At 74.2% G+C, this 56,342-nt stretch carries 47 protein-coding genes and 6 pseudogenes (1 of these 53 running past the window's edge); 29 read left to right on the top strand and 24 right to left on the bottom strand.

All coding sequences use genetic code 11. The features are described 5' to 3' along the window. Positions 1-466 carry the 5' portion of a DUF1877 family protein gene (locus AB0P35_RS01955; protein WP_363505098.1) on the bottom strand. Its footprint begins 26 nt before the window's first position, so the window shows 466 of its 492 coding nt (coding positions 1-466); its start codon is at positions 464-466; its stop codon lies off the left edge, out of view. A 300-nt stretch (positions 467-766) separates the two neighbouring features. Here AB0P35_RS01955 and AB0P35_RS01950 point away from each other — a divergent pair, with 300 nt between their 5' ends. Next, the gene (locus tag AB0P35_RS01950) at positions 767-1,693 is read left to right on the top strand and encodes an ABC transporter substrate-binding protein (RefSeq protein WP_363505096.1); all 927 of its coding nucleotides are present in this window, start codon (positions 767-769) and stop codon (positions 1,691-1,693) included. Between the two features lie 78 nt (positions 1,694-1,771). Here AB0P35_RS01950 and AB0P35_RS01945 read toward each other — a convergent pair whose 3' ends face one another. The 4 genes from AB0P35_RS01945 to AB0P35_RS01930 form a co-directional block, all read right to left on the bottom strand. Beyond that, positions 1,772-2,626: an SAM-dependent methyltransferase gene (locus AB0P35_RS01945; protein WP_363505093.1), complete on the bottom strand. Its 855-nt coding sequence runs from the start codon at positions 2,624-2,626 to the stop codon at positions 1,772-1,774. A gap of 88 nt (positions 2,627-2,714) precedes the next feature. Next, positions 2,715-3,680, bottom strand: a complete 966-nt coding sequence (locus AB0P35_RS01940) for a hypothetical protein (protein WP_363505747.1) — start codon at positions 3,678-3,680, stop codon at positions 2,715-2,717. Positions 3,681-3,750: 70 nt separating this feature from the next. Further along, the gene (locus tag AB0P35_RS01935; RefSeq protein ID WP_363505090.1) at positions 3,751-4,707 is read right to left on the bottom strand and encodes a PfkB family carbohydrate kinase; all 957 of its coding nucleotides are present in this window, start codon (positions 4,705-4,707) and stop codon (positions 3,751-3,753) included. Next, positions 4,704-5,657, bottom strand: a complete 954-nt coding sequence (locus AB0P35_RS01930; RefSeq protein WP_363505087.1) for a pseudouridine-5'-phosphate glycosidase — start codon at positions 5,655-5,657, stop codon at positions 4,704-4,706. Before AB0P35_RS01930 ends, AB0P35_RS01935 begins: the two co-directional genes overlap by 4 nt. Positions 5,658-5,766: 109 nt before the next feature. Here AB0P35_RS01930 and AB0P35_RS01925 point away from each other — a divergent pair, with 109 nt between their 5' ends. The 6 genes from AB0P35_RS01925 (at position 5,767) to AB0P35_RS01900 (ending at position 11,707) form a co-directional block, all read left to right on the top strand. Further along, positions 5,767-6,408, top strand: coding sequence for an alpha-ketoglutarate-dependent dioxygenase AlkB (locus AB0P35_RS01925; protein ID WP_095871747.1), 642 nt, complete (start codon positions 5,767-5,769; stop codon positions 6,406-6,408). Between the two features lie 57 nt (positions 6,409-6,465). After that, positions 6,466-6,876 (top strand): gamma-glutamylcyclotransferase family protein, encoded by a 411-nt coding sequence (locus AB0P35_RS01920; RefSeq protein ID WP_363505084.1) that lies wholly within the window; start codon positions 6,466-6,468, stop codon positions 6,874-6,876. A 400-nt stretch (positions 6,877-7,276) separates the two neighbouring features. Continuing rightward, complete coding sequence (locus AB0P35_RS01915; protein ID WP_363505081.1) at positions 7,277-8,245, top strand: polysaccharide deacetylase family protein; 969 nt, start codon at positions 7,277-7,279, stop codon at positions 8,243-8,245. Positions 8,246-8,310: 65 nt separating this feature from the next. Next, positions 8,311-9,414 carry a GNAT family N-acetyltransferase gene (locus AB0P35_RS01910; RefSeq protein ID WP_363505078.1) on the top strand — a complete coding sequence of 368 codons (1,104 nt, stop codon included), beginning with the start codon at positions 8,311-8,313 and terminating at the stop codon, positions 9,412-9,414. A 343-nt stretch (positions 9,415-9,757) separates the two neighbouring features. Beyond that, on the top strand, positions 9,758-11,056 hold the full coding sequence (locus AB0P35_RS01905; RefSeq protein WP_363505075.1) for an ABC transporter substrate-binding protein: 1,299 nt from the start codon (positions 9,758-9,760) through the stop codon (positions 11,054-11,056). A 273-nt stretch (positions 11,057-11,329) separates the two neighbouring features. Next, positions 11,330-11,707: a hypothetical protein gene (locus tag AB0P35_RS01900; RefSeq protein WP_363505072.1), complete on the top strand. Its 378-nt coding sequence runs from the start codon at positions 11,330-11,332 to the stop codon at positions 11,705-11,707. A 74-nt stretch (positions 11,708-11,781) separates the two neighbouring features. Here the strand turns inward: AB0P35_RS01900 and AB0P35_RS01895 are convergent, their stop codons facing one another. Then, the gene (locus AB0P35_RS01895) at positions 11,782-12,291 is read right to left on the bottom strand and encodes a MarR family transcriptional regulator (protein WP_363505069.1); all 510 of its coding nucleotides are present in this window, start codon (positions 12,289-12,291) and stop codon (positions 11,782-11,784) included. 157 nt (positions 12,292-12,448) lie between these two features. Here AB0P35_RS01895 and AB0P35_RS01890 point away from each other — a divergent pair, with 157 nt between their 5' ends. Continuing rightward, entirely contained in the window at positions 12,449-13,711 is a 1,263-nt protein-coding gene (locus AB0P35_RS01890; RefSeq protein WP_363505066.1) for a multidrug effflux MFS transporter, read from the top strand. 46 nt (positions 13,712-13,757) lie between these two features. On the opposite strand, the gene AB0P35_RS01885 is transcribed toward AB0P35_RS01890, so the two are convergent. Continuing rightward, positions 13,758-13,961 (bottom strand): carboxymuconolactone decarboxylase family protein, encoded by a 204-nt coding sequence (locus AB0P35_RS01885; RefSeq protein WP_363505063.1) that lies wholly within the window; start codon positions 13,959-13,961, stop codon positions 13,758-13,760. Between the two features lie 186 nt (positions 13,962-14,147). On the opposite strand from AB0P35_RS01885, the gene AB0P35_RS01880 reads away from it, so the two are divergent. Beyond that, positions 14,148-14,585, top strand: a complete 438-nt coding sequence (locus tag AB0P35_RS01880; protein WP_095871755.1) for an SRPBCC family protein — start codon at positions 14,148-14,150, stop codon at positions 14,583-14,585. A gap of 48 nt (positions 14,586-14,633) precedes the next feature. Here AB0P35_RS01880 and AB0P35_RS01875 read toward each other — a convergent pair whose 3' ends face one another. Then, positions 14,634-17,243 (bottom strand): SpoIIE family protein phosphatase, encoded by a 2,610-nt coding sequence (locus AB0P35_RS01875; RefSeq protein WP_363505060.1) that lies wholly within the window; start codon positions 17,241-17,243, stop codon positions 14,634-14,636. Between the two features lie 219 nt (positions 17,244-17,462). After that, positions 17,463-17,726, bottom strand: a complete 264-nt coding sequence (locus tag AB0P35_RS01870; protein WP_179419286.1) for a dsRBD fold-containing protein — start codon at positions 17,724-17,726, stop codon at positions 17,463-17,465. Between the two features lie 179 nt (positions 17,727-17,905). Here AB0P35_RS01870 and AB0P35_RS01865 point away from each other — a divergent pair, with 179 nt between their 5' ends. Both AB0P35_RS01865 and AB0P35_RS01860 read left to right on the top strand, forming a co-directional pair. After that, positions 17,906-18,280 carry a tetratricopeptide repeat protein gene (locus AB0P35_RS01865; RefSeq protein ID WP_363505058.1) on the top strand — a complete coding sequence of 125 codons (375 nt, stop codon included), beginning with the start codon at positions 17,906-17,908 and terminating at the stop codon, positions 18,278-18,280. A gap of 178 nt (positions 18,281-18,458) precedes the next feature. Next, on the top strand, positions 18,459-19,934 hold the full coding sequence (locus tag AB0P35_RS01860) for a M1 family metallopeptidase (RefSeq protein ID WP_363505744.1): 1,476 nt from the start codon (positions 18,459-18,461) through the stop codon (positions 19,932-19,934). A gap of 61 nt (positions 19,935-19,995) precedes the next feature. Here the strand turns inward: AB0P35_RS01860 and AB0P35_RS01855 are convergent, their stop codons facing one another. Next, positions 19,996-21,585 carry a phospholipase D-like domain-containing protein gene (locus AB0P35_RS01855; protein WP_363505055.1) on the bottom strand — a complete coding sequence of 530 codons (1,590 nt, stop codon included), beginning with the start codon at positions 21,583-21,585 and terminating at the stop codon, positions 19,996-19,998. Between the two features lie 153 nt (positions 21,586-21,738). Further along, positions 21,739-24,798 (bottom strand): EAL domain-containing protein, encoded by a 3,060-nt coding sequence (locus AB0P35_RS01850; protein ID WP_363505052.1) that lies wholly within the window; start codon positions 24,796-24,798, stop codon positions 21,739-21,741. Between the two features lie 253 nt (positions 24,799-25,051). Between AB0P35_RS01850 and AB0P35_RS01845 the strand changes: the two are divergent. From AB0P35_RS01845 to AB0P35_RS01835, 3 genes and pseudogenes are all read left to right on the top strand, one after another. Beyond that, positions 25,052-25,195, top strand: a pseudogene (locus AB0P35_RS01845) (MbtH family NRPS accessory protein); the annotation flags it as partial. Positions 25,196-25,267: 72 nt separating this feature from the next. Further along, positions 25,268-28,252 (top strand): amino acid adenylation domain-containing protein, encoded by a 2,985-nt coding sequence (locus AB0P35_RS01840; RefSeq protein WP_363505741.1) that lies wholly within the window; start codon positions 25,268-25,270, stop codon positions 28,250-28,252. After that, positions 28,249-29,019 carry a GNAT family N-acetyltransferase gene (locus AB0P35_RS01835; protein WP_363505050.1) on the top strand — a complete coding sequence of 257 codons (771 nt, stop codon included), beginning with the start codon at positions 28,249-28,251 and terminating at the stop codon, positions 29,017-29,019. The genes AB0P35_RS01840 and AB0P35_RS01835 overlap by 4 nt, the downstream gene beginning before the upstream one ends. A 33-nt stretch (positions 29,020-29,052) precedes the next feature. Here AB0P35_RS01835 and AB0P35_RS01830 read toward each other — a convergent pair. The 3 genes and pseudogenes from AB0P35_RS01830 to AB0P35_RS01820 form a co-directional block, all read right to left on the bottom strand. After that, positions 29,053-29,771: pseudogene (locus AB0P35_RS01830) on the bottom strand (helix-turn-helix domain-containing protein). A gap of 174 nt (positions 29,772-29,945) precedes the next feature. Beyond that, positions 29,946-31,169: an MFS transporter gene (locus AB0P35_RS01825; protein ID WP_363505048.1), complete on the bottom strand. Its 1,224-nt coding sequence runs from the start codon at positions 31,167-31,169 to the stop codon at positions 29,946-29,948. 75 nt (positions 31,170-31,244) lie between these two features. Next, entirely contained in the window at positions 31,245-32,501 is a 1,257-nt protein-coding gene (locus AB0P35_RS01820; protein WP_363505045.1) for a metallophosphoesterase, read from the bottom strand. Positions 32,502-32,690: 189 nt separating this feature from the next. Here AB0P35_RS01820 and AB0P35_RS01815 point away from each other — a divergent pair, with 189 nt between their 5' ends. The 3 genes from AB0P35_RS01815 to AB0P35_RS01805 all read left to right on the top strand — a co-directional run bounded on the left by AB0P35_RS01815 (position 32,691) and on the right by AB0P35_RS01805 (position 35,513). Continuing rightward, positions 32,691-33,035 (top strand): hypothetical protein, encoded by a 345-nt coding sequence (locus AB0P35_RS01815; RefSeq protein WP_363505042.1) that lies wholly within the window; start codon positions 32,691-32,693, stop codon positions 33,033-33,035. A 529-nt stretch (positions 33,036-33,564) separates the two neighbouring features. Next, positions 33,565-34,284: a lytic transglycosylase domain-containing protein gene (locus AB0P35_RS01810; protein WP_363505039.1), complete on the top strand. Its 720-nt coding sequence runs from the start codon at positions 33,565-33,567 to the stop codon at positions 34,282-34,284. Between the two features lie 239 nt (positions 34,285-34,523). Beyond that, positions 34,524-35,513, top strand: coding sequence for a glycosyltransferase family A protein (locus tag AB0P35_RS01805; protein ID WP_363505036.1), 990 nt, complete (start codon positions 34,524-34,526; stop codon positions 35,511-35,513). A gap of 23 nt (positions 35,514-35,536) precedes the next feature. Here AB0P35_RS01805 and AB0P35_RS01800 read toward each other — a convergent pair whose 3' ends face one another. Then, entirely contained in the window at positions 35,537-36,142 is a 606-nt protein-coding gene (locus AB0P35_RS01800; protein ID WP_363505033.1) for a hypothetical protein, read from the bottom strand. An 84-nt stretch (positions 36,143-36,226) separates the two neighbouring features. Between AB0P35_RS01800 and AB0P35_RS01795 the strand changes: the two genes are divergently transcribed. The 3 genes from AB0P35_RS01795 (at position 36,227) to AB0P35_RS01785 (ending at position 40,555) form a co-directional block, all read left to right on the top strand. Then, entirely contained in the window at positions 36,227-39,070 is a 2,844-nt protein-coding gene (locus AB0P35_RS01795; RefSeq protein WP_363505030.1) for an FAD-binding and (Fe-S)-binding domain-containing protein, read from the top strand. 89 nt (positions 39,071-39,159) lie between these two features. After that, the gene (locus tag AB0P35_RS01790; RefSeq protein WP_363505027.1) at positions 39,160-39,573 is read left to right on the top strand and encodes a PaaI family thioesterase; all 414 of its coding nucleotides are present in this window, start codon (positions 39,160-39,162) and stop codon (positions 39,571-39,573) included. A gap of 88 nt (positions 39,574-39,661) precedes the next feature. After that, complete coding sequence (locus AB0P35_RS01785) at positions 39,662-40,555, top strand: SGNH/GDSL hydrolase family protein (protein ID WP_363505024.1); 894 nt, start codon at positions 39,662-39,664, stop codon at positions 40,553-40,555. 87 nt (positions 40,556-40,642) lie between these two features. On the opposite strand, the gene AB0P35_RS01780 is transcribed toward AB0P35_RS01785, so the two are convergent. Next, positions 40,643-41,074, bottom strand: a complete 432-nt coding sequence (locus AB0P35_RS01780; RefSeq protein ID WP_363505021.1) for a CBS domain-containing protein — start codon at positions 41,072-41,074, stop codon at positions 40,643-40,645. 21 nt (positions 41,075-41,095) lie between these two features. Continuing rightward, positions 41,096-42,049: an SPFH domain-containing protein gene (locus AB0P35_RS01775; RefSeq protein WP_363505018.1), complete on the bottom strand. Its 954-nt coding sequence runs from the start codon at positions 42,047-42,049 to the stop codon at positions 41,096-41,098. Between the two features lie 180 nt (positions 42,050-42,229). Here AB0P35_RS01775 and AB0P35_RS01770 point away from each other — a divergent pair, with 180 nt between their 5' ends. Continuing rightward, the gene (locus AB0P35_RS01770; protein ID WP_363505015.1) at positions 42,230-43,033 is read left to right on the top strand and encodes a uracil-DNA glycosylase; all 804 of its coding nucleotides are present in this window, start codon (positions 42,230-42,232) and stop codon (positions 43,031-43,033) included. A 98-nt stretch (positions 43,034-43,131) separates the two neighbouring features. On the opposite strand, the gene AB0P35_RS01765 is transcribed toward AB0P35_RS01770, so the two are convergent. Next, positions 43,132-43,995, bottom strand: coding sequence for a CHAD domain-containing protein (locus tag AB0P35_RS01765; RefSeq protein ID WP_363505012.1), 864 nt, complete (start codon positions 43,993-43,995; stop codon positions 43,132-43,134). Positions 43,996-44,124: 129 nt separating this feature from the next. Here AB0P35_RS01765 and AB0P35_RS01760 point away from each other — a divergent pair, with 129 nt between their 5' ends. The 3 genes from AB0P35_RS01760 to AB0P35_RS01750 all read left to right on the top strand — a co-directional run bounded on the left by AB0P35_RS01760 (position 44,125) and on the right by AB0P35_RS01750 (position 46,279). Further along, the gene (locus AB0P35_RS01760; protein WP_363505009.1) at positions 44,125-44,778 is read left to right on the top strand and encodes a hypothetical protein; all 654 of its coding nucleotides are present in this window, start codon (positions 44,125-44,127) and stop codon (positions 44,776-44,778) included. 114 nt (positions 44,779-44,892) lie between these two features. Beyond that, positions 44,893-45,684, top strand: a complete 792-nt coding sequence (locus AB0P35_RS01755; RefSeq protein ID WP_363505006.1) for a thioredoxin domain-containing protein — start codon at positions 44,893-44,895, stop codon at positions 45,682-45,684. 1 nt (position 45,685) lies between these two features. Beyond that, positions 45,686-46,279 (top strand): vitamin K epoxide reductase family protein, encoded by a 594-nt coding sequence (locus AB0P35_RS01750; protein ID WP_363505003.1) that lies wholly within the window; start codon positions 45,686-45,688, stop codon positions 46,277-46,279. Between the two features lie 156 nt (positions 46,280-46,435). On the opposite strand, the pseudogene AB0P35_RS01745 reads toward AB0P35_RS01750, so the two are convergent. From AB0P35_RS01745 to AB0P35_RS01720, 6 genes and pseudogenes are all read right to left on the bottom strand, one after another. Then, a pseudogene (locus AB0P35_RS01745) lies at positions 46,436-46,732 on the bottom strand (FCD domain-containing protein); the annotation flags it as partial. Between the two features lie 58 nt (positions 46,733-46,790). Then, a pseudogene (locus tag AB0P35_RS01740) lies at positions 46,791-46,931 on the bottom strand (ATP-binding cassette domain-containing protein); the annotation flags it as partial. A gap of 27 nt (positions 46,932-46,958) precedes the next feature. Further along, a complete protein-coding gene (locus tag AB0P35_RS01735; RefSeq protein ID WP_363505000.1) occupies positions 46,959-47,981 on the bottom strand; it encodes a hypothetical protein in 1,023 nt (340 codons plus the stop codon). A 54-nt stretch (positions 47,982-48,035) separates the two neighbouring features. Next, positions 48,036-48,812, bottom strand: coding sequence for an ATP-binding cassette domain-containing protein (locus tag AB0P35_RS01730; RefSeq protein ID WP_363504997.1), 777 nt, complete (start codon positions 48,810-48,812; stop codon positions 48,036-48,038). Next, positions 48,719-49,375, bottom strand: a complete 657-nt coding sequence (locus tag AB0P35_RS01725; protein WP_363504994.1) for a hypothetical protein — start codon at positions 49,373-49,375, stop codon at positions 48,719-48,721. The genes AB0P35_RS01730 and AB0P35_RS01725 overlap by 94 nt, the downstream gene beginning before the upstream one ends. Positions 49,376-49,547: 172 nt before the next feature. Next, a complete protein-coding gene (locus tag AB0P35_RS01720) occupies positions 49,548-49,889 on the bottom strand; it encodes a hypothetical protein (protein ID WP_363504991.1) in 342 nt (113 codons plus the stop codon). Between the two features lie 220 nt (positions 49,890-50,109). On the opposite strand from AB0P35_RS01720, the gene AB0P35_RS01715 reads away from it, so the two are divergent. From AB0P35_RS01715 to AB0P35_RS01695, 5 genes and pseudogenes are all read left to right on the top strand, one after another. Next, on the top strand, positions 50,110-51,459 hold the full coding sequence (locus AB0P35_RS01715) for a PHB depolymerase family esterase (RefSeq protein ID WP_095871802.1): 1,350 nt from the start codon (positions 50,110-50,112) through the stop codon (positions 51,457-51,459). 279 nt (positions 51,460-51,738) lie between these two features. Next, positions 51,739-54,408, top strand: a complete 2,670-nt coding sequence (locus AB0P35_RS01710; RefSeq protein ID WP_363505738.1) for a beta-L-arabinofuranosidase domain-containing protein — start codon at positions 51,739-51,741, stop codon at positions 54,406-54,408. 28 nt (positions 54,409-54,436) lie between these two features. Continuing rightward, a pseudogene (locus tag AB0P35_RS01705) lies at positions 54,437-54,577 on the top strand (family 1 glycosylhydrolase); the annotation flags it as partial. A 433-nt stretch (positions 54,578-55,010) separates the two neighbouring features. Then, complete coding sequence (locus tag AB0P35_RS01700) at positions 55,011-55,982, top strand: glycoside hydrolase family 11 protein (RefSeq protein ID WP_363504988.1); 972 nt, start codon at positions 55,011-55,013, stop codon at positions 55,980-55,982. A 118-nt stretch (positions 55,983-56,100) separates the two neighbouring features. Continuing rightward, positions 56,101-56,342: pseudogene (locus AB0P35_RS01695) on the top strand (1,4-beta-xylanase); the annotation flags it as partial.

Here is a 56,342-nt window from a genome sequence, read left to right as displayed (position 1 = left end):
CTCGCCCGTCGGCCGCGGCGCGCGCGTAGAAGGCGCACAGTTCGCCGAACCAGTACCGGGTGTAGGCGAAGTCGTCCTCGTCGCGGGCGCCGTCGTAGTCCTCGGGGTCGAGGGCGAAGAAGCGCTCGCGCAGCCAGGCCTCGTCGAGGCCGGCCAGGGCGGCGGCGATGTCCGCGACCTCCTCCGGGGTGGTGAGGACGGCGACGTAGGCGTCGCCCTCGTGCAGCGGCAGGCCGCCGAGGACGGCGTGCGAGAGCGGGTAGTCGCCGCCCTCGTAGGTCAGGGTGCCGTCGGCGAGGCAGCGGTGCAGGGCGTCCCAGGCCTTGTCGGTCTCGGCGAGGTGGTCGCGGTCCCAGGCCTCCTCGATCTCCTCGACCACGGCGAGCACCTCCTCGTCGTCCGCGGCGGCGAGCAGCCGCGCGCTCTGGTCGGCGGTCAGTGCGAAGTGGACTCCCCGGCAGGCCATCGGCCCTCCCGTGCTGCTCGTCGGTGGTCGCTGCGGGACGCTACCGCCCGGCGCCGACAGTGCCGGTCGGCCGGCCGCCGGGTACCACCGGGTAACCGACCCGGGAGGTCGGGGAGGCGCGGGGGGTGGAAGGATGGGCGGTCCGCCCCCGGTGGCGTACCTCGGTCGACCAGGCCGCCTGCCCATCCTGCGGCGGCCTCCGGTGACGGGACCAGGTCCGCGTCGCGTAACCCTGCGGCCTCGGCGGTGTGAGTGCCATCTGCCTTCCTCCGTCTCCCTCCTGAAGGAAGCTCCCTCACCATGCTCAACTCCTCCCTGCCCCGGCGCGCCCGCGTGCCCGGACGTGCGCTCGCGGCCGCCGGTGCGGCCGGGCTGCTGCTGTCCGGCTGTGCGAGTTCCGCCTCGCCGGCCTCGGACGGCTCGTCCGACCTGCGCGACCGGGTGCCGAAGGCCGTCCGCAAGGCCGGTGTGCTGCGGATCGGCTCGTACCTCAACTACGCCCCGGTGGATTTCAAGGAGTCCGACGGCAGGCCCGCGGGCCTGGACCCGGACCTCGCCGCGGCGATCGGCAAGCTGCTCGGCCTGCGGATCGAGTTCGTCGACATGCCCTTCGACCGGCTGATCCCGGCCGTGCAGTCCCGGGACGTCGACCTGGCGATGTCCGCGGTGATCGACACCACCTACCGGCAGAACGGCATCGACGACCAGGGGCACACCTCCGGCCCCGGCGTCGACTTCGTCGACTACTTCTTCACCAGCACCTCGATCCTGGTGAAGGCCGGCAACCCGGCCCGCATCAGCGGGCTCGACAGCCTCTGCGGGCACGCCGTCGCGGTGCAGAAGGGCACGGTGCAGGCGGAGATCGTGAACCGCCAGGCGGGTGCGTGCAGCCGGTACGACCGGAAGCTGGAGGTGCACGAGCTGGCCACCGACGAGCTGGCGCTGGCGCAGGTCGAGGACGGGACGGCGGTCGCGGACCTCAACGACTACCCGGTGGCGCAGTACAACACCTCGGCGGAGCGCGGTGGCCGGTTCGAGCTGACCGGCGGGCACATCCAGTCCAGCCCGTACGCGATCACGGTGAACAAGGCGGACACCGAGCTACGCACGGCGGTCGCCAAGGCGTTGGACCGGCTGATCCGGGACGGCGAGTACGACCGCATCCTGGACAGGTGGGGCCTGCACACGGGCGAGGTGTCCAGCGCGGTGGTCAACGGCGGCCGTTGACGGCCGGGTGCCGCACGCGGTGCGCCGGGCGGACCGGCCCGAACCGGTCCGCCCGGCGCGCCGCGGAGCTGCGTGTGCTCAGGGCTTTCGGGCGACGCCCGCCCAGTACCAGGCGGCCCGCGGGTCGGCCGGCGGCTCGCCGTCCGGGCGCCAGGCCATCACGGGCACCACGCCGGGCTCCAGGATCTCCCAGTCGCCGAGGAAGGCGGCGACCTCCTCGCGGGTGCGCGGGACGAGGGTCAGCTTGCCCCGGTCGGCGGCGGCGACCACGCCGGCGACGGTCTCCGGGTCGAAGTCGGCGGTGGGGTGGGTGACGACGATGTGGCTGCCGGACGGCAGGGCGTCGAGCAGTTCGGCGACCTTGGCGTGCGGCTCGTCCTCGTCGGCGACCAGCATCAGCACGGCGACGAGCACCAGGCCGACCGGCTCGGTGAGGTCGAGGGTGCCGGTGAGCGCCGGGTGGCGCAGGATCGCCGCCGGGTCGCGCAGGTCGGCGTGCAGGTAGGCGGTGCGGCCGCGGTCGTCGCCGACCAGCAGGGCGCGGGCGTGGGCCAGCACGATCGGGTCGTTGTCGACGTACACCACCCGGCTCTCCGGGGCCTCGGCCTGGGCGACCTGGTGGGTGTTGCCGCCGGTGGGGATGCCGGTGCCGATGTCGAGGAACTGCCGGATGCCGCAGTCCCGGACGAGGTGGCGCACCGCCCGGCCGAGGAAGACCCGGTTCTCCTTGGCCATCGACCGCATGGTGGGGATGGCCTGTTCGAAGGCCTCGCCGAGGGCCCGGTCGGCGGGGAAGTGGTCCTTGCCGCCGAGCCAGTAGTCGTACACCCGGGCGGAGTGTGGCAGGGAGGTGTCGATCTCCGGCGGCTCCCAGTCGTCGAGCGGCTGTCCCGCGACGATCGACATACCGATCTCTGCCTGATTATCCGTCATGTGGCGTCGCTCCCGCGGGTTTTCGACTGTCGGTCGGCTCGCAGCCTAACCGCCCGCCCGGGCACCCGTCGGACAATCCAACGGATCGTCAGTTCGCCTTCCTCCGGCCGGACCAGAGCTTGGCGAGGCCGAGCGCCGCGGCCACCGCGATGAGCGCGGCGATCGCGTGGTTGCTGCCGCCGTCCGAGGCGGATCCGGCGGCGGCCTTGTCGCTCGGCGTCCGCGCGCCCCCGGACGGCGCCGCGGAGGCCGCGCCGGACGGCTCGGGCGCCCGGTCGCCGTTCAGCCGCAGCCGCCAGACGTCGCTCTCGGCGCCCTCGCTGCCGTAGAGCACGGCGGAGCCGTCCGCGGAGAAGGTCACCGACTCGCCCTGGCGTTGGAAGGGCACGTCGAGCGAGCGGAGCTTCTTCGGGGCGCCGTCCCAGCCGTACAGGTCGGCGTCGAAGTAGCCGCGCAGCACCAGCTGCCCGCCGTCGGGGGAGAACGCGCCGTCGGTCACCCAGGGCACGTCGGCGATCCGCCGGAAGGTGTTGACGCCGGTCGGCGAGAGCGCCTCCGGGCCCTGGTAGAGGCCGCCGCCGGACTGCTTCTTGCTGGCGATGTAGGCGCGGCCGGTGACCGGGTGCACCATCAGGGCCTCGGCGTCGCGCGGCCCGTCCTCGTAGCGGACCTTGTAGCGGACGGCGGACACCGTCTGGTCGCGCAGCTCGGCGGGCTCGGGGAAGGCGTAGATCCACACCTCGGGCCAGGTGCCGTCGAGGTTGTCGCCGATGTCGCCGACGTACAGCCGACCGTCAGGGCCGAGCGAGATCGCCTCGACGTCGCGCGGCTTCACGCCGCGCAGGGTGACGGTCGCGACGGTGCGGCCCTCGCTGTCGACGGCGTAGACGTAGGGGCCGTCGTCGCTGTCGTTGTGCGTCCAGTACACGCCGGGGTGGGCGCGGCTGGCGGCGAGGCCGCTGGACTCGGTGATCCGCTTGTCGTGGATCGTGAAGGCGCGCTCCGGCCGCTCGGCCGCGGCGGCCGGCAGCGCGGCCGGGCCGAGCAGGATCAGCAGTGTCCCGGCGGCGGCCGCACCGCCGCGCGTCCGCCTCCCGCTCCTCGTCGCTCGCTCCACCCGGCGATCATCGCACGGCGGCCCGGCCGGTCGGCGCGGAACGGTCGGGTACGTCCCGCCCCGCCCGGCCGGCCGGCGGCCGGGCACCGACCAGGGCGACCGCCGCGGCCCCGGCCCGGCAGCCGGCCCGCGCGGCCTCGACCGGGTCGGCGCCCGCGAGCCGGGCGGCGAGCAGTCCGCCGGCGAAGGCGTCCCCGGCGCCGGTGGAGTCGACCGCGGCGACCCCGGGCACCCCCGGCACCCTGGCCAGCACCCGACCGCCCGCGGCCACCAGCGCGCCCTGGGCGCCGAGCTTCACCACCGCCTCGCCGTGGAGCGCGCTGAGCCGCTCGGCGGCGGCCGCCGGGTCGCCGGTGCCAGCCAGCAGGTGCGCCTCGGCCCGGTTGGGCAGCAGCAGGCCGACGCCGGCGAAGGCCTCGCGGACGGCGGCCGGGCCGACGCGCTGCAGGAAGCCGGTGGACGCCGGGTCCGCGCTGACCGGCAGCCCGGCGGCGCGGGCGGCGGGCACCGCGAGGGCGGCCAGCCGGCGGCCGGGCCCGGAGAGCAGTTGGTAGCCGGAGAGGTGCAGTCGGGCGGCGCCGTCCAGCAGGGCCTCGTCCCAGTCCTCGGGTCCGAGTCGGACGGCGGCCCCGCCGTCGGTGACCAGGGTCCGTTCGGCGCGGCCGTCGACCAGGCTGATCACCACCGCGGTGGGCGCCTGCGGGTCGACCGCGAGGCGGGCGGTGACGCCGGCGGCTGCGAGTTCGGCCCGGTGCCAGTCGGCGGAGTCGGCGCCGGCCCGGGCGAGCAGCCGCACCTCCGCTCCCCCGGCGGCGGCCCAGGCGGCGGCGTTCGCGCCGGCGCCGCCCGGCCGCACGGCGATCCGGGCGGCGGTGTCGGTGTGCGGGGCGAGCGGGCCCTCGTGCAGGGCGACCACGTCGGTGACGACCTCGCCGACGACGAACAGGGCGCGGCCCGCGGTCATCCGAGCCGCCCCTGGTCCGGCCGGTCGGCGGCCCGGGCGACGGCGATCTCGGCGGCCAGCCGGACATTGCCGCGGACGGCCGCGAGGTTGGCCTCCAGCGAGGCGCCGCGGGTGTGCTCGGTGAGGTGGGCGAGCAGGAACGGGGTGATGGCCTGGCCGGTGACCCCGGCCGCGGCGGCGGCCGCCAGCGCCTCGGCGAGCACCCGGTCGTGCAGCTCGGGGTCGAGCTGCTCGGCAGGGGGCACCGGGTTGGCGACCACCAGCGCGGAGTCCGTGCCGCCGAGGTCGTCCTGGGCCCGCATCACGGCGGCCACCTGGGCCGGGTCGTCGAGGGTCCAGTCCAGCGGCAGGCCGGAGCCGGTCAGGTAGAAGCCGGGGAACTCGGCGGTGCGGTAGCCGAGCACGGCCACGCCCAGGGTCTCCAGCCGCTCCAGGGTGGCGGGCACGTCGAGGATGGACTTCACCCCGGCGCAGACCACGGTAATCCTGGTGCGGGCCAGCAGGCCGAGGTCGGCGGACTCGTCCTGGCTGGTGGTCCAGTCGCGGTGGACGCCGCCGAGACCGCCGGTGGCGAAGACCCGGATACCGGCCCGGGCGGCGAGGAAGGCGGTGCCGGAGACGGTGGTGGCGCCGCTCGCGCCGGTGGCGAGGGCGGGGGCGAGCTCCCGGAAGCCGAACTTGCGCAGCGAGTCGTCGGTGGCGATCCGCTCCAGCGCGGCCTTGTCGAGGCCGATGTGCGGCACGCCGTCGAGGACGGCGATCGTCGCCGGGACGGCGCCGCCGGCCCGGACGAGCTCCTCGAGTTCGACCGCGACGGCGAGGTTGCGGGGGCGCGGCAGGCCGTGGGCGATGATCGTCGACTCGAGGGCGACCACGGGGCGGCCGGCGGCGAGAGCCGCGGCGACATCGTCGGAGAGGCGCAGGGGGGTGGTGGGCGAGGGTCGGTTCATCCCCGTTTCCTGGCGCCCGCGCACCGCCTTCAAACCTGTTCGTCCGGCGGGCCCGGCGGCACGCGCGAATTATTCGCACAGATGTTCCCATCGGGCGTAGGCTGGCGCCATGCTCCAGCTCCAGGGTTCGCTGTTCGACGACACCGAGGAGATCGGCACCGGCCCGCTCGACGCCGTCCGGCGCACCGTCCTCGGCGACGGCGCCTGGATCGACGAGCAGCCGGGCTGGCTGCGCGGTGCGGGCGCCCTGTTCGAACGGCTCGCCGCCGACGTCCCCTGGCAGGCCGAGCGCCGCACCATGTACGAACGGGTCGTCGACGTCCCCCGGCTGCTCGCCTTCTACGGCGAGGACGACTTCGCCGGCGGGCCCGAGGCCCTGCCGCACCCCGTGCTGGCCGCGGCCCGGACAGCCCTCGGCGCGCACTACGCCCGCGAGCTCGGCGAACCCTTCGCCACCGCCGGCCTGTGCTACTACCGGGACGGCCGGGACAGCGTGGCCTGGCACGGCGACCGGCTCGGCCGCGGCGGCCGCCAGGACACCATGATCGCCATCGTCTCGGTCGGCGAGCCCCGTCCGCTGCTGCTCCGCCCACGCGGCGGCGGCCCGGCGGTGAAACGGCTGCTCGGCCACGGCGACCTGCTGGTGATGGGCGGCAGCTGCCAGCGCACCTGGGAGCACGCGGTGCCCAAGACGGCCCGGCCGGTCGGGCCGCGCATCAGCATCCAGTACCGGCCGCGCGGGGTCCGCTGACACCGCACCCACCGATCCGGGTACGGTGCTGCGACCCCCGACGCCCAGGAGGGCCGTGTGCCGCCCCAGCTGCCGTTCTTCGTCTACGGGACGCTCCGTCCCGGCCACCGCAACCACCAGCGCCACCTGGCCGGGCGCTGCACCGAGGTGCGCGGCGCGGTACTCGACGGCGCCGCCCTGCACCGCGGCCCCGGCTACCCGTACGTGGTCCCCTGTGCGGGGTGGCAGGTCCGCGGCGAGCTGGTGACCGTCGCCCCGGCGCTCTATCCGCGGGTGCTCGCCGAGTTGGACCGGCTGGAGGACTGCACGCCCGACGGCCTCGGCGAGTACGTCCGCGAGCGGCTGGCCGTCCGGCTCACCGACGGGACGGCGGCGGACGCCTGGGTCTACCTGGCCGGCCCCCGGGTGGCAGCCGCTCTGCGCACCGATCCCGCCCCTGTCGCCTCCGGGGACTGGGCCGACGCCTGAGGGCGCCCGCGAGGGTACCGCCCGGCGCCCGCCCGGCCGGGCCTGGACATGACGATCCCCGGCGCTCGGCTGCTGCCGTCCGCGTGTGTGGACCGTCGTCTCCTGCACGCGTCGCGCGCCGACCCGCCGGGGGTCTCGCCAGAGCCTGGATCAGGGTCACTCGGACGGCCGTCGGACGTCTCCGTCGGCGGTGCGGCTCTGCCCGGTATTCCGGTGTATTCACCAGTTTCCTCCGTCTTCGCCCCAGGTCAAGAGTGCTCAGGCAACTGTCAGGAATCACCCGGGGCGAAAGGTCAAGGGGTGGTAAAGTCCGATTCCGTTGACGCCGCATCAGCAATGCCCGGGGAGCACGGGCTCGGCTGTCCGCAACGGCGCGGGGCGGCGGCCGAAGGGGGGCGGCGTGCCGGACGTACACGCCGCCAGGGGCGGCATCACCGGCACGGCCCCGGCGGACATCCGCAGGAATCGGATCGACACCGTGCTGCGCCATTCGCCGCTGCAGCCCGTCTTCCGCGCCCTCGCCGCCGGCCGGCTGGCCGTCCTCGCCTACCACGGCATCGACGACCGACGGAGCTTCGCCGCTCAGATGGCCAGGCTCGCCCGCACCGCACGCCCGGTCTCGCTGGCCCGCGTCGAACAGGCCCTGCGCGAGGGCCGGCCGCTGCCTCCCCGCAGCGTCCTGGTCACCTTCGACGACGGCGACCGCTCGCTGCTCACCCACGGCCTGCCGGTCCTCGCCCGGCACGGCATCCCCGCCGCGGCGTTCGTGATCGCCGGGCTGATCGGCGGCGACCGGCCGTTCTGGTGGTCCGAGGCGGCCTTCCTGGTCGGGCACGGCGGCACCGCCGACGGCCTGCCGCCCGGCACCGCCCCGGACGCCGCCGTCCGGCTCCTCAAGCGGCTCCCCGACGGGGAGCGCCGCCGCCGGCTGGAGGGGCTGCGCAGTACCGCCGCCGCACCGGCGCCCCGCCAGCCCCAGCTCTCGCCCGAGGACCTGCGCACCCTGCGCGATGCCGGGGTGGCGATCGGCAACCACACCGTCGACCATCCGTGCCTGGACACCTGCACCCGCGAGGAGTCCGCGGAACAGGTCGAGCGGGCGCACCACCTGCTGGCCGGATGGCTCGGCGAGGAGCCGACCTCGTTCGCCTACCCGAACGGCAATCCCGACCCGCACGCCGAACGCGCCCTGGCCGGCCTCGACTACCGGACGGCCTTCCTCTTCGACCACCGGCACGACCGGCGGCTGCCCCGGCAGCCGTTAAGGATCAGTCGCCTTCGGGTGAACGCCTGCACAACCCCGCACAGGTTCGACACCATCCTCTCGGGGCTGCACCCCGCGGTGCACCGCCTGCGCGGCGGCAGCTGACGGGCGCGGCCGCGACGGACCGACTGGGGGCGGGCCCGGACCGCCGGGCCGGAGGGGACACCCGCATGACCGCACCGACGCCGGGCGACCGGCCCGAGATCCACCGCACGCCGTCCGCGCTCGACGGCGCGACCGTCGACGGCTGGCGCCGCCTGGTCGCCGCCGACCCGCACGGCTCGTGGTTCGCCACCCCCGAGTGGGTGCTCTCCTGGTGGGAGACGCTCGGCGCCGCGGGCCCGTCGAACGGCCCGGCCGAGGTCGCGGTCTGGCGCGGCCCGGGGGGCGGGGTCGAGGCCGTCGTCCCGCTGCTGCACACCCGGCTCCGGCTGCACCCGCGGCTGCCGTTCACCGCCCGCTGCCTGACCCTGCTCGGCACCGGCCCGGGCGCCGCCGACCACTGCGGCCCGGCCGTCGCCGCCCACCGCCGCGAGGACGTCCGCGACTGGCTCACCGCCCGCGCCCGGCGGGCCACCCTCTGGCTGCCCGACCTCGACCCGGCGGCCGCCGGGTCGCTGCCCGCGGCGGCCCGCCCCGTGGCCCGGTCGGCCTGTCCGCGCGCCGATCTGACGGACGGCCACGACGCCCTGGGATCACGGCAGTTCCGCTCCACCGTCCGCCGCTACCGGCGCAAGCTGGAGTCCGCCGGCGTGGCGTTCCGCTGGGTGCCCCCGGCCGAGGTCCGGCCCGAGCACCTGGACGCCGTGCTGGCCCTGCACCGGCTGCGCCGGGCCGCCCTCGGCCGGCCGACCACCTTCGACGAGCACCGCCGCCCGCTCCACCTGCGGTTGCTGGAGCGCTCGGCGGCCGCCACCGCCCCCGACGGCCAGGGGCCCGCGTTCTGCCTCGCCGAGCACGGCGGCCGCACCGTCGGCGCGCTGTACGGATTCCGCTGGAACGGCTCCTTCGCCTACTACCAGATCGGCTGGGACCAGGCCTGGGCACCGCTGCGGCTGGGCACCGTGCTGATCTCCGAGACCGTCCGCGCCTGCGCCGAACAGGGGCTGCACACCTTCGACTTCCTGCGCGGCACCGAGCCGTACAAGTACCGCTTCGGCGCGGTCGACCACCACGACGACACCCGGCTGCTGCCGCGGGGCCCGTCCGGCGCGCTGCTCGCGCTCAAACACCGCGTCAAGACCGCCCGGCCGAAGGAGATTCCCGCGGACTGAGGTCCGCCCAGCCGTACCGGACCGACCGGCTCGGCCGTGCCGGGCCGATCGGCTCCGCCGCACCGAAGAGTGCTCATGCCAATCCGACATGCGGGATCCTCCGGCCGTCGGCGGGCCGAACCCTTGACAGGTGCGGGATGCTGCCAGCAAGGTCCTGGGAGCGCTCCCACAGGTGTTCGGACGGAACCCGTGGGGCGCCTCCCACCCGATCTGTCAGTGAACGAGGCACCACATGCCAGGGACCAGACGCCGCACACCCCGCTCCCCCGCCGCGGCCGGATCCGGACACCGGCCGCCGACCGCGCCCGAAAGCCGGGACGCGCCCCGCCACCGCCGACGACGAATGCTCAGGGCAGTCGCCGCGCTGAGCTGTACGGCGCTCGCCCTGACCGCCTGCAGCAGCGGCCCCGCCACCGCGCCGCAGGCCGAGTCGCCGTTCGGCGAGACGGTCACCCTGAAGGTGGGGACCTTCGGCTCGTTCGGGTACCGGGAGGCCGGGCTGTACGCGGAGTACATGGCGAAGCACCCGGAGATCGTGATCACCGAGGCGGCCACCCAGGACAGCGAGGCGTACTGGACGGAGCTCGCCGCGGGGCTCGCCGGGCAGGGCACCAAGCCGCTGTCCGACATCCAGGCCGTGGAGGTCGGCTACATCTCCGAGGCCACCGGGCCGCTCGCGGACGGCTTCGTCGACCTGCGCACGGCCCCCGGCGTCCGGGCCTCGACCTGGCTGCCGTGGAAGTCCGCCCAGGCCACCACGCGCTCGGGCGCGCTGGTCGGACTCGGCACCGACACCGGGCCGATGGCCGTCTGCTACCGCAAGGACCTGTTCCAGAAGGCCGGACTCCCGTCCGACCGCGAGGCGGTCGGGAGACTGTGGGCGGGCGACTGGTCGAAGTTCGTGGACGTCGGCCGCCGCTACAAGGCGCACGCACCGGCGAGGACGACCTTCACCGACTCGGCCGGCGGCCTGTTCAACGCCGTGCTGTCCAGCGAGCCCGAGCAGTACTCCGACGCCCGCGGCGATCTCGTATACGAGGACAGCCCCGGCGTGAGGAAGGCCTGGGACCTCTCCGTGTCCGCCGCCCGCTCGGGACTCACCAGCGGCCTCAAGCAGTTCGGCCCGGAGTGGAACGAGGCACTGTACCTCTCCGGCTTCGCGACGATCGTCTGCCCGTCCTGGATGACCGGTGTGATCAGCAAGTACGCGGGCGACCGCGGTGAGGGCCTGTGGGACATCGCGCCCGCACCGGCCGCCGGCAACTGGGGCGGCGCCTTCCTCGCCGTGCCGAAGGCCGGCAAGCACCAGAAGGAGGCCGCCGCGCTGGCCGCCTGGCTCACCGCCCCCGAACAGCAGGCGAAGGTGTTCGCCGCGACCGGCAACCTGCCCTCGGCCACCGCCGCGCTGGAGTCGCAGACCGTCCAGAACGCCACCAACCCCTACTTCAACAACGCCCCCACCGGCCGGATCTACGCGAGCGCCGCCCGCACGATCCTGCCCGCCCCGATCGGGCGGATGGACGGCACGGTCAAGGCCGCCATCAGCGACGTCGCCCTGGTGGACATCGCACGGAACGGCGCCGACCCCAGGAAGGCCTGGAACAGCGTCGTGAAGCAGATCGGCGAGAAGACCGGCGGCTGACCGTCCGGGCATCCGCCCGGGGCACCCCCGCCACCGGGCAGTGGGAGCGCTCCCGTATGCTGGGACGCAGCCCGGTTCCGCGCCACCCCCCGCGGCGCGGGACCGGGCTCCCGTGGCCGTTCCGGCCCGTCGGCCGGAACGGCGCAGGTCCCGGCCTGCGGCTGCCAGGTGCGTGTGGGGCACCTCCCGGCCGCGGGCCGGCCCGTTCGGCGTGCGGCGTTCCGGCCCCGGATCGGGCAGCACCCGTGTCCCGGCGGCGTCGTTGGTACCGGTATGAACACTTGTCACCCGGCCGCAGCGGCCGCCGTCCCGGCGCAGGCCCTCCCGCTCCCCCCGGCGCACCAGGAGTTCGGCGCCGCCGACAGCCTCCCCTCCGCGCACCGTGCGGTCTCCCCCGACAGCCCCGCCCCACGCCGCCCGGCGGCCGCACGGGCCCCGCGGCAGACCCAGAACTGGACGACCAGCGCGGCGGAACAGGCCAGCGACGTGCTGAGCGGACTGCGGACCGTCGAGGTGCCGATGGCGGCACTCCAGGCGGCTCTGCTGATCCTCACCGAGCTGGTCGCCCGCCCGCACGAGAGCACCGAGATGCGGGAAGCAGCGCGGGAGATCTGCGGTGTCTTCGCCGGGCTGACCGACCTCGCGGTCTGACACCGGCCGGCCCGGGCCGGAGCCGCGCGCCCCGGCCGCACCGCCGTCGCCCCGGCCGCGCCGCCGCCCCGGGCTCAGGCTTCCGGGTTCTCCACGATCGCGCGCAGCGCCGTCAGCAGGTGGGGGCGGTCCCCCTCGGCCACCGGCGCGAGGAAGAGCCGGTCGACGATCCGGGCGTGCACCTCGGCGGCCCGCCCGAACGCCTCGGCCCCCTGCGCGGTGGCCTCCACCAGGGTGATCCGGCGGTCCTCGGCGGAGGGGGTGCGCCGGACGAGGCCGGCCTGCTCCATCCGGTCGATCAGCCGGGTGGTGCCGCCGCTGGTCAGGGTGAGCCCCTCGGCGAGCTCCCGCTGCGGGATGCCCTCGCCGCGGGCCCGGGCGAGCATCAGCAGCACCTCGAACATGGTGTGGCTGAGGCCGCACTCGGCCCGCATTCCGGCGTCCATGGCCCGGTCGAGGCGGGCGGCGGCGCGCAGCAGCAGGCCGAGCTCGTGGACGGCCGGGCGCTCGGCCGCCGCGGCGAATCCCTCGGCCGCGGAAGGGGCGCCGGGTGCTTCGCCGCCCGCCGCCGGTGCGATCTCCATGGCGGGTGAGTCTACTGATCGTCTCCCGCCGCGTTCCGGGCCTGCCGCCGTCCGGCCCCGGCCCGGATTTGGCTGATCAGTCAATTGCTGAGCAGTCAGCGATCAGGCTACCCTGGCCCCGCACGACACCCGGAGCCGACCGACGGAGAAGCCGCCGATGACCCCCGCATCCGCCCGGCCGGCCGCCCCGGCCGCCACGCTCACCCTCCCGCCGACCGGCCGTGGGCGGCGCCTGCGGCTGATCGTCGTCCTCGGCGCGCTCTCCGCCTTCGCGCCGCTCTCCCTCGACATGTACCTCCCGGCCTTCCCCGCCCTTGCCGGCGACCTGGGCGTGCGGGACGCCGACGTGCAGCTCACCCTGACCGCCTGCATGGTCGGGCTCGCCCTCGGCCAGCTGGTGGCCGGGCCGCTCAGCGACCGCCGGGGCCGCCGCGGCCCGCTGCTGGTCGGCCTGGCCGGCTACATCGCCGCCTCCGCGGTCTGCGCCGTGGCCTCGAACGCCGAGATCCTCACCGGCGCCCGGCTGCTGCAGGGCCTGGCCGGCGCCGCGGGCATCGTGATCAGCCGGGCGGTCGTCCGCGACCTCTACGACGGCACCGAGGCGGCCCGCTTCTTCTCGCTGCTGATGCTGGTGAACGGCCTCGCGCCGATCCTCGCCCCGGTCCTCGGCAGCCAGCTCCTCCGCCTCGCCGACTGGCGCGCGGTCTTCGCGGTGCTCGCCGCCATCGGCGCCGTCCTGCTCGCGGCCGCGGTGCTCGCCCTGCCCGAGTCGCTGCCCGCGGAGCGCCGCAGCGGCGGCGGCCTGGCCCGGACGGTGCGCAGCTTCGGCGGGCTGCTCGCCGACCGCCGCTTCATGGGCCACGCGCTGTCGGCGGGCGCCGCCTTCGCCGCGATGTTCGCCTACATATCCGGCTCCTCCTTCGTGCTGCAGCAGGTGTACGGGCTGAGCGCCCAGCAGTTCGCCCTGGTGTTCGGCGGCAACGCGCTGGGCCTGGTGCTGCTGGGCCAGCTGAACGCGCGGCTGCTGCGCCGCCGGGCGCCCGGGGCGATGCTGCGCGCGGGCCTGGCGGTCTCGGCGGCGGGCGGCGCCGGCCTGCTGGTGGCGGTGGCGGCGGGGCTCGGGCTGTGGGCGGTGTGCGGCTCGCTCCTCCTGGTGGTGGCGGCCATGGGGTTGATCATGCCGAACTCCACCGCGCTGGCGCTCTCCGGGCAGCGCAACGCGGGCACCGCCTCGGCCCTGCTGGGCCTGCTGCAGTTCGCCCTGGGCGGCCTGGCGGCGCCGCTGGTGGGCCTCGGCGGCTCCGGCTCCGCCCTACCGATGGCCGTGGTGATCGCCGCCTTCGCGGCCGTGGCCGTCCTGGTGCACGCCTGCTGGCTCCCCCGCCGCCCGGCCCCCGCACCCGCCCCGGCTGACGGCTGACGTCGGGGCCGGGTTCGCCGCCTGCCGCCGGCCCCGATCGCCGCGTCTACCAGCTCTCGCCGGCCTTCCGGGCCGCGATCGTTCCGCCGACCACGCAGTAGCTGCAGCCGTTGATCTGGCTCGCCCGCAGGTGGACGAGGTCGAGGGTGCTCTCCGGTACGCCTCCCTTCTTCGCCGCCTTGAGGACGCCCAGGACGGCCGGCATGGCCTCGGGGATGACCACGGCCGGGTTCTGCATCCGTGCCTGCACCGCTGTGCTCCCTCTCGTTCGCGCCGCGGCCGTCCGCGGCTGCTCCGGCACCCCTCTGACGGATGCGGTGCGGCGGACGTGACGGCGCGGAGCCACAGATTTCCGCCGGGTCGCGGCCGCGCCTTTTGCGGGCCTGCCCGCTGCGGGGGCAGGCTGGAGGCGGGAACCGAGGAGGCGAGGAGAGCGATGAGCACCCTGGAGGAGCAGATCGAGATCGGCGCCCCGGCCGAGGCGGCCTGGGAGCAGCTGCACCGGATCGCCGACTACCCCCGCTTCGTCGAGGGCGTGCTGCACGCCTCCGCCCGTGGCAGTCACCGTGCCCACCTGGACGTGGAGGTGGACGGCGGCCACCGGGAGTTCGACGCCTTCTTCACCGACCGCGGCCACAACCGGGTGATGACCTGGGAGACGGTGGACGAGCCGCGTCTGCGCGGCACGTTCGCGCTGCGCGCGCTGGACGAGCACCGTACCCAGGTGCAGGTGCGGATCGAGTACGAGCCGGCCGCGGTGGAGGAGCTGTTCGGCGGTCCGCCGCACGGTTTCGCGCAGGCGACCGCGATCGAGCGCACGGTGCGGGCGGATCTGGAGCAGCTGCGCGACCTGGTGGAGCACCGGACCTCCTGAGCGCCCGGCGCACGCAGGGCAGCCCGGCACACGCGGGGCGCAGGGGCCTCAGGGCAGCAGTTGCTCGGCCCAGATGACCTTGCCGGAGTCGGTGTAGCGGGTGCCCCAGCGTTCGGCGAACTGGGCGACCAGGAAGAGGCCGCGGCCGCCCTCGTCGGTGCTGGCGGCGTACTTGAGGTGCGGCGAGGTGCTGCTGCTGTCGGAGACCTCGCAGATCAGGGTGCGGTCGCGGAGCAGCCGGACCCGGATCGGGCCGCCGCCGTAGCGGATGGCGTTGGTGACGAGTTCGCTGAGGATGAGTTCGGTGGTGAAGGCGAGGTCCTCCAGGCCCCACTCCTCCAGCCGGCGGCTGACCTCGCCGCGGACGCCGGAGACGGCGCTGGGGTCGGCGGGGACGTCCCACGTGTCGACGTTCTCGGCGGGCAGGGCGCGGGTGCGGGCGACGAGCAGGGCGATGTCGTCCTTCGGGCTGGCCGGGAGCATCGCCTCCAGCACGTTGTCGCAGGTCTTCTCGGGCGAGAGGCCGGGGTGGGCGGCGAGGGTGGCGCGCAGTGCCTCCAGGCCCTCGTCGATGTCACGGGAGCGGTCCTCGACCAGGCCGTCGGTGTAGAGGACGACGTGGCTGCCCTCGGGGATGTCGATGTCGACGGCCTCGAAGGGCAGGCCGACCAGGCCGAGGGGGGCGCCGGCGGGGAGTTCGGGGAATTCGACGCTGCCGTCGGGGTGGACGACGGCGGGCAGCAGATGGCCGGCCCGGGCCATGGTGCAGCGCAGCGCGACCGGGTCGTAGATGGCGTAGAGGCAGGTGGCGCCGGTGATCGGGGCGTCGCCGTCGAGGGAGGAGTCCTGGTCGATCCGGTTGACGAGGTCGTCGAGGTGGCCGAGGAGTTCGTCGGGGGGCAGGTCGAGGGCGCTGAAGGTGTGGACGGCGGTGCGCAGTCGGCCCATGGTGGCGGCGGCGTGCAGGCCGTGGCCGACGACGTCGCCGACCACCATGGCGACGCGGGCGCCGGAGAGCGGGATGACGTCGAACCAGTCGCCGCCGACGCCGGCCTGGGCGGGCAGGTAGCGGTAGGCGAGGTCGAGGGCGCTCTGGTCGGGCAGGCCGCCGGGCAGCAGGCTGTGCTGCAGGGTGACGGCCATGGCGTGTTCGCGGGTGTAGCGGCGGGCGTTGTCGATGCACAGGCCGGCCCGGGCGACGAGTTCCTCGGCGACGGAGCGGTCGTCCTCGTCGAAGGGGTCGGGGCGTTCGGAGCGCCAGAAGCTGGCCATGCCGAGGACGACGCCGCGGGCTTGGAGGGGCACCGTGAGCAGGGCGTGCACGCCGTAGTTCTGTACGCCGGTGGCGCGGTCGGGGTGGTACTGCTGCCAGGCTTCGAAGGCGGCGGTGAGGTCGGGTTCGAGCACGGCGTCGCCGGAGGCCATGGCGCGGGCGCGGGGGGTGTCGGGGACGAGCGGGACGGGTTCGCCGACGGGGATGAACGGGGAGTCGGGGCGGACGCCGCTGTGGCCGGTGCGGAGCATCACGGCGGGTGTGCCGGTGGGTTCCTCGCCGCGCAGGACGGGCTCGGCGAGGTCGACGGTGACGAAGTCGGCGAAGACGGGGACGGCGGCGTCGGCGAGTTCCTGGGCGGTGCGGGCGACGTCGAGAGTGGTGCCGATGTTGCCGCTGGCGTCGTAGAGCAGTTTGAGGCGGCGTCCGGCGAGTTCGGCGCGGCCGGAGAGGGCCTGCAGCTCGGTGGAGTCGCGGAGGGTGACGACCCGGCCGGGTGGGCCGCCGTTGGTGTCGGTGGAGCGGATGTTGACGGCGAGCAGCCGGTCGCCGGCGCTGACCACCCGGTCGGTGGCGCTCTCGCCGGAGGTGAGCAGGTCGCCGATGGGGCGGTCGAGGGCGAGGGCGGTGACCTGGCGGCCCTCGGCGTCGGCGGGGAGCGGCAGCAGGCGGCGGGCCTCGTCGTTGGCGAGCAGGATCGTCCCGGAGCCGTCGAGGATGAGGACGCCCTCGCGGACGGCGTGCAGCACGGCGTCGTGGTGCTCGTACATGCGGGTCATCTCGGCGGGGCCGAGGCCGCGGGTCTGCCGGCGCAGGCGGCGGCCGACCAGGGCGGTGCCTGCGGTGGCGAGGGCGAGGGCGCCGGCGGCGGTGGCGAGGAGCAGTGGCAGCTGCTGGTCGGCGGTGTCGGCGATCTTGGCCTTGCGGACGCCGGCCGAGACGATGCCGACCACGGTGCCGTCGGGTTCCTCGACGGGGACGGTGGCCTGGACGAGGGGTCCGATGGTGCCGTTGACGCTCTCGATGACGGTCTTTCCGGCGAGGGCGGGGGCGATGGTGCCGACGAACTTCTTGCCGATCCGGTCGGGCATCGGGTGGGTGTAGCGGATGCCTTCGGTGTTCATCACGACGATGAAGTCCACGCCGGAGGTGACCCGGGCGGCCTCGGCCCGCGGTTGGAGGATCACGGTGGGGTTCGAGGTGCTGAGGGCGTCGATGATGCCGGGCGAGTTGGCGAAGGCCTGGGCGACGGCCAGCGAGCGGTTGGCGGCCTCGCGGGAGATGTCGCGCCGGGACTGCAGCACGAGTTCGATGCCCGCGGCGACCACCAGCAGCAGGACGATGACCACCTGGAGGATGAACACCTGGCCTGCGACGGAGCGCATTCGCAACGCCGACCAGGGACGTCGACCGGTGGAGTCGGGGGCCGACGGGGCCCGGGATCGGCCCCTAAACCGGACCATGTGCCTATGTGTACCCCGGACCGCCCCGCCCGGCCAAGAGGTGAGGGCGATCACATCGCTGGACGGACCGCCCGGTCACGCAGGGTGCGGGTGTGCGGGCACGGCGTCGGCACGGCCGGCGCCGGGGCCGCCCGGGATTCGTCAGTAGATGAGGTAGTTGGGCCGGTGGCCCTCGTCGGCGATCTCGCCGTCGGCCACCGAGCGCAGCTTGCGGGAGAGTTCGTCGAGTGCCCGGGAGGCGGCGACCTCCTCGCCGATCCTGGCCAGCGGCCGGTCGTCGCGGCTCTTGACCGCTTCGCCGTGGCCGCTGAGGCCGGGCGCGTGCGAACCGCGCAGCCGGGCGTCGCAGGCCGTGTTGACGCCGTCCTCCGCGAAGACCAGCTCTACGTCCCACTGGTTGTGCATGGCGCACCTCCTCTGGCGGGCCCCGGTTCCAGCGTGCGCCCGGGGGTGGCGGCCGGGCAACCAGGGAGGGCGGCGGGCGCGCCGGGACGCCGGGAATGCCCTCATGTCGGTGAACGTTCAACTGACCGGTCCTGATGCGGGCCGGACGGAGCGGGGGACGAGCCGAGAGGAGTCGCACGGTGTTCCACGAGTACCTGGCGGGCGAGACCGCCGAGCAGTGGCGCTGGGCCGGACTGTACTTCGACGCGAAGGAGTACACGGAGGCGGCGAAGCTGCTGGCGCCGGTGGTCGAGCAGCACCCGGAGCAGGTCGGCCCGCGCCTGCTGCTGGCCCGCGCCTACTTCCACTCCGCCCAGCTGCGGCGGGCCGAGGAGCAACTGCGCGAGGTGGTGGCGCGCGACCCGGTCGAGCAGTACGCGCACCTGATGCTGGGGCGGACGCTGGAGCGCCAGGGCCGGGCGGCGGAGGCGGCGCGCTGGCTGCGGCTGGCGGCGGCGCTGGAGGGTCCGGCGACAGAGGGTCCGGCGGCGGGGGGTGCCGCGGCGGAGGGGTGACGGCCCCCGGTCCGGCGGGGCCGGTCGGGGTGTCCGGGTCACGGCCGTTCGGCCGCAGGCGACCTTGCATGGACACGTCACCAAGGTGACACTGGGGCGCGCCTGACGGAGTGTCGAACCGACACACCGTCACCCGACCGCACCCCGACCGCACTGGAGGACCCCTGTGCGCACGAGGATGATCGTCTCCCTGGTGGCCGCCGCCACCCTGCTGCTCGCCGATCCGGCGTCGGCGGCCGCGGCGGCCGCCGGCGCCCCGGGCGTCGGCGACGCCTACTACCCGACCTACGGCAACGGCGGCTACGACGTCTCGCACTACGACATCCGGCTGAAGTACCAGCCCGCCACCGACCGGCTGGAGGGCACCACCACGATCCTTGCCACCGCCACCCAGGACCTCTCGCGCTTCGACCTCGACTTCGCGCTCGACGTGAGCGAGGTGCTGGTGAACGGCCGGCCCGCGAAGTTCGCCGCGACCGGCGAGCAGGAACTGGAGGTCACCCCGGCGGCGCCGCTGGCCAAGGGGCAGCGCACCACCGTGGTGGTCCGCTACGCGGGCACCCCGTCCGCGGTCTCCCGCTACGGCTTCACCGCCTGGCTGCGCACCCCCGACGGCGGGGTGGCGGCGGGTGAACCGGAGGCCGCCTGGTGGTGGTTCCCGAGCAACGACCACCCGTCGGACAAGGCCACCTTCGACGTGTCGGTGCTCGTCCCGGACGGCACCCAGGTGATCAGCAACGGCGACCTGGTCTCGCAGAGCTCGAAGATCGGCTGGACCCGCTGGAACTGGCGGCAGACCCGGCCGCAGGCCACCTACCTGGCCACCCTGGCGGTCGGCCGCTTCGACATCACCCGGTCCACCAGCCCGGGCGGCATCCCGGTGCTGAACGCCTACAGCCGCGACCTCGGCGACAACGACGGCGCGGCCCGCGCCAGCGTGGAGCGCACCGGCGAGCTCGCCGACTGGCTGGCCGAGCGGTTCGGCCCCTACCCGTTCGGCTCGGTCGGCGGCTACGTGCCGAACGTGCGGACGGGGTACGCGCTGGAGAACCAGACCCGGGTGTTCTACAGCCCCCGGCAGTTCGCCCGCGGCTCCAACACCTCGGTGGTGGTGCACGAGCTGGCCCACCAGTGGTTCGGCGACACGGTGTCGGTGCGCCGGTGGAGCGAGATCTGGCTGAACGAGGGCTTCGCCACCTACGCGCAGTGGCTCTGGTCCGAGCACGAGAACGAGGGCACCGCACAGGAGCTCGCGGACTGGGTCTGGTCGTCGCATCCGGCGGACGACCCGTTCTGGACGGTGAAGCCCGGCGACCCCGGCCCCGACCACCAGTTCGACGCGGCCGTGTACGACCGCGGCGCGCTCGCCCTGCAGACACTGCGCACCGAGGTCGGCGACGACGCCTTCTTCCGCATCCTGAAGGGCTGGCCGGCCGAGTACCGGTACGGCAGCGCGACGATCGCCGACTTCCGGCAGTACGCCGAGCGGGTCTCCGGCCGGCCGCTCGGCGAGCTGCTGCAGACCTGGCTCTACACCCCGGCGAGGCCGGCCCGCGGCGCGGTGCCGTCCACCGCGGCGTCCGCGGCCCGGCCGTCGGCGGCCCCGCGGGAGCCGCGCTCCTGGGCGAGGATCCACGCCGCGCAGGAGCACTGACGGTGGTTCGGCTCCCGCCCCGCCGTCCACGAGCGGGGCGGGAGCCGGGTCGGGCGGGCCGTCAGGCGGTGCAGGTCCCGCGCGCCCAGTCGACGGTCGCGGCGGCCTGCGAGTACTGCCACTGCGGGGCGAGCACCTCGGCGTCCAGCCGGCCGGCGGCGGCCCGGTCCTCGACGATGTAGCCGAAGTCCTGCAGCCAGGCCGGGTAGAGGTTCTTCGACCCGGTGTAGAAGGCCTGGCCGTCCACCGAGACCACCTTGTGGTGCAGCGCGTACGGGTGGCCGTCGGCCCAGGTGGCGGTCGGCGCCGCGCGGAAGGAGGCGAGCTGCAGGTTGCCGCAGAGCGCGGCGCGGCCCTTGGCCTGGTCACCCGTCAGCTTCACCAGGCGGTCCTTCAGCACGTCGCTGATCTCGGCGAGGGACTTGATCTGCGAGTAGCCGCCGCTGCCGACCGCGCCGCGGTTGGCCGGGTCGCTGACCACGATCCGCACCTTGACGCCGGCGGCCAGCTTGGCGGCCAGCACGTCGTACAGCCGCTGGTCGTAGCGGGGCAGCGGCGGGCAGGTGGCGTTGAGGTCCTGCTGGGAGATCTCGACGTGGTCGGTGGCGCTGGCGACCAGGGCGCGCAGCGCGTTCTCCTCGGGGTTGACCGTCTCGTAGTCGCGGTCGTTGTTGGTGTGGTCGGGCAGGCCGATGCCGCACCGGGTGGCGGAGGCCCCCGGCAGCTGCGGACGGTAGCCGGACGCCGGGTCGGCGGTGCGCACCCCGACGCCGAGGCCGCCGACGGCGATCACCGGGACGCCGCCGGCCTGCGGGGCGGCGGGGGTGTCCAGGGTGCGCAGGCAGCCGGCTCCGGCGGAGGCGGCGAACCAGACGTTCTGGCTGAGGCCGCCGGTGTTGTCGCAGGTCCAGGACCAGAGGGTGTCGAGGTAGCGGGCGGCGGTGCCGGCCGCGGGCCCGGTGATCTCGACGTCGGCGTCGGTGACCGGGTGGGCGGTGTCCAGGTAGTCGTCCTTCCACCCGTTGATGCCTCCGACGATCGCGGTGGCGCCGTCCACGACCAGGATCTTGGAGTGGTTCCAGGACAGGCCGGTGCGGGAGGTGGTGGCGGAGGCGACGGTGAGGGTGACGTTCGCGGCGGCCGGGCCGAGCTTCGAGATCAGCTCGTCGCGGTAGGCCGCGGGCCGCACGTTCAGGTGGTAGACGGGGGCCGCGCCGACCAGGATGCGCACGGTGAGGTGCCGCCCGTCGGCGGTGGCCTGCTTGAGGCCGGCGACCAGGGCGTCCTCGAAGCCGCCGTTCGGGAAGGGCGCCAGCGAGGAGACGTCGACCGTGCGGGTGGCGGCGGCGACGGCGGCGGTGGTGCGGGCGAGCAGCTGCTCGCTGCCGGTGCGGGTACCGCAGGCCGGGTCGCCCCAGCAGCCGGGTGTCTGCAGCACGCCGTCGAAGCGGTTGCCGTCGCTGCGCTGCCAGACCGTGCCGTCCAGGCTCGGCGAGACCTCGCGCAGGGTCTGTTCGACGACGTCGAGGTGCGGGGTCGCGGGCGGTGCGGCGTAGGCCGGTGCGGCGGCGGGGAGCACGCCGAGGACGGCGGCGAGGACGAGCAGGGGGCGGGTGACGCGGCCGTTGCGGCGCGGTCGGCGGTCGGGCACGGAGAGGGTCCTTTGGCAGATCACCAACAATCTACCTGATGGTAACTTGATGGACCGCCAGATGATCGAACCGGGTCGCCGGTTGATCACTTCGCGGCCGGTCGCACCGGGTCGGCCGGTGAGGGCGGCGAGGCCGCCCCGGCACCGGCCGCCTCAGCCGCGCCCGCCGATGTGCAGCCCGGCCGGCCGCGCGTCGTCCTGCACCAGCCGGCCCGCCTGGTCCGAGGTGAGCGGCCGGGCGAACAGGTAGCCCTGGCCGAGCGGGCAGCCCATCGCGGCCAGCAGGTCGCGCTGGACGGTGTTCTCGATCCCCTCCGCGATGACCTGCACACCGAGCGTGTCGGCGATCCGCGCGATGCCCTCGACCAGCGCGTACTGCTGCTGGGAGTGGCCGAGCCCGTCGATGAAGGACTTGTCGATCTTCAGGATGGAGATCGGGAACTCCCGCAGGTAGCTCAGCGAGGAGTAGCCGGTGCCGAAGTCGTCGATGGCGATCTGCACCCCGAGGTCGCCCAGCATCTGCATGTCGGTGCGGACCCGCTCGTCGCGGCGCATCAGCACCGTCTCGGTGAGCTCCAGCACCAGCGTGGACGGCTCGATGCCGCTCTGGTCGAGCGCCCGGCGGACGGTGTCCACGAATCCCGCGTCGCGGAACTGGCGGCCGGAGACGTTGACGCTCACCCGCAGCGGGCCGCGCCCGCCGACCGCCCGCTCGGCCTTCGTCAGCCGCTGCCACTGGGCCGCCTCGGAGACCGCCCGCTCCAGCACCCAGGCGCCGAGCGGCACGATCTGGCCGCTCTCTTCGGCGAGCGAGATGAACTCCTCCGGCAGCACCATGCCGCGCCGCGCGTGCGGCCAGCGCACCAGCGCCTCGAAGCCCACCAGGCCGCCCGAGGTGAGGTCGACGATCGGCTGGTAGTACAGCGCGAAGGCGGACTCCGCGATCGCCTCGTCCAGGCTCTCGTTGAGCTCGTGCCGCTCGACCAGGCCGGCCTGCAGCGCCGGCCGGTAGTGGCACCACTGCCGCTTGCCGGCCGCCTTGGCCGAGTACAGCGCCAGGTCGGCGTGGGTGAGCAGCTCGGCGCCGTCGTCGCTGTCCTCGGTGGTGGCGACGCCGACGCTGGCGGCCACCCGGACGGCGCCGGAGCTCAGCCTGAACGGCTCCTCGAAGACGGCCAGCACCGCCGAGGCGGTCGCCCCGACGTCGGCCGGCGAGATGGCGTCCTCGACCAGCACGGCGAACTCGTCACCGCCGAGCCGGGCCGCCGTGTCGGAGGTGCGCAGCGCGGTGGAGATCCGCAGCGAGACGGCGACCAGGAGTTCGTCGCCGACCGCGTGGCCCTGGGTGTCGTTGACCACCTTGAAGTCGTCGAGGTCGATGAAGAGCACGCCGGTGACGGTGCCGCGCCGGCCGCTGCGGGACAGCGCGTGGCCGACCCGGTCCTGGAAGAGGACCCGGTTGGCCAGGCCGGTCAGCGAGTCGTGGAACGCACGGTGGGTGAGTTCGCGCTCCATCTGCCGCTGGTCGGTGACGTCGCGCAGGGTGAGCACCAGGCCGCCGACCGTGGGGTCGTCGCGCAGGTCGTTCCAGCGGACCTCGGCCTCGATCACGGTGCGGTCGTTGCGCAGCAGCCGCCAGTGCTCGCGCTGCTCGGCCTGCTCGCGGGTGCGCATGCGCAGCAGGGCCTGGTTGACGGCACGACTGTCCTCCGGCGGTACCAGGTCGGTGAGGGCCTGGCCGTCGAGCGAGGGGTAGCCGAGGACGCGGTCCGCCGAGGAGCTGGAGTACCGGATGGTGTCGTCCGCGCGCAGGATGAGGATCACGTCGGAGGCGCTCTGCACCAGCGTGCGGAAGTACAGCTCGCTGTTGCGGCGCGTGATCTCCTCGTTGAGCATCACCCGCTCGACCGCGAGGGCGGCCTGGGCGGCGAGGATGTCCAGGGTGCCCCATAAAGCCGTGAGCCGGTGCTCCGTGCCGCCGACGACGAGGGCGCCGATCAGCGGGTCGCCCGAGGGGCGCTTCTCCAGGACGAGCGGGCAGATGAGCGCGCTGGGGGCGCCCTCCAGGCGGAAGGCGAGCCCCTTGTCGAGGGTGGAGACCGGTACCAGGCGGCTCTCGCGGACGGGCTCGACCTCGATCGGGCCGTCCCCGTCGGCACGCAGGGCGCCCTCGTCGCCGACCGCGAGCATGGCCACGTGCGCCGGCTCGGCGGGGACGAGCGCGGAGGCGGCGGCGCGGACGGCATCGGCGACCTGGGCGACGGTGACGGCCCCGCCGAGCGAGGCGCCGGCCATCCGCAGCACCCGCTCGCGCTCGACGGCGTGCCGGTGGTTGAGGACGACCCCGGCGAGACGGGAGAGCACCAGCAGGAACAGCACCGCGGAGAACCCGCCGATGACGGCCGCGTTCCCGGCGTCGCCCTGGGTCACCTCCAGGACGAGCATGGTCGGGGCGATCAGCGAGGCGACGGCGAGCAGGGCGATCCGGCCGCGGCTGATGTCCGGCGGCTGGGTGGGGATGGGTCTGGTGAGTTCCACCATCGAGGGGTGCAGCGCGGCCGCACCCCAGGCGGTGTAGAGCGCCGCCCAGCCGAGTTCGACGGGGGTGCCGATCCGCCACACCCCGTGCAGCTGGATCAGGCCGTAGAGGACGTCGGAGACCAGCAGGCCGACGGTGCCGACGGTCAGCAGCAGCACCGCGGGGCTCTTGCCGCCGCGCGGGGCCAGCAGCCGCATCAGCATGGCGAGGACGAGGACGTCGCCGAGCGGGTAGGCGATCGAGACGGCCTTCTGGAACCAGGTGAGTTCCGGGTTCCTGGCGTACGGGACGACCAGGTACATCCAGCTCAGCAGGGCGAGGCCGACCGTCAGGGTCAGGGCGTCGATCAGCGAGCCGCGGTCCTGGTGGGCGGTGCGCCATCGGATGAATCCCCAGACGCCGGCCGCGTACAGCACGAACTCGGCGAGGTAGAAGGCGTCCGCCAAGGAGGGAAAGGCCGTCTGGTGCAGGTAGTTGGTCTGGACGACCTGCACGACCTCGCCGATGGTGAAGCTGAGGTTCGCCACCGCCAGCAGGTACCACGCGCTGGCGTGGGCGGGCCGGTTGAGGTGGACTCCGATCACGATGGCGGCGAAACTGCTCAGCCCGATACCCGTCCACCAGATGATGCGGTCGGCGGGAAATCGGTAGTACACCACCGTCAGCAGGACCATCCAGCCGATATAACAGACCGTCAGCCGCTGTCGTCGACGTGTCAACCCAGCTACCTCCTTCGGAGGTGGTGAGCCGAACCGCTCAAGAATTGGGGCGCTCCCAATCATACATAGCGAGGCACGGGTGCCTATAGTCGAGATTATCGGGGGCGGTCCGTGGCGGGCGGCGGAGGCCGCGGCCGTACAGGGCACCTGCCCTGCACTCCCCGATATATCCCGGTAATCCATCCGCCGTCTGTCGAGGTCGTCGCCGGTGGAGCAGTCGAATCACGTGCAATCCCCCCATTTCGGGCCCCATCTCGTCCTGACGAACGAAGATGGACAGTATGCGATTTGGACGAACGAACTCCCGGTACCCGAGGGATGGCGGAGCGTATTCGGACCGGCCGATCGCGAGGAATGCCGTCGCGAGGTCCGGGCCCGCTGGCAGGACCTGAGACCGGCCGGGCCGGCCGGCCCCGGGCGCACGGTGCACGCGCTCTTCCGCGAGCAGGCCGCCAGCCGTCCCGGCGCGCTCGCGGTGCTCTGCGACGACGGACCGCTCACCTACGCCGAACTGGACGGCCGCAGCGACCGGCTGGCCGAGGAGCTGCGGGCGCTCGGCGTCGGCCCGGACGCGGTCGTGCCGGTGTGTCTGGAGCGCAGCGGCGACATGGTGGTGGCCCTGCTCGCGGCGCTCAAGGCGGGCGGCGCGTTCCTGCCGCTGGATCCGTCCCACCCCGACCGCCGGCTGGCCGCACTGGCCGCCGACTCCGGCGGCGGGCCGGTGGTGACGTCGCGTGACCACGCCGGGCTCTTCCCCGGGGCGGTGCTGGTGGAGGCGTACCGGACGGCCGGGCCGCCGATCGCGACACCGCCGACCGACCTCACCGACCCGGACGATCTCGCCTACCTCATCTACACCTCCGGCACCACCGGGGAGCCGAAGGGCGTTCCGGTCAGCCACCGCACCATGGTGTTCACGCTGTCGCGGATCGCCGAGGCCTACGCTCTGTCACCGGCCGACCGGGTGCTCCAGTTGGGTGCGCTGGGCTTCGACACCTCGCTGGAGCAGATATTCACCCCGCTGCTGAACGGGGCGACGCTGGTGCTCGGCGGCCGGCACCCGTGGGCGCCCATCGAGCTGGCCCACCGACTGCCCGAACTGGGCATCACGGTGGCGGATCTGACGCCCACGTACTGGCACCGGCTGCTGGCGGTGCTGCCCGAGCACGGTCCGGCGGCGCACTCGCTGCGGCTGCTGATAGTCGGCGGTGACACCGTGCCGGCCGAGGACTGCCGCGAGACGCTGCGCCGGCTGCCCGGCACCCGGTTGCTCAACGCGTACGGTCTCACCGAGACGGGCATCACCTCGACCCTGTGCGAGATACGCCCCGAGCTGCTGGCCCAGCCCGCCAACGCGCCCGTCCCGGTGGGGCGGCCGCTGCTCGGCACCTTCGTGCACGTGCTGGACACCCACCTGCGCCCGGTGCCGCCCGGCGAGAAGGGCGAGGTGTACATCGGCGGTCCGGGGCTCGCCCGCGGTTACTGGAAGCGACCGGATCTGACGGCGGAAAGGTTTCTACCCGAACCGTATGCGGGTACCCCCGGCGGGCGGATGTACCGCACCGGCGACACCGGGCGGTGGCGGCCGGACGGCACCCTGGAGCTGATCGGCCGGGCCGACGACCAGGTGAAGATCCGCGGCTACCGGGTCGACCCCGGCGAGATCGAGGCCGTCCTGGGCGAGCACCCGGAGGTCGGCGAGGTCCGGGTGGTCGCCGGCGACACGGCCGGCGGCCGGGCGCTCACCGCGTACTACACCGCCCGCAGCGGGCAGCCCGAGGACCTGCGGCAGTACCTGGCCACGCGGCTGCCCGACCACCTGGTGCCCGGCGCCTTCGTCCCGGTCGAGCAGATGCCCGTCACCCCGAGCGGCAAGATCGACCGGACCGGGCTGACGCGCGGCCGCAAGACCCCCGGCCACACCGGCGGCGGGCCCGGCACCACGGTGCAGGCCGGCCTCGCCTACCTCTGGGCGCAGATCCTCGACGTCGAACACGTCGGACCCGAGGACGACTTCTTCGAGCTCGGCGGCAACTCCCTGCTGGCGATGGAGATGCTCGCCCGCGCCCGGATCATGTTCGGCATCGGCGTGGACCGGATCCGCACCCTCACCCGCGCCCTGCTGAGGAACCCGACCCTCGGCGCGTTCTCCGCCGTCGCCCGGGACGCCAGCCGGGCCCTGCCCGCCGAACACGGTCAGCGGATCGACTTCGCCGCCGAGGCCGAACTCGGCGTGCCCGTGCACCGCGACCCGCAGCGCACCGCCCCCCGCTGGCGCCAGCCCACCGACATCCTGCTGACCGGCGCCACCGGCTTCTGCGGCACCCACCTGCTGCGCGCGCTGCTGGAGACCACCGACGCCCGGGTGCACTGTCTGGTCCGCGCCCCCGACCCGGAGCACGGCCTGGAGCGGCTGCGCGCCGCGCACCAGCGGTACCTGCTGCGCGACCTGCACTCGGACCGGGTGGTGCCGGTGGTCGGCGACCTCTCCGAGCCGCTGCTCGGCCTCGGCCGGCGGCGCTTCGAGCAGCTCGCCGGCACCGTCGACCTGATCCACCACCTCGGCGGGCAGGTGAACTTCCTCTACCCGTACCACCAGCTGCGGGCGGCGAACGTGGCCGGCACCCGCGAGATCATCCGGCTCGCCGGGCACTCCCGGGCCGTCCCGGTGCACTACCTGTCCAGCATGGCCGTCCTGGCCGGCTACGGCCCGGCGGGCACCCGGCAGGTCACCGAGCAGAGCCCGCTCGCCCACGCCGACCGGCTCTCGGTCGGGTACGTCGAGAGCAAGTGGGTCGCGGAGGCGCTGCTGCACCACGCCGCGGCCGCGGGGCTCCCGGTGACCGTCCACCGGGTCAACGACGTCACCGGCGACCTGCGGCACGGCGTCATCAACCCCGGCACCGAACTCTCCGCGATCATCCGCTACCTGTGGGACAGCGGCACCAGCCCCGACGTCGACCTGCCGCTCGACTTCGTGCCCGCCGACGTCTTCACCCGCGCCCTCGCGCTCGTCTCCACCCGCGAGGCCGCCGAGGGCCAGGTGCTGCACCTCACCAACCCGGACCCGGCCACGCTCACCGACCTCGCCGAGCGCATCCGCTCCCGTGGCCGCCCGGTCGAGCACCTCCCGTACCGGGAGTGGGTACGCCGTCTGATCGGCTTCGCCACCGCCAACCCGACCCATCCGATCACCGCGTTCGTGCCGCTCTTCGTCGACCGCGCGGAGGGCACCGACATGACCATCAGCGAGATGTACTTCCGTCCCACCTTCCCGGAGTTCACCCGCACCGGCGCCGACCGGGCGCTGGCCCGTGCCGGGATCGCGCTGCCGCCGGTGGACGCCGAACTCCTCGACTTCTACCTCGACCGCCTGGAGGCGAGCGGACAGTTGGAGCACGTCGCGTGACCACTACCGCCCAGTGGTGGGCCGCACTCGACCTCGGCCGCTCGCCCGCCGACGCCCCCGCGGCGTTCTGCGCCGACCTCGGGCCGGACTCGCTGCTCGCCGGCTACCGGGCCGGCGTCTTCCCGATGCCCGCGCAGGACGAGTACAGCCTGTGGATGAACGAGGCCCGGTACGAGGAGGAGGTCGCCGAGGGCGTCATCGCCGCTCCCGGCGGCGCCCGCGAGGAGGACTTCGGCGTCGCCTGGTGGTCCCCCGACCCGAGGCCCGTCGTCCCGGTCGGCGGCGCCCGGCTGGGCAGCCGGCTCTCCCGCCGGCTCCGCAACCGGAACGACTGGACCACCACCACCGACAAGGCCTTCGGCGAGGTCGTCGACCGCTGCGCCGAGGGCCGCAGCCCTGCCTGGCTCACCGCCGAGCTGCGGACCGCGCTGCGGGCACTGCACGACCGCGGCCGGGCGCACAGCACCGAGGTGTGGGAGAACGGCGAGCTGGTCGGCGGCGCGTTCGGCGTCCGGGTCGGGCCGGTGCTCAGCCTGGACTCCATGGTCGGCTTACGGCCCGACGCCGCGCGGGTGGCCGTGGTCGACCTCGCACAGCGCTTCGGCGAGGCCGGCGGGATCCTGCTGGACGTCCAGTGGGACAGCCCGCACATCCGCAGCCTCGGAGCGCTGCCGATGCCGCGCTCCGACTACCTGGCCCTGCTGAGGGACGGCCCGAGGGCGGGGCCGCCGTCCGGCGAGGAGCGGCCGGTGTGGCGGCTGGGCTGAGGATGCGGGCTGTCGGGCCGGTGCCGGGGGCCGTCAGGCCGGTAGCAGGAGACCGTCCGGCAGGCCCAGCCCGTCGTGCAGGGCGCGGCGGCCCGCCGGGGTCACGGCCACCGCGCGGGTGTGCCGATCCGGGTGATCCACCCCTCGGCGAAGGCGTGCCCGCACAGGGCCGCGCCGACCGCCCCGGCCAGGTGCGGCCGACGCTCGGTCCAGTCCAGGCAGGGCCGCACCGCGGGCCGGCGGGTGCCCGCCGGGACGGTCACTCCGGCCGCACCCAGCCAGGCCTCGCCCTCGGCGGTCAGGCGCAGCCCGTGCGCCCAGTCCAGCAGCCCGCGCGCGGTCATCGCGTCCGTGATGGCCACCCCGACCGCCCCGGCGAGGTGGTCGTAGCAGGTGCGGGCGTGGGCGAGGGCCCGCCCGCGGCCGTGCGCCGAGAGCGAGGCGGGCCGTTCGGGGCGGCCGGGCACCAGGGCGGCGAGCTGCTCCACCAGCTCGGCCACCTGCGGGTCGGCCAGCCGGACGTAGCGGTGCCGGCCCTGCCGCTCCTCGGCGAGCAGGCCGCCGCGCACCAGCCGGTTGAGGTGTTCGGTCGCGGTGGGGGCGGCGACCCCGGCGTGGTGGGCCAGCTCCGTCGCCGTCCACGCCCGCCCGTCCAGCAGGGCCAGGCAGAAGGCCGCCCGCGTGCCGTCCGCCAGCAGCCCCGCCACGGCCGCCAGGTCGCGGCCCGCCGTCCGTGTTCGTTCGGTGTCCACCCGCCCATTCTGGACCGCCGACCCTTCGGCCCCCGCCGAACCGTCCGCCCCTGGCCGCCCGGTCTCGGTCGGCCCGGATCGCGGCCGCCGGCATGCGACCGCGGCCGCCGCCACGCCCGTCGGTGGGCCCGTCGGTGGGCCCGCCGCGTGCGGGCGCCGTCCCCCGGGTGTCCGTCAGGCGGCGCCGTGGCGCGTCCGTTCCGGGGCGGGGGCGGAGGTCGGGGCGGGTTCGGGGTACGGCGGCGGCTCGCCGGGGAGGGCGGCGGCTGCGGCGAGCGGGAAGGCGGCGGCCAGGCCGAAGGCGGGGGCGAAGCCGTGGGCGGTGATCAGGGCGCCGGTGAGCGGCGGTACCAGGACGATCGCGGCGTGCTGGCCGAGGCCGTGCACACCGAGGGCCCGGCCCGCCCAGCCCGGACCGGCGTGCTCGGCGACGGCGGTGTTGTGCAGCCCGTTGGTCGAGACGGTCAGACCGGTGGCCAGCAGCAGGGCGGCGACCGCGAGCGGCGGTGCCGCCAGGGCGCCGACGGCGAGCAGCAGGAGGTCCACGGCGGCGGCGAGCGCGAGCAGCCGCATCGGGCGGATCCGGCTGCCGACCCGGTCCGACCACCAGCCGGCCAGCAGCCGCACCCCGGCGCCGCCCAGGTTGGCGGCCGCGAGGACGGTGCCGGCCGTCGCGGCCGGCCAGCCGCGTCCGGCGGTCAGGTAGACCAGCGCGAATCCGGCCACCACGAACTGCGGGACGCACAGCAGGGCGGCCGCGCCGTGCAGCCGCCACAGCCGGCCGCCGCGGTACGGGCCGGGCCAGCGGGTCGGGACTGCACCGGCAGGCCGGGGCGGGTCGGCGGCCAGCGGCAGGACGGCGCCGCCGGCCAGTGCGCAGAGCACGGCGCAGCAGCCGAGGGCGGCGGGCAGGCCGGCGTGTTCGGCGAGCGGTGGGAGGACGGCTGCGGCGAGTCCGACGCCGAGCGGCTGGGAGGCCTGCCGGACGCCCATGGCGATGCCGCGCCGGTGCGGCGGGAACCAGCCGATGACCAGACGGCCGGAGGCGGCGTTCACCGAGGCCCCGCACGCCCCCGCGAGGACGAGGAGCACGGCGAGGGCGGCGACGCTGTGGACGGCGGCGGCGGCCGCGAGGACGGCGGCCGCCGGGAGCAGTCCGGCGGCGAGGGCGAACCGTTCGCCGCGGCGGTCGGCGACGGTGCCCCAGCCGACCATGGCGAGCAGGATGCCGAGGATCGGACCGGAGACGAGCGCGCCGGCCCCGGCGAGGGAGAGGCCGAACTCGCGCTGGAAGGCGGGCAGGAGGGACGGCAGGCCGTAGAGGGCCGTGGTCATGGCGGTCTGGCCGCCCGTCCCGATCGCGAGCATCAGCCATCGGCGGCGTGGGTTCCCGGTCATACCGGGAACCCTACGGACGCTCACGACGTGGGACGAATGATTCCGACATGCGGGACGGAACGGACGGACAGTTCGTCAGGCCTGGCGGGAGGCGAGGGTGACGATCGTGATGTCGGAGGGTGCGCCGACCCGGACGGGCGGGCCCCAGGCGCCGGCGCCGCGGGTGACGTACAGCTGGGTGTCGCCGTAGCGCTCCAGGCCGGCGACGGTCGGATTGGCCAGTGCGGCGAGGTAGTTGCCCGGCCAGAGCTGGCCGCCGTGGGTGTGGCCGGAGAGCTGGAGGTCGACGCCGCGGCGGACGGCCTCGTGCACGGCGACCGGCTGATGGGCCATCAGGACGGCGGCGCGGCGGGCGTCCCGGTCGCCGAGGGCGCGGTCGTAGTCGGGGCCCTGGCCCTCGGCGGTGCCGGCGATGTCGTTGACGCCGGCCAGGTCGAAGTGGGCGAGCTCGGTACGGGCGTTCTCCAGCGGGTGCACGCCGAGCTCGCGGACGAACTCCACCCAGGGGGCGGCACCGGAGAAGTACTCGTGGTTGCCGGTGACGAAGTACGCGCCGTCGCGGGCGCGCAGCCGGGCGAGCGGTTCGGCGGCGGCGCCGAGCTCGGGCACGGTGCCGTCGACCAGATCGCCGACGATGGTGATCAGGTCGGGCTGGGTGCTGTTGATGGTGTCGACGATGCGCTGGGTGTGGGCGCGGCCCAGGATCGGCCCGAGGTGGATGTCGCTGACCACGGCGATCCGGTAGCCGTGCGCCTGCCGGGGCAGCTTGGCGAGCGGGACGGTGACCTGCTTGAGCCGCGGCCCGCGGAGGACGCCGTACGCGCCGTTGCCGACGACCGCGGCGGCGGTGGCCCCGGCGGCGACGGCCACGCCGCGGGCGACCAGCAGTCGGCGCGACGGGTCGGCCGGCCCGGTCCGGGCGGTGGACGGGTCCCGTTCGACGGCAGGCGGGGCCGGGTCCCGCTCGGCGGCGGCCGGGGCACCGGGGGCCACCGCCACGGGCTGCGGCCGGGCGGCGGGCTTCGGGCGGCCGAGGCGCAGCAGCACCGGCCGGACGGCCTCCCCCACCAGCAGGGCGAGCACCAGGTACAGCAGGACGGCGAGCCAGAGGTAGCCCGGCCAGGCGAGCCAGCGCTCGACGGCGAGCGGCAGGGCCCTTCCGCCGATCAGCGCGCCGAGGGAGAGCAGCGGGAGGAGGACGAGGAGTCCGGTCCCGATCCGGCGCCAGGCACTGCCGGGGGCCGCGACGTCGCGCACTGTCCGCCGCCAGACGTACCAGTGGACGAGGGTGAGCAGGGCGACGGCCACCAGCAGGACGAGCGCGATCATCATGCGGACAGTATCCGGGCCGCCGGGGCGGCCCCGGCCGCGGGGTGGGGGACTGTCCATGCGCCTTCCCCGCTCCCTCCGCACCGCCGCTCCCGTGCTCTGCTCCCTGGCGCTCGCGGCGCGCTCGCGGCCCCTGCGGCGGCCTCCGGGCGGCCGGTCCCCGACCGCCGCGCACAGAGCCTCGGCCGTGCGGTGCTGCCCGCCTCGGACGGCTGGGGCTCGGCCACCACCGGTGGCGCCGCCGCCGACGCCGCTCACGTGTCGGGACGGATCGTGGCGGAGCACAACTACATCCGGCTGCCGGAGGGCGTGCCGACCGCCGCGGTCCTCTACAACCGGGGCGGTACCGGGCTGACCGCCCGGGACAATCTGGTCGACGGGCGCCCGGCCGACCTGGTGGGCGCCTTCGACGCGGCGAACCCCGCCGCCCCGCTCGGCGGCGACGCCGGCTGGATGCCCGTGCTGCGCACCCGGGTCACCCCGGCGGCCGCGCTGCCCGCCCTGGTCGGCCGGCACGCGGGCGCGGGACGGCTGTGACCTCCGTCGCCGCCCGGGTCGGGCACCCGTGGGTGATCCGCCGGTGACACGGTGTCGATCCCGGCGGCCGGAGGCTGTGAAGCCCGGCACACGGCCCCGGGCTGCTACGGCCGCCGATAGTCGTCGCGGCGCGCCCGGGCTGTCGGCCGTCCCGGGGTGCCGCCGGCCGCCGGTCGCGCGGAGCGGGTAAACCGCTGGTCAGCCACCGTGGCCCGGCCGGTCGGGCGGCCGGCGGTAAGGGCCGTTTAAGCGGCCCGGGAGCGCCCGCAGGAGGGCCGGGCGCTCCCGCCCGTCTACGACCCGGCATAGTTTCCGAGCTCGTTGCCGCCCTTCGGCGGGTCTGCCAAGAATGTCCCGGTCGCAAGGCAGCGCGGCCCGATTCCGCCGCGCACCCCGCCCGCTCCGGTCCACCGACCGGGGCGCCCAGGCCGTCCGCACGGCTCTGCGGGCCTGTTCCTCACGAACACGCTTCGCGATACCCGTGTGCCCGGAATCGGCCCCCGACCGATGGAAGAGGTTGTCCCCCTCCATGCAGCTCCCGCTCCCCAAGAACCTGTCGCTGACGCACCGCCCGCACGCCTTCTTCGCAAGCGTGGGCACGCTGACCGTGGCCGGCACGGCGATCCTGGCGCTGGCCCTGCCGCAGGACACCTCCACCGCCGTCGCCGCCGCCCCGGCCGCCGCCACCGCGGCCCCCGTCGCCGCCCAGCCGGCCGCCCCGCAGGCCCAGGCGCAGGCCCAGGCCGACGCCCAGGCCAAGGCGGACGCCGACGCCAAGGCCGCCGCCGACGCCAAGGCCGCGGCCGACGCGAAGTCCGCCGCGGACGCGAAGGCCGCCGCCGATGCGAAGTCTGCCGCCGATGCCAGGGCCGCCGCGGACGCGAAGGCCGCGGCCGACGCCAAGGCGAAGGCCCAGGCCGCCTCCCGCTCGCAGCAGCGCAAGGCTCTGAAGGCCGCCCCGACCGGCACTCCGCAGCAGATCGCCGCCCAGCTCGTGCCGGCCAACCAGCTGGGCTGCTTCAGCAACATCGTGTTCCACGAGAGCAGCTGGAACGTCCACGCGGTCAACAAGTCCTCCGGCGCCTACGGCCTGGTGCAGGCCCTGCCGGCCTCGAAGCTGGCCTCGGCCGGTGCGGACTGGCGCGACAGCGCCGCCACCCAGATCAAGTGGGGCCTCAACTACATGAACAGCCGGTACGGCAGCCCGTGCGGTGCCTGGGCCTTCTGGCAGGCGCACCACTGGTACTGATCGGACCGGTCGGACCGAGTCCCGAGGGCGCGCGGAGCGATCCGCGCGCCCTCGGACGTTCCGGCGACGTTCGTCACCGGACGCGGCACTTCCTGCGACCAGCGGTGACCGATCGTCGACCTACCGTGTCGTAGGCGTGAAGATATCGGGTGCGATCGATCGATTCTGACCGCATTTGGAGCGATTGGATCCGCTTAGGGACATTGCGGGGGCCTGTAGACGTCTTTAGCCTCCCCGCCATGGCTACCCTCATCTCCGTCGTGCTCCCCGCCCACGATCGGAACGGCCAGCTGAAGGAGTGCCTCGACGCACTGCTCGCCCAGTCGTTCCGCGACTTCGAGATCGTCCTCGTCGTCGACACCTCGCCGGACTGCCCCGAGCGCATCGCCGACGCCTACGGCATGCGCGACCCCCGGGTCAGCGTGCTGCGGCTGAACGCGGCGGTCGGGATCGGCCGCGCCCGAAACGCCGGTGCCGCCCGCGCGCGCGGCGACTACCTGCTGTTCCTCGACAGCGACCACCTGCTCGACGAGGACGCCTTCGCCGCGCTCGCCGAGCGGCTGGAGGAGACCGGCGAGGTCGACGTCCTCCAGTTCGGCCACAACCGGGTCTACCGCGACAAGGTGTGGCCAGGTGGCGCCGCCCGGGTGCTCGCCGACGCCGGGCCCGAGGTCGCGACGCCCGCCGAGCGGCCCGCCCTGCTCGGCACCCCGCCGCTGATCTGGGACCGCCTGCTGCGCCGCGGCACCGTTCCCGACTTCCCGGACGGCCACTACGACGAGATCCCGGTGGTGCACGCCGCGATGCTGGCCGCCCGCCGGATCGCCGTCCTGCCGCGCGAGTGCGTCACCATCCGCCGTCGGCACACCCTGAACCCGGTGGGCTCGCCCGGCGCCGGCCACTTCGACCTGTTCGAGCAGTACGCCCGCAGCTTCGAGATCCTCTCCGCCTCGCCGGACGCCGCCGCGCTGTGGCCGCAACTGTTCACCCGGATGGTCCGGCACTACCTCTTCGTCTTCGACCTCGCGGGCTGCGTGGACCGCTCCGAGCGGCCGCAGTTCTTCCAGCGGGCCTCCGAGCACTACCGCGGCTACCAGCCGGAGGGCTACCGGCGGCCGGACGGCCGCGAGGGCGTGAAGTTCTCGCTGCTGTCGAGCGGGGCGTACGCCGCCTTCGAGGTCGCCAAGCTCTCCCACATCGCCCGCGGTGCGGTGACCGGCCGCCGCTGACGGCTGGTGCGGCCGACCGGGTCTCAGCCGTGCGCGGTGCCGCCGTCGGCCGCCATCGCCGCGGCGATCCGGCGGCCGGTCTCCCGCCACTCGTCGGCGGGCACCTTCGGCAGCAGGTCGTCCCAGACCGGCAGGCAGCTGCCCCGCAACTGCATCATCCCGGCGGGCCGGGCGAGCAGCCAGAAGTGCAGGTGGGCGGCGCCGTCGCCCCACTTGTTGTGGTGCACCCGGGAGATCCCGCCGAGCGACAGCAGGGCCCGCTCGACCCGCTGCAGCATCGGCCCGAGCTCCGCGGCCCGTGCCGGCGGCAGGTCGGCGAGGTCGTGGTGCTCGCGCGGCTGGAGCAGCACCACCGCCGGGACGGCCGCCGGCTCGTCCGGCGCGGAGAGCCGCCAGTGCTCGTCCGTCCACAGGAAGTCCTCGTCCGGACGGGCGCACTGGCTGCAGTCCGCGGGCCCGCCGTCGCCGTCCCGGGGCGGCTCGGGCAGCTCGGGGGCCTTCAGCTCCCTGACCTTGATGTCGCCCTCGAACGGGAAGATGTCCCAGCCGGGCATGCCCTCGGACGGGAACGGGATCTCCTCGCCGATCGGCAGCCGGGCGAGGTACGGGGTCATGTGATCACCGGTCATGTCGGGTGAGTCTGCCGGATGACGCCCCGTCACCCCGCGGCCGGGGTCGGCGCCGCCCGACCCGCCCGGTGCGATGATCGGCCCATGGCCACCGGACTGGAACGCGCCCTGACCACCGCCCTGCGCGGCGACGTGCGGTTCGACACCGCCGAACGCGCCGTCTACGGCCACGACGCCTCCAACTACCGGCACGTCCCGCGCGGCGTGGTGAAGCCCGCCGACCTCGACGACGTCCGGGCCGCGGTCGCGCTCTGCCGCGAGTTCGGCGTCCCGATCGTGCCGCGCGGCTCCGGCACCAGCATCGGCGGCCAGGCCATCGGCCCCGGCGCCGTCGTACTGGACTTCCGGCGCCGGCTCGGCCGGGTGCTCTCCGTCGACCCGGACACCCGCACCGCCCGGGTCGAGCCCGGCACCGTCCTGGACGACCTGCAGCGGGCCGCCCGCCCGTACGGCCTGCGCTTCGGCCCGGACCCGTCGACGCACAGCCGCTGCACCCTCGGCGGCATGATCGGCAACAACGCCTGCGGCTCGCACTCGGTGGCCTGGGGTCGCACCTCGGACAACGTGCAGGCGCTCGACGTGCTGCTCGCCGACGGCACCGAGCTCACCGCGGCCGGGCCGCTGGACGCCGCCGCCCGCACCCGGCTGCGCGACCGCCCCGGCCGCGAGGGCGAACTGCACCGCGGCCTGCAGGACCTCGCCGGCGACCACCTGGCCGTCCTGCGGCAGGCTCTGCCCGCCCTCCCCCGCCGCGGCTCCGGCTACCCGCTCGACGCGCTGCTGCCCGAGCACGGCTACGACCTGGCCCGCGCCCTCACCGGCACCCTGGGCAGCTGCGCCGTGCTGCTCGGCGCCACCGTCCGCCTGGTGCCCGACCCGCCGGCCCGCGCCCTGGTGGTCGCCGGCCACCCCGACGAGACCGCCGCCGCCGACGCCGTCCCGGCCCTGCTGCCGCTGCGCCCGCTCACCGTCGAGGGGATGTCCGCCGACCTGATCGCCGCCCTGATCGCGGCCGGCCGCCGCCCGCCCGCGCTCGACCGGCTGCCCGAGGGCACCTGCTGGCTCTTCCTCGAGACCGGCGGCGACACCCCGGCCGTCGCCCTGGACGCGGCCCGCGCCCTCGCGGACGCCGTCCGGCGCACCGCGGGCGCCACCGCCGCGGTGGTCACCGACCCCGCCGAGCAGCGGCAGCTCTGGGCCGTCCGCGAGGCCGGGGCGGGCATCGTCACCCGCCTCCCGGGCGGCGGCGAGGCCTGGCCGGGCTGGGAGGACTCCGCCGTCCCCGTCGAACACCTCGGCGACTACCTGCGCGCGCTGCGGGCGCTGCTCGCCCGGCACCGGCTGCGCGGCGTCCCGTACGGGCACTTCGGCGAGGGCTGCGTGCACCTGCGGCTGGACTTCCCGCTCACCGACCCGGCCCGGCTACCCGAGTTCCGGGCCTTCCTGACGGACGCCGCCGACCTGTGCGTCTCCTACGGCGGCTCGCTCTCCGGCGAGCACGGCGACGGACAGGCCCGGGCCGAGCTGCTGCCGCGGATGTACCCGCCGGAGGTCATCGACCTGTTCCGCCGTTTCAAGGGCGTCTGGGACCCGGACAACCTGCTCAACCCCGGGGTGCTCGTCGACCCGCGCCCGCTCGACGCCGACCTGCGCTTCCCCGGCCGCGACCTGCCGGTCACCCTGCCGCTGGCCGAGGACGGCGGCAGCCTGCTGAAGGCCGTGCACCGCTGCGTCGGCGTCGCCAAGTGCGTGGACACCTCCAGCGGCGTGATGTGCCCCAGCTACATGGCCACCGGCGAGGAACGGCACTCCACCCGCGGCCGGGCCCGACTGCTCGCCGAGATGCTGCGCGGCGACCTGGTCACGGACGGCTGGCGCTCCGAGGAGGTCCGCGAGGCGCTCGACCTCTGCCTCGGCTGCAAGGGCTGCGCGAGCGACTGCCCGGTCCACGTCGACATGGCGACCTACAAGGCCGAGTTCCTGCACCAGCACTACCGGGGACGGCCGCGCCCCGTCTCGCACCTCTCGCTCGGCTGGCTGCCGCTCTGGCTGCGCGGCGCCGCCCTCGCCCCGCGGCTCGCCAACCGGCTGCTGCAGTCCGGGCCGAGCGCCGCCGTGCTCAAGCGCCTCGGCGGGATCGACCCGCGGCGCGACCTGCCCGAGCTGCCCGAGCAGACCTTCACCGCCTGGTTCCGCCGGTGGCGCGCCGAGCACCCCGCCGCGCCCGGGGCCCGGCCGCTGCTGCTCTGGCCGGACAGCATGGCCGAACTGCTCGACCCGGAGCCGGCCCGGGCCGCCGTCGAGGTCCTGGAGCACCTGGGCTTCGAGGTCCGGCTGCCCGACGGGCCGGTGTGCTGCGGGCTCACCCTGCACTCCACCGGCCAACTCGGCCTCGCCCGGCGGGTGATGCGGCGCAGTCTGCGGGCCGTCCCGGCCGGCCTGCCGGTGGTCGGGCTGGAGCCGAGCTGCACCGCCGCGCTCCGCGAGGAACTGCCCCGGCTGCTCGGCCGGGAGGCCGGCGACCTGCCGGGCCGGGTCAGGACCTTCGCCGAATTCCTGGACGAGAGCGGAGTGTCGCTGCCCCGGCTGGCGGCGGATGCCGTCACCCAGGTGCACTGCCACCAGCACGCCGTGCTCGGCACCGCCGCCGACCGGCGCGTCGAGCAGCGGATGGGGGTGCACAACGAGGTGCTGGACTCCGGCTGCTGCGGGCTGGCCGGCAACTTCGGGATGGAGCGCGGGCACTGGGACGTGTCGGTGGCGGCCGCCGAGCGGGTGCTGCTGCCCGCGGTGCGCGCCGCCGCGCCGGAGACGGTGGTGCTGGCGGACGGCCTGAGCTGCCGCACCCAGATCGCCCAACTCGCGGACGGGCGGCGGGCCGTGCACCTGGCCGAGCTGGTGCGGCGGGCGATCCGGGAGGCGGGCTGAGGCCGCGTACGGCACGGCGGACGGTGCTCCGCGCGACGGACCCGTGCACGGTCGTGGCGCGGACGGCGGGCCCTCGCCACAATGGCACGGTGACGATCTCCACCGCCGAGGCGGACACCATCCTCGCCGAGAACTTCGCCCCCTGGGTGCAGGCACTCAAGCTCTCCGTCACCGAGACCGGTGACCGGCACGCCGTGCTGCGGCTGCCCTGGTCCGAGGAACTCGCCCGGGAGGGCGGCGGTCTGAGCGGCCAGGCGCTGATGGCGGCCGCCGACACGGCGACCGTGGTCGCCGTCTCCGCGGCGCGCGGCGGCTTCGGCCCGATGACCACGATCCAGCAGTCGACCACCTTCCAGCGGGCGGTGGTCGGCGCGGACGTGCTGGTGACCGCGCGCATCACCAAACTCGGCCGCCGGCTGGCCTTCGTGGACGTGGTGATGACGGCCGAGGGCGAGCAGGAGCCGGCGGCCCACGCCAGCACCGTGTACGCCTTCCCCGGCTGATCCCGTCCGACCCCTACTCACCGGGCCTACCGCGCAGTAGCCTCACCGGGCCGCACCCCACTGCGGCCCCCACCACCCTGGAGGCCCCATGCGCACACCCCTGCCCGGAGGCGTCCGACTCGCCGTCGCCGCAGTCCTGTTCACCGCCTCGGCACTCGGTCTGACGGCCGCGCCGGCCGCCGCCGCCACGGCCGGCGCCCGACCCGTCCCGGCCGATGTGCCGCGGTACTACCTGGCGCTCGGCGACTCGCTCGCCGCGGGCTACCAGTCCACCCCGGACGGCGGCCACGTGGTCGGCCGCGGCTACGCCCAGGACATCGCCCGCACCCTGGCCGAGCGGGCCGCCGCCCGCCACAAGGCCTTCGACTTCACCGACCTCGGCTGCCCCGGCGAGACCACCGGCACCATGGCGAACGGCGGCTGCCCGTACCCGCACCCCTGGGCCGACTCCCAACTCGCCGCCGCCGAGCGCTTCCTGCGCGGGCACCGCGGCGACAAGGTGCTGGTGACCCTGGACATCGGCGCCAACGACGTCAACCGCTGCGCGGCCGGCGGCAGCATCGACCTGCCGTGCGCGCTGCAGGGCATCGCCACGGCGGGCCACGGCCTGTCCGACATCCTCGGCCGGCTGCGGGCGGCCGCCGGACCGCGCACCCGGATCGTCGGCATGAACCTCTACGACCCCTTCCTCGCCGCCTGGTTGACGGGCGACCAGGGGAAGGCCACCGCGGCGCTCTCGCTGCCGCTCTCACACGCGCTGAACGCCGCGATCGGCATCGCCGACGCGGCGCACGGAGTGCCCACCGCGGACGTGGCGCGGGCCTTCGACACCGACGCGCTGCGCACGGTGCCGTTCGGCGGCGGCCAGGTGCCGCTGAACGTGGCGCGGATCATGCAGTGGACCAACATGGCGCGCGGCGACATCCACGCCAACGACGCCGGCTACCAGGTGATCGCGGACACCTTCCTGGCGAGGCTGTGAGCCGCCCGGCGCAGCCGTGAGCGGCGGCCGGCCGGGCGGCACACCCACCGCCCGGCCGGCTCCTCGCCCCTGCCTCGGCCACTGCGGCTACGTCTCCTCCTCGGCGCAGATCGTGGTGACGAACTCCGCGACCCGCTCCTGCGGCATGTGGCGGGCGATGTCCGCCTCGCTGATCATCCCGACCAGCTTGTGGTCCGGGTGGTTGATCACCGGCAGACGGCGGACGAGGTGCTGCTCCATGATCCGCAGGACCTGCTCGGCGTCCTCGTCCTCCTCGATCACCATCGGCCGGCCGACCGCCAGGTCGACCGCCTTGACCTGCGTCGGGTCGAGCCCCTCGGCGACGCACTTCAGCACGATGTCCCGGTCGGTGAGGATGCCCAGCAGCTTCTGGTTCTCGCCGCAGATCGGCAGCGCGCCGACGTCCCGGTCCTTCATGATCCGGGCCGCGTCGGCCAGGGTCTCGAACTCCCCGACGCATTCGGCGCCCGGGTGCATGATCTCTCTGGCTGTGGTCATCGTCAGGCCTCCCGCCGTGCCTCAGATCCCCGCTCCTCCATCGTGGTCCCCGCCCCGCGGGGGCGCCACCTCGGGCCGGGAGCCGTTCACGGCCTCGGCCGGTGCCTCCAGCGGGTCACGTGCCAACACCTCTTCCAGCGCCGGGAGATCGGGCAGTTCGAGCTGCTCGGGGCCCGCCGCCGGGCTTGCCGCGGCGGCCGGCGCGGCGGCCGGTGGCGGCTTCTCGGTCACACTGTCGAGAAAACGCAGCAGCTCCACCGGGAAGGGCAGCACCAGCGTGGAGTTCTTCTCCGCCGCGACCTCCACCACCGTCTGCAGCAGCCGCAGTTGGAGCGCCGCCGGGGTGGTGCTCATGATCGCGGCGGCCTCCGAGAGCCGGGCCGAGGCCTGGAACTCGCCGTCGGCGGTGATGATCCGCGCCCGACGCTCCCGCTCGGCCTCCGCCTGCCGCGACATCGACCGCTTCATCGACTCCGGCAGGGCCACGTCCTTGATCTCCACCCGGTCGATCTCGATGCCCCAGCCCAGCGCCGGGCTGTCCAGCATCAGCTCCAGGCCCTGGTTCAGCGGCTCGCGGTTGGCCAGCAGGTCGTCCAGTTCGCTCTTGCCGATGATCGAGCGCAGCGAGGTCTGGGCGACCTGGGAGATCGCGAAGTTGTAGTCCTGCACGTTGACGGTGGCCTTCACCGGGTCGACCACCCGGTAGTAGACCACCGCGTCGACCCGCACGGTCACGTTGTCGCGGGTGATGCCCTCCTGGGCGGGGATCGGCATCGTCACGATCTGCACGTTCACCCGCTTCAGCCGGTCCGCGATCGGCATGATCCAGGCCAGCCCCGGGTCGCGCACGTCCGCCAGCACCCGGCCGAACCGGAACACCACGCCGCGCTGGTACTGCTGCACCACGCGGATGCTCAGCCCGGCCCACACGGCGAGGACGAGCAGCGCCCCCAGAATCGCGTCGAGAATGATCATCACGTCACCTCGGGCACACGCAGGATCCCCGATCTCCACGCTACTCCGCCCACCCCGGCGGCCGCGCGGGCCGACGGAGGCGGCCGGCCCTCCACAGGGCCCGGGTGTTCGCGGGGCCGTTGTCCACGGCGTCGGGGAATGCCGCGGCCGGGGCCGTCCGCACCCCCTACGATCTCCAGCATGGAGCCGCCCCCGCCCCCGGACCGCGCCGCCGGCCCACCGGCCGCCGCCGCTCGCGACCGGGAGGCACCGGACCACCCGGCCGCCGCGGCCGCCGCCACCCGCAGCCTCGCCGAGCTGGACGAGCTGGTCGTCGACTGCCGGGCCTGCCCGCGGCTGGTCACCTGGCGGGAGCAGGCGGCCCGGATCAAGCGCCGCGCCTACCAGGACGACGAGTACTGGGCCCGCCCGATCCCCGGCTTCGGGCCGGCCGACGCCGCCCTGGTGATCGTCGGGCTGGCCCCGGCCGCGCACGGCGCCAACCGCACCGGGCGGATCTTCACCGGCGACCCCTCCGGCGACCTGCTCTACGCCGCCCTGCACGAGCTCGGCCTGGCCTCACAGCCGCACGCCACCTGGCGGGACGACGGGATGGTGCTGCACGGCGTGCGGATCACCGACCCGGTGCGGTGCTGTCCGCCGGAGAACCGGCCGACCCGGGACGAACGGGACACCTGCCGGCCGTGGATCGCCCGCGAGTTCGGGTACCTGCGGCCGACCGTCCGCGCGGTGGTCGCCCTCGGCGGCTTCGCCTGGGAGGCCGTCCTCCCCGCCCTCGCCGCCTCCGGCCGGACGATCCCCCGCCCCCGCCCGGCCTTCGGCCACGGCGCCCGGGCCACCCTGCCCGCCACCGACGGCGGCCCGCCCCTGGAACTCTTCGGCTGCTACCACGTGAGCCCCCGCAACACCTACACCGGCCGCCTCACCCCCGCCATGCTCCGCGACCTCCTCGCCACCGCCGCCCACACCGCCGGCCTCCGCTGACCCGACCCCCCGGGAGGCGCGCGGCGCAGCGAGCGGGAGGAACCGGCCCAACGCCTCCCACCCCGCGCAGTGCCCCGCGCCCCGAGGAGTCGCACCGTTCAGAACGTGGGCGGTTCGCTCGCCTTCTGCCAGATGTCCGGGAGGCGGGCGCGGTCGGCGGCTGCGGCGGTGAGCTGGCGGTCGTAGAGGACGCCGTAGGCGAAGGCGTGCCGGGGGTCGGTGGCGGCGAGGGTGTGCAGGGTACGGCCGGCGAGGACGGCGTCCTGGTGGGTGCCGAGGACGTCCTGGAGGGCTTTCATCCGGCGGACGAACCCGGTGGCCGCCGGGCCGGCCGGCTCGCCGGCGTAGCGGGCGCGTTTGGCGGCCTTGCGGGCCTCGTGCAGGGCGGTGTCGGTGGCGTCGCCGGGCGCGGCACGGCGGGCCTCATCGATCCGGCGGGCGGTGCGGCGCTGCTGGCGGCGGGCGACCCGGGTGAGCTCGGCGGGGGCGGGGCGGTCGGCGCGGGCCGTGAAGCGGGGTTCGGCGGCCAGTCCGCGCAGGGCGGCGAGCAGCGCGGGGAGGCCGGGGCCGTCGAGCGCGGCGAGTGCCTCGGGGCGGGCTCCGGCGGTGCCTTCGGCGGCCCAGGCGGAGACGGCGGCGGCGACCTCGTCCGGGTGGCAGTCGGCGGGCAGGGCGCGGGCGTCGGCGGTGAGCCGTTCGCCGAGGACCTCGGTGTCCCGGGCGGCGCCGAGGGCGGCGGCGAGGTCCTTGAGCCCGGTGACGAGGGCGGTGGTGTCGGTGCCGATCAGCGGGCGGTAGGCCTGCAGGGTGCTGCGCAGCCGGCGGCAGGTGATCCGCATCTGGTGGACGGCGTCCGGCTCGTCGGCGCGGACGGCTTCCAAGAGTCCGGCGAGGGTCTCGGTCTGCCGGGCGATCCAGGCGGCGAGGACCGTGCCGGCGGTGGGCTCGGGTCCGTGCGGCACGCTGACCACCCTCTTTCCGGGGTTTCCAGGGTATGCCTGCGGTGGCGCGAACCGGGCGGGTGCTGACGCCGCGTCACCCGCGCGGGCGCTTACGCGGCCTTGATCGGCACCGTGGCATACTCGCTCTCCATGACCGAGAGCCGGGCGACGAGGGTTCTGCGGGCCGCGGTGTTCACCGCCCTCGCGGTGCCGCTCGCTGCCCTGGGCCAGGTCGTGCTGACCGGTCGGCCGCTGCCGTTGACGCTGGTTCTGGGGTGTACGGCGGCCGTGTTCCTGGTGGCCCTCGCGCTGGACGGCGCGCGGCACGGCCTGTGGCGGCTGGCGGCCGTGATGGTGCCGGTCGAGCTGCTGCTGAACACCGCGTTCAACCTGGGGCAGGACGGCTGTGCCACGGTCGCCGCCCGTTCGCACGGGGTGGATCTGCTGGTGTGCGGCGGCGGTTCGGTGGACGGCAGCCCGGTGCTGTCGGGTCTCGCCGGGCAGTCCGCCGGGTCGCTGCGGTTGCTGGTGGTGCTGGCGCATCTGGTGCTGGCACTGGCCGCGGCGCTGTGGCTGCGGCTGGGTGATGCCGCGCTCGGCGGCGCCGCGCAGGTGCTGCGCGCGCTGCGGGCGGTGGCCGGTTCCGCCGTCGGGCGGCTGCTGTCGGTTCTCGCGCCGCTGCCGGCCTGCCCGGCCGAGTTGGCGCCCTCGCCGGATGCGTGGGGTCCACTGGCCCGTCCGGAGTCCGTGGTTCCCTCGCCGGCGCCGCGCCGCGGTCCGCCGGTGGTCGCGCTCGCCTGCTGACGGCGTCGCCGTCGGGCGGGTGGGCCTGAGCGCCACTCCCCCATTCTTCGGTGTGCCACTGCGCGGCCGCGCGGCCCGGTGGTGTGCCCGTACGCGAGGATTCGACGGATCATCATGACCAACCAGCCCCAGCAGTCCGGTACCTCGGCCCGTGAGCGTCTCCAGGAGGCGCACCGCCGGGAGAAGAAGGCGGCCGCCGTCCGGCGGCGCGCGGTGATCGCGGTGAGCGTGGTCGCGGCGCTCGCCGTGGTGGGCGGCACGGTGGCGGCGATCGCCACCGCCTCGGACTCCGACCCGGCCACCTCGGCGCCGCTGACCGTGCCGGCGAACACCTCCGGCAAGGACGGCACCGTGGTGGTGTACGGCAAGGCGGACGCGCCGCACACGCTGCAGGTGTACGAGGACTTCCGCTGCCCGGTCTGCAAGCAGTTCGAGGCCTCGGCGGGCAAGACGGTGCAGCAGCTCGCGGACAGCGGCGAGTACAAGATCGAGTACCACTTGGCGGCGTTCCTGGACAAGAACCTCGGCGGCAAGGGCTCGCGGACGGCGCTGGCCGCCGCGGGTGCGGCGCTGAACGAGGGCGTGGACAAGTTCAAGCAGTTCCACGACGTGCTGTACGCCGAGCAGCCGGACGAGCGCGAGGACGGCTTCGGGGACGTCAACCGGATCCTGGAGCTGGCGGAGAAGGTGCCGGGGCTGAAGACGGAGGCGTTCACCAAGGCGGTCACCGAGGGCACCTACCGGCCGTGGGCGGCCAAGGTCGACGCGGCGTTCTCGGCGAGCGGCGCCCAGGGCACCCCGACGGTGGTGCTGGACGGCAAGGTGCTGAACGTCTTCGGCCAGGACGGCAAGCCGGTGACGGGCGAGCAGTGGACCGCGCTGGTCCGCCGGACGACCGGGGCCTGACATGGCTTCCGGTGCGACGATCGGTTCCGGGCGGGGCCTTGCCCGGCTGCTGGTGGTGGGCGGCCTGCTGGGCCTGGCCGCCTCGGCGGTGCTGACCTTCGACAAGCTGCGGATGCTGGAGAATCCGGGCTACCGGCCGGGCTGCAGCATCAATCCGGTGATCAGCTGCGGCTCGGTGATGCGCACCGACCAGGCGTCGGTGTTCGGCTTCCCCAATCCGCTGCTCGGGCTGGCGGCGTTCGCGGTGCTGATCGCGGCCGGCGCCGGACTGCTGGCGGGTGCCCGCTACCGCCGCTGGTACTGGCTGGGGCTGCAGGCGGGCGCGCTGGCGGGGCTGGGCTTCACCGTCTGGCTGATCACCCAGGCGCTGTACGAGATCGGGGCGCTCTGCCCGTACTGCATGGTGGTGTGGGCGGTGGTCGGGCCGTTGGCCTGGTACGTGACGCTGCACAACCTGCGGACGGGGGTGCTCCCGGCGCCGCGCTGGTGGCCGTCGGTGGCCCGGTACCACTGGGTGGTGCCCGCGCTCTGGTACCTGGGGATCGCCCTGCTGGTCCTCAACCGGTTCTGGTACTACTGGCAGACGCTTCTGTGAACCGCGCTGACCTGCGCAAACATCGCTGAATCAACCTGGCGGGGCATTTTCGGGGCACATTGACCCCGCCGGGCTTACACAGCCATCAGAACCCCGCCCGGAGCGGGCACATCAGCCGCAAACAGCGCCCTGCTGATCGCGGCGCGTGCCCGCTCATCACTCTTGGGCATGAGGTGCACGTAGGTCCGCAGAGTGAAGGCCTCGTCGGCGTGCCCCAGGTAGGCGGCGAGGTCCTTGATCGAGCAGCCGCCGTCGATCAGTGCGGAGACGAAGGCGTGCCGTGGTGCTGACGTGCATCAGGGCGGCGGCCTGGGCGAGGTTCGGGTCGCGGGCGGCCAGCGCGTTGAGGATCGCCCGGTGCTCGGCGACGGCACGCCCGGCCGCGTCGGCGTCGACCAGGCCGCGCCAGACGCGGGCCCGCAAGGTGCGTCCGGAGATGTGTTCCAGCAGGGTGGCCGGAAGGCGGCGCTGGTCCGGGCGTGCCAGCGGCGCTGTCGTAGCGGGCGAGGTCGGTGCCGTCGACGGTGATCCGGCCGGTGTCCGGCCGGTAGAACCGGTTGAGCAGCTTGACCAGGGTGGTCTTGCCGGAGCCGTACTCGCCGACCACGGCGACCACTGTCCCGGCCGGGATGCTGAAGCTGACGTCCTCCAGCGCGTACCGGTCGGTGCCGGGGTAGCGCTAACCGACCTGCTCGAAGGTGATGCCGGCGGTCAGCCGGTCCGGCGGGGCGATGCCGTCCGAGCTGTCGGCGCGCCGGTCGGCGGCGTAGCCGCGCAGCCACAGGAAGGGCTCGACCAGGCGCTGGGAGGCGACGGTGTCGGTGGTCCGGCCGACGGCGGCCTGGACCGAGCCGCGCAGCGTGGAGGCGACGGTGATGGCGAGCACCACGTCGCCGGGCGAGCCGTCGCCCCGGGCGGTGCGCTGGATGACCACGGCGAGCCCGGCTACGAACCCGGCGGTGAAGAGCGTCCAGCCGCTCACCCGCCATACGGCGGAGGCGAGTTGGGCCCGGAACCGGCCCAGGGCGACCTCGTCCCAGGCGGCGGCCTGGCGGCGGGCCAGTTCGGCGCCGGCGCCCGCGACCCGGATCTCCTTGGCGGGCCCGGCCTCCGTGGCGGTGTCGAACAGGTGCTTCTGGAGTCGGAACGCCTCGGCCGTCTCCGTCTCGGCCCGGCTGATCGGCCGCTGGCCCTGCCGGTCGAACCAGATCGGGGCGGCCGCGAACAGCAGCAGGAGCAGCAGCCACGGGCTGACCGTGCCCAGCAGCAGCAGCGAGACGCCGAGCTGGACCACGCCGAAGAAGGCGGAGACCGCCGACCAGAGGCCGTTGATGATGCCCCAGGGGGCGCCGCGGACGATGGTCACCCGGTCGAGGAAGTCGGTGCGCTCGACGTGCTCCAGGCCGTCCAGCAACGCGAGGTCGCGGTTGATGAACTCGTTCAGGTCGAGCACGCTGACCTTGTCGACGAGCAGGGCCATGACGTTGCCGCTCAGGTCTGCGAGGACGCCGGTGACGGCGTACGCGACGGCGGCGCCGAGCGCCCCCGTGACCGCAGTGCCGGCGGCTCCGTCGATCGCGCCGTTGATCGCGGCGCGCAGGGTGAGCGCGGTCGCCGCGACGGTTGCCACGGTCAGCGCCTGGGTGGCCAGGGCGGCGACGGTCAGCCCCGGCGCGCCGGTAGGACAGGGTGAGCAGTTCACGGGCCAGCCGCAGGTAGTCGCGAGCGCTCGGCCGGTACTCGGGCTGGTCCACGGTCACTGGAGTTCGCTTTCGTCCGCGCGGTCGTCGTAGCCGAGCTGGAACCGCTCGGCCTGGATGGCGAAGAGCTCGGCGTACCTGCCGTCGAGGGCCATCAGTTCGTCGTGGGTGCCGGATTCGGTGATCCGGCCGCCGTCGAGGAGCACGATCCGGTCCGCCTGCCGGACGGTGGACAGCCGGTGCGAGATCAGCACCACGATCGCCCTGCCGCGGTGTTCGGCGAGCCGGTTGAACACCTCGAACTCGGTCCGCACGTCCAGGTGCGCGGTCGGCTCGTCCAGCACGAGCAGTCCGGCGCCGGTGTGCACGGCGTACAGCGCGCGGGCGAGGACCGCCTGCTGCCACTGGCCGCCGGAGAGGTCGACGCCGCCGGTGCGCGAGCGGGCGAGCGGGGTCCGCCAGCCGTCCGGCAGCCGTTCCAGCACCGCGTCGAAGCCGGAGTCCTTGGCGGCGGCGTCCAGCGCGGCGTGGTCGACCGGAACGGTGGCGTGGCCGAGCGCGACGTTGTCGGCCGCCGAGAGCCGGTACTTGACGAAGTCCTGGAACACCACCGCCACGTGCTCGCGCCAGGCGGCGGCACCGAGGTCGGCGAGGTCGCGTCCGTCGGCGGTGATCCGGCCGCCGGTGGGCCGGTACAGGCCGGACAGGAGCTTGATCACGGTGGACTTGCCGGCGCCGTTCAGGCCGACCACGGCGAGCAGTTCACCGGGCCGGATCTCCAGGTCCAGCCCGTGCAGCACGGTGCGCTCGGTGCCGGGGTAGGTGAAGGACACGTCCTCGAAGACCACCGACGGCGACCCGTCGCGCCGCTCCGCGCGGGGGGGGCCGGGAGGGCGTCGACCGTACCGGCCTGCGGGGTCAGGATCTCGCGGAGCCGCTCGTAGGCGAGCAGGCTCTCGGTGGCGGCGCGGATGTTGCGGACGTCGTCGCTGTAGCCGAGCGACTGCACCAGCGCCCAGGAGGCGGTCAGCACCGCGGTGAGGACGGCCGTGGAGGCGCGGCCGCGGGCCGCGTCCTCGGCCACCGCCAGGTACACGATGCCCAGCGGGACGCCGACCAGCAGGAACTGGCTCCACTCGTTGAACAGCATCCTGTGGAACACCGCCCAGATCGGGTCGAACACCGCCCGCAGGTGGTTCTGGATCCGTTCGACCATCCACTCGCCGAAGCCGAAGACCCGTACCTCCATGCTCGGGCCGACCTCCGTCAGGGCCTCCTGCCAGACGTCGGCGTGCAGGGCGTGGTCGACGCCCTTGCGCCACATGGCGGTGAAGAGGTGCGCCTGCCGGTTGCGCAGGTACTGGTTGGCCGCTCCCGGCAGCAGCAGGACCGGCACCGCCCACCACACGTACTGCGCCAGGACGACGCACGCACCGGCCAGGCCGAGCAGTGCGGTGATCCGGCGCAGCCGGCCCAGCGCGCCCTCGGCGGGGGTGCGCTCGGTCCAGTTGGCGGGTTCGGCGCGGGCGTGCCGGATCAGCTGCTGGACCTGCGGCGTCTCCAGCGCCTCAAATGGTCGGGCTCAGCGTGGTGAGCCGGACGATCCGGGCGCGGTGCGCCCCGTTGACGCGGGCGTAGGTGAGCTCTTCCAGCGGTGCGGTCAGCGCCTCCAGGATGTGCCCGAACGGCAGGACGACACCGAACGCGGCGAGCGGGGCGAGGGCGGCGCCGAACATGTCCGCGCCCGGGTGGCTCTGCACTCGGGCGACGAGCGCGGCCGTGGTCAGCGCGGCGGCGGCCGGCAGGGCCGCCTGGACGAGCAGGAGCGCGACCAGGGCGGCCAGCAGCGGTGGCCGCGCGTCGCGCAGCGGGCGCAGCAGCAGGGCGGCGCGGTCGACGATGGGTGTCACGGTTGGCGGTCCTCGGGGAGAGCTCGGGTCGGGTCGATCGGGTCAGGACGTGCTGCGACACCATCACAGCCCTTGCGTCAACAGGCCGTTGACGGCGGTGGTTGACCGATACCGGCCACGACGGGCCCGTTGACCGCTGGATCCGCTCGACCCGAGCATGGGTGCGCGGCGCGCCGGAACACCCTTCACGCTCACGGAATTCCTCGACGGAGAGGTCCCCATGTTCCGATCCCGCTCCCTGCGGTCCCGCCTCCTGGGCGTGGCCGCCGCCGTCGGCCTCGCGCTCGGCCTGACTCTGCAGGCCGCTCCCCAGGCCGGCGCCGCCTCGCTGACCCAGATCACGAACTTCGGCACCAACCCGACCGGCCTGGCCATGCACCTGTACGTGCCGAACAATGTCAAGGCCAACCCCCCGATCCTGCTGGCCCTGCACGGGTGCCAGGGCTCGGGGCCGTACCTGTACTCGAGTCAGGACTTCGCGTCGCTGGCCGACCGGTACGGGTTCCTCGTCATCTACCCCTCGACGAACCCCAGCGGAAGCTGTTGGGACGTCTCCTCCGACCAGGCGTTGACCCGCAACGGCGGCAGTGACCCGGTCGGGCTCATGTCGATGATCACCTACACGGAGCAGCACTACGGCGGCAACGCCAACGCCGTGTACGTGACCGGCCAGTCGTCCGGCGGGATGATGACGAACGTGATGCTCGCCGACTACCCCGACGTGTTCAAGGCGGGCGCGGCGTTCATGGGAGTGCCCTACCACTGCTTCTACACCGGCTCCGTGCGCGGCTGGAACTCGGCCTGCGCCCAGGGCCAGGTCTCGATGACCCCGCAGCAGTGGGGCAGCCTGGTGCGCAACACGGGGTATCCCGGCTACACCGGTCCGCGTCCGCGGGTGCAGCTGTGGCACGGAACCGCCGACACCATCCTGAACCACAACAACCTCGGTGAAGAAGTCAAGCAGTGGACCGATGTCCTCGGCGTTAGCCAGACCCCGTCGGCCACCGACACCCCGGTGACCAACTGGACCCGTACCCGGTACAACAACGGCGCCGGCACCACCCAGGTCGAGGCGTACAGCATCGCCGGGACCGGGCACGAACTGCCGGTCAAGGGCTCCACGATGGCCGCCACCGCGATCCACTTCATGGGCCTGGACGCGGGGTCCTCCGGCGGCGGTACGACCGGCGCGCTGCATGCGGTGGACGCGGGCAAGTGCCTGACCGATGCCAGCACGGCGCTGGGTACGCAGCAGCAGATCTTCGCCTGCAACGGCGGCGCGAACCAGACCTGGACCCGGACGTCGTCGAACCAGCTGACCGTGACCGTGGGCGGCAGCACGCTGTGCCTGGACGCCAACGCGCACGGCACCACCAACGGCACCAAGGCGATCGTCTGGTCCTGCAACGGCCAGGCCAACCAGCAGTGGCAGCTGAACTCGAACGGCACCATCACCGGGGTGCAGTCGGGGCTCTGCCTGGACGTGGCCGGTCTGGCCACCGCCGACGGTACGCCCGTCCAGCTGTGGACCTGCAGCGGCGGCAGGAACCAGCAGTGGACTCTGGGCTGACACCGGCCGCTTGTTAGCGCTAACAGAATATGGCGGCGAGCGGGGGCGCCCGTTCCGTCGCACCCCTGGACGCGACCGAGACGCCGGGGCTATAAACGTGACACTGTCGAACACGGCCGACGGCCTTCGACGCCACCCCCACCGCTCGCCGCCCACCCTTCCGGCACGCCGCTTTCCGCACGGCATTTTGTTAGCGCTAACAGTTCATCCGCCGGTCTCCTCCCCCCACCCGGAAGGAACAGATCCCGCGTGTCGTCCGCCCCCCTGAACCGCCGCAGCCTGCTGAAGGCCACCGGCGTGCTAGCCCTCGCACCGGCCGTCGGACTCGGCCTCGCGCCGGCGGCCGCCGAGGCCGCCGGCTCCTCGACGCAGCCGTTCGACCTCGGCCAGGTCCGGCTCACCGCCGGCCGGTTGCGCGACAACCAGGACCGCACCCTGGCGTACCTGCGCTTCGTCGACGTCGACCGCCTGCTGTACAACTTCCGCGCGAACCACCGGCTGTCCACCAACGCCGCTGCCGCGACCGGCGGTTGGGACGCCCCGTCGTTCCCGTTCCGCACCCACGTGCAGGGGCACTTCCTCAGCGCCTGGGCCCAGGCCTACGCGGGAACGGGCGACACCGTCTGTCGCGACAAGGCCACCTACATGGTGGCCGAGCTGGCCAAGTGCCAGGCCAGCAACGCCGTCCCGGGGTTCTCCGCCGGCTACCTCTCAGGCTTCCCGGAGAACGACTTCGCCCAGCTCGAGGCCGGCTCGCTGAAGAACGGCAACGTCCCCTACTACTGCGTCCACAAGACCATGGCCGGACTGCTCGACGTCTGGCTCCTGATGGGCAGCACCCAGGCCCGGGACGTCCTGCTGGCCATGGCCGGCTGGGTCGACCAGCGCACCGGACGGCTCACCCAGAGCCAGATGCAGGCGCTCCTGGGCACCGAGTTCGGAGGCATGAACGAGGTGCTGGCCGACCTCCACCTGCGGACCGGGGACGCCCGCTGGCTGACGGTCGCCCAACGCTTCGACCACGCCGCCGTGTTCGACCCGCTGGCCGCCGGCCAGGACCGGCTGAACGGCCTGCACGCCAACACCCAGGTGCCCAAGTGGATCGGCGCCGTCCGCGAGTACCGGGCCACCGGGACCGCGCGCTACCACGACATCGCCACCCAGGCCTGGACGATCTGCACCGGCAGGCACACCTACGCCATCGGCGGGAACAGCCAGGCCGAGCACTTCCGCGCTCCCGACGCGATCGCCTCGCAGCTGACCAACGACAACTGCGAGCTCTGCAACTCGTACAACATGCTCAAACTCACCCGTGAGCTCTGGCAGCTGGACCCGAACCAGGCCGCGTACTTCGACTTCTACGAGCGCGCCCTGCTCAACCACGTCGTCGGCGCGCAGAACCCGGCCGACTCGCACGGGCACGTCACCTACTTCACCCCGCTGAAGCCCGGCGGCCGCCGGGGCGTGGGCCCGGCCTGGGGCGGCGGCACCTGGAGCACCGACTACGACACCTTCTGGTGCTGCCAGGGCACCGGGATGGAGTCCAACACCAAACTGGCGGACTCCGTCTACTTCCGCGACGGCACCACCCTGATCGTCAACCTCTTCGTGCCCACGGTCCTCACCTGGGCCGAGCGCGGCCTGACGATCACCCAGACCACCGCGTACCCGGCGGAGGACACCACCACGCTCAAGGTCACCGGCGGCGCCGGCGACACCTGGTCGATGCGCATCCGCATCCCGGCCTGGACGTCCGGTGCCACCGTGAGCGTCAACGGCACGGTGCAGAGCATCGCCACCACGCCCGGCAGCTACGCCACCGTCACCCGCTCCTGGGCCTCCGGCGACACGGTGACCGTCAAGCTGCCGATGCGCATCGCGCTGCGGGCCGCCAACGACAACCCGGACGTCGCCGCGGCCACCTACGGCCCGGTCGTGCTGTGCGGCAACTACGGCTCCACCGCGCTCTCCGCGCTTCCGGTCCTCGACCCGGCGTCGATCACCCGGACCGGCAGCACGGGCCTGGCCTTCACCGCGACCGCGGGCGGCTCGTCCGTGAGCCTCGGCCCGTTCCACGACGCGCAGGGCTTCAACTACACCGTCTACTGGAACACCAGGAGCAGCGGATTCCGCCTGCTCAACGCGGGCAGCGGGCTGGTGCTCGGCGTGAAGGACATGTCCACCTCGGACGGTGCGCCCGCCCTCCAGTGGGGCGACAGCGGCACCGCCGACCACGACTGGGCGCCCGTGGTGGACGGCACCGCGCTGCGCCTGCGCAACGCCAACAGCGGCAAGGTCCTGGGCGTGCAGAACATGTCCACCGCCGACAACGCCGCCGTGCTCCAGTGGTCGGACAACGGCACCGCCGACCACCGGTGGACCGTCGTCGAGGCGGCCGACGGCGCGCACGCCCTGCGGAACGCCAACAGCGGCAAGCTGCTCGGCATCGCCGGCGCCGCCACCGCCCAGGGCGCCTTCGCCGTGCAGGTCCCGGACAGCAGCTCGCCGACCAGCCGGTGGTGGTTCGTCCCGACCGGCACCCGGCGCATCCAGAACGTGGGCAGCGGGCTGCTGCTCGGCGTGCAGACCATGTCGACCGCCGACGGCGCCCTGGTGATCCAGTGGGGCGACAACGGCACCGCGGACCACCTGTGGACCGCGGTGGTCGACACCGGCGGCCAACTGCGGCTCAGCAACTCCAACAGCGGCAAGGTCCTCGCCGTGGAGGGCGGCGGCACGGCCAACGGCTCCCGGATCGTCCAGTGGGCCGACAACGGCGCCGCCGACCACCGCTGGCGCCTGCGGCACGGCGGCGGCGACACCTTCCGCATCCAGTCCGCCGTCAGCGGCCGTGTCCTCGGCATCTCCGGCGCCTCCACCTCCCAGGGCGCCCAGGTCGTCCTGTGGGACGACAACGGCACGACCGACCACCTCTGGCGCTTCCTCTGAGCCCGGCGGTACGAGCCAAAGGCGCTGACTGATGGACAACTTCGAGTGGGCGAACGGCTACGGCAAGCGCTTCGGCATGGTGCACGTCGACTACGACACGCTGGTCCGCACACCCAAGTCCAGCGCCCGCTGGTACGCGCAGGCCATCCGCCAGGGCGGGCCGGCCTGACTGTCCGCACCCGCATCCCCGCCACCGGCGCCCCGCGCCGGTGGCGGCTTGCGTTCGGCGAAACTTTTGGTAATCCACTGTCGAAAGTTTCGATCAGCCCGACTGGAGCGACAGCAGGGGAATCGGCCAGGTTCTTAGACCCGCCTCACAGGACAAGCTCGCGACCTGCTCTTTTCCGGCATGGGCGGACTCAATGAGCAGCGAATCTATCGCTGCTCCAGTCGAAAGTGTTGACAGCCCGTCAAGCACAGCCCAACACTGTCGCCGTCGGCAACTCGCCAACCGGCTTGGGAAGCAGCGGTGTTGAGGACGAGTCACCTCCGTGCACCACCGCGCGACGCCGGCCGGACCGACCGATCCCCTCGCGATCCCATCGCGTTGGGCGCACTCCCCCGTCTCACCACCCCACCCATCGGCAGGACGGATCACCCCCATGAGCTCCCCCCGCCCCGAGAGCCGCCGGGCCGGCCGCGGCCGGCGCACCGCAAGCATCGTGCGCGCCCTCGCGCCGGCCCTCGCGGCCGTCCTGGCCCTCCCCGGCACCGCCGAGGCGGCAACCGTCACCACCAACCAGGCCGGCACCTACGGCGGATACTTCTACTCGTTCTGGAGCGACGGCTCCGGTGCGTCCTCGATGTCCCTGAACGGCGGCGGCAACTACAGCACTTCCTGGACCAACGTCGGCAACTTCGTGGCCGGCAAGGGCTGGCAGACCGGGTCGCGCAACCCGGTGACCTACTCGGGCACATGGAGTACCCACGGCAACGCCTACCTGGCGCTCTACGGCTGGAGCACCAACCCGCTCGTCGAGTACTACATCGTCGAGAACTACGGCTCCTACAAGCCCACCGGCACATACAAGGGCACCGTCACTAGCGACGGCGGCACGTACGACATCTACCGGACGACGCGCTACAACGCCCCCTCCATCGAGGGCATCAAGACCTTCGACCAGTACTGGAGCGTCCGTCAGGCCAGGCGTACCGGTGGAACCATCACCATCGGGAACCACTTCGACGCGTGGGCCAGGGCGGGCATGAACCTCGGCACCATGAACTACGAGATCATGGCCACCGAGGGCTACCAGAGCAGCGGCAGCTCCAACATCACCCTGGGCTACGCCGGCGGCGGCAACGGCGGCGGCTGCACCGCGACGCTCTCCGCCGGAGCCTCATGGAGCGACCGCTACAACCTGAACGTCGCGGTCACCGGATCGAACACCTGGAAGGTGACCGTGAAAGTCCCCTCCCCGGAGAAGATCAGCTCGACCTGGAACATCAACGCGGCCTACCCCGACGCCCAGACCCTCGTCGCCACCCCCAACGGCGCGGGCAACAACTGGGGCATGACCATCATGAAGAACGGCAGCACCACCTGGCCGACGGCCTCCTGCAGCGTCAGCTGACCCCCGTCCTGGCTCACCACGGCGCCCGGGACGTGTCCCGCTACAAAATTGTTAGCGCTAACAGTCGCCTCGGGCGCCGCGTTCAGGAATTCCCCACCCCCAAGGAGAACGATCCGTCATGGCATGGCTCAACAGGAAGCCCCATCTCCGCAAGGTCCTGACTGCGGCCGCGTGCATGGCCGTCGGCTCGGTCACGGCCGTCACCTCGAGCCCCGTGGCTCAGGCCGCCGGGGCCACCACGCTGGGTGCGGCGGCGGCCGGCAGTGGCCGCTACTTCGGTACGGCGGTGGCCGCGGGCAGGCTCGGGGACTCGACGTACTCCACCATTCTCGACCGGGAATTCAACATGATCACCCCGGA

This window comes from Kitasatospora sp. NPDC085879 (assembly GCF_040686255.1).
GTDB lineage: Bacteria > Actinomycetota > Actinomycetes > Streptomycetales > Streptomycetaceae > Kitasatospora.
Note: the sequence above shows the minus strand (reverse complement) of the source record. Positions and strands in the feature narration are given on the sequence as shown.

What these genes read in the sequence shown, in the direction of transcription:
- AB0P35_RS01950 (WP_363505096.1), top strand. Translation starts at nt 767, where the DNA reads ATGCTCAACTCCTCCCTGCCCCGGCGCGCCCGCGTGCCCGGACGTGCG.
- AB0P35_RS01945 (WP_363505093.1), bottom strand. Translation starts at nt 2,626, where the DNA reads ATGACGGATAATCAGGCAGAGATCGGTATGTCGATCGTCGCGGGACAG.
- AB0P35_RS01935 (WP_363505090.1), bottom strand. Translation starts at nt 4,707, where the DNA reads ATGACCGCGGGCCGCGCCCTGTTCGTCGTCGGCGAGGTCGTCACCGAC.
- AB0P35_RS01930 (WP_363505087.1), bottom strand. Translation starts at nt 5,657, where the DNA reads ATGAACCGACCCTCGCCCACCACCCCCCTGCGCCTCTCCGACGATGTC.
- AB0P35_RS01925 (WP_095871747.1), top strand. Translation starts at nt 5,767, where the DNA reads ATGCTCCAGCTCCAGGGTTCGCTGTTCGACGACACCGAGGAGATCGGC.
- AB0P35_RS01910 (WP_363505078.1), top strand. Translation starts at nt 8,311, where the DNA reads ATGACCGCACCGACGCCGGGCGACCGGCCCGAGATCCACCGCACGCCG.
- AB0P35_RS01905 (WP_363505075.1), top strand. Translation starts at nt 9,758, where the DNA reads ATGCTCAGGGCAGTCGCCGCGCTGAGCTGTACGGCGCTCGCCCTGACC.
- AB0P35_RS01900 (WP_363505072.1), top strand. Translation starts at nt 11,330, where the DNA reads ATGAACACTTGTCACCCGGCCGCAGCGGCCGCCGTCCCGGCGCAGGCC.
- AB0P35_RS01895 (WP_363505069.1), bottom strand. Translation starts at nt 12,291, where the DNA reads ATGGAGATCGCACCGGCGGCGGGCGGCGAAGCACCCGGCGCCCCTTCC.
- AB0P35_RS01890 (WP_363505066.1), top strand. Translation starts at nt 12,449, where the DNA reads ATGACCCCCGCATCCGCCCGGCCGGCCGCCCCGGCCGCCACGCTCACC.
- AB0P35_RS01880 (WP_095871755.1), top strand. Translation starts at nt 14,148, where the DNA reads ATGAGCACCCTGGAGGAGCAGATCGAGATCGGCGCCCCGGCCGAGGCG.
- AB0P35_RS01875 (WP_363505060.1), bottom strand. Translation starts at nt 17,243, where the DNA reads ATGCGCTCCGTCGCAGGCCAGGTGTTCATCCTCCAGGTGGTCATCGTC.
- AB0P35_RS01870 (WP_179419286.1), bottom strand. Translation starts at nt 17,726, where the DNA reads ATGCACAACCAGTGGGACGTAGAGCTGGTCTTCGCGGAGGACGGCGTC.
- AB0P35_RS01860 (WP_363505744.1), top strand. Translation starts at nt 18,459, where the DNA reads ATGATCGTCTCCCTGGTGGCCGCCGCCACCCTGCTGCTCGCCGATCCG.
- AB0P35_RS01850 (WP_363505052.1), bottom strand. Translation starts at nt 24,798, where the DNA reads ATGGTCCTGCTGACGGTGGTGTACTACCGATTTCCCGCCGACCGCATC.
- AB0P35_RS01825 (WP_363505048.1), bottom strand. Translation starts at nt 31,169, where the DNA reads ATGACCGGGAACCCACGCCGCCGATGGCTGATGCTCGCGATCGGGACG.
- AB0P35_RS01820 (WP_363505045.1), bottom strand. Translation starts at nt 32,501, where the DNA reads ATGATGATCGCGCTCGTCCTGCTGGTGGCCGTCGCCCTGCTCACCCTC.
- AB0P35_RS01810 (WP_363505039.1), top strand. Translation starts at nt 33,565, where the DNA reads ATGCAGCTCCCGCTCCCCAAGAACCTGTCGCTGACGCACCGCCCGCAC.
- AB0P35_RS01805 (WP_363505036.1), top strand. Translation starts at nt 34,524, where the DNA reads ATGGCTACCCTCATCTCCGTCGTGCTCCCCGCCCACGATCGGAACGGC.
- AB0P35_RS01800 (WP_363505033.1), bottom strand. Translation starts at nt 36,142, where the DNA reads ATGACCGGTGATCACATGACCCCGTACCTCGCCCGGCTGCCGATCGGC.
- AB0P35_RS01795 (WP_363505030.1), top strand. Translation starts at nt 36,227, where the DNA reads ATGGCCACCGGACTGGAACGCGCCCTGACCACCGCCCTGCGCGGCGAC.
- AB0P35_RS01785 (WP_363505024.1), top strand. Translation starts at nt 39,662, where the DNA reads ATGCGCACACCCCTGCCCGGAGGCGTCCGACTCGCCGTCGCCGCAGTC.
- AB0P35_RS01780 (WP_363505021.1), bottom strand. Translation starts at nt 41,074, where the DNA reads ATGACCACAGCCAGAGAGATCATGCACCCGGGCGCCGAATGCGTCGGG.
- AB0P35_RS01775 (WP_363505018.1), bottom strand. Translation starts at nt 42,049, where the DNA reads ATGATCATTCTCGACGCGATTCTGGGGGCGCTGCTCGTCCTCGCCGTG.
- AB0P35_RS01770 (WP_363505015.1), top strand. Translation starts at nt 42,230, where the DNA reads ATGGAGCCGCCCCCGCCCCCGGACCGCGCCGCCGGCCCACCGGCCGCC.
- AB0P35_RS01760 (WP_363505009.1), top strand. Translation starts at nt 44,125, where the DNA reads ATGACCGAGAGCCGGGCGACGAGGGTTCTGCGGGCCGCGGTGTTCACC.
- AB0P35_RS01755 (WP_363505006.1), top strand. Translation starts at nt 44,893, where the DNA reads ATGACCAACCAGCCCCAGCAGTCCGGTACCTCGGCCCGTGAGCGTCTC.
- AB0P35_RS01750 (WP_363505003.1), top strand. Translation starts at nt 45,686, where the DNA reads ATGGCTTCCGGTGCGACGATCGGTTCCGGGCGGGGCCTTGCCCGGCTG.
- AB0P35_RS01715 (WP_095871802.1), top strand. Translation starts at nt 50,110, where the DNA reads ATGTTCCGATCCCGCTCCCTGCGGTCCCGCCTCCTGGGCGTGGCCGCC.
- AB0P35_RS01700 (WP_363504988.1), top strand. Translation starts at nt 55,011, where the DNA reads ATGAGCTCCCCCCGCCCCGAGAGCCGCCGGGCCGGCCGCGGCCGGCGC.